At 55.8% G+C, this 57671-nt stretch carries 41 protein-coding genes (1 of these 41 running past the window's edge); 15 read left to right on the top strand and 26 right to left on the bottom strand.

Going from position 1 to position 57671, the window contains the following annotated elements:
* Window positions 1-237: the 3' portion of an ABC transporter permease gene (locus VEV40_RS15280; RefSeq protein WP_324833542.1), read on the top strand. The gene continues 2418 nt to the left of window position 1, outside the view; 237 of the gene's 2655 nt are visible here — the last part of the coding sequence; the start codon falls outside the window, past its left edge; the stop codon is at window positions 235-237.
* Window position 238: 1 nt separating this feature from the next.
* On the opposite strand, the gene VEV40_RS15275 is transcribed toward VEV40_RS15280, so the two are convergent.
* The 6 genes from VEV40_RS15275 to VEV40_RS15250 form a co-directional block, all read right to left on the bottom strand.
* Window positions 239-859 carry a hypothetical protein gene (locus VEV40_RS15275; RefSeq protein ID WP_324833541.1) on the bottom strand — a complete coding sequence of 207 codons (621 nt, stop codon included), beginning with the start codon at window positions 857-859 and terminating at the stop codon, window positions 239-241.
* Between the two features lie 185 nt (window positions 860-1044).
* Window positions 1045-1647, bottom strand: coding sequence for a DNA starvation/stationary phase protection protein (locus VEV40_RS15270; RefSeq protein ID WP_324833540.1), 603 nt, complete (start codon window positions 1645-1647; stop codon window positions 1045-1047).
* Window positions 1648-1803: 156 nt separating this feature from the next.
* Window positions 1804-2865 carry a cytochrome P450 gene (locus tag VEV40_RS15265; protein WP_324833538.1) on the bottom strand — a complete coding sequence of 354 codons (1062 nt, stop codon included), beginning with the start codon at window positions 2863-2865 and terminating at the stop codon, window positions 1804-1806.
* A 129-nt stretch (window positions 2866-2994) separates the two neighbouring features.
* Complete coding sequence (locus tag VEV40_RS15260; RefSeq protein WP_324833536.1) at window positions 2995-4227, bottom strand: HlyD family secretion protein; 1233 nt, start codon at window positions 4225-4227, stop codon at window positions 2995-2997.
* Window positions 4228-4229: 2 nt separating this feature from the next.
* Window positions 4230-5702, bottom strand: a complete 1473-nt coding sequence (locus tag VEV40_RS15255) for a TolC family protein (RefSeq protein WP_324833534.1) — start codon at window positions 5700-5702, stop codon at window positions 4230-4232.
* A gap of 229 nt (window positions 5703-5931) precedes the next feature.
* The gene (locus tag VEV40_RS15250; RefSeq protein ID WP_324833533.1) at window positions 5932-6504 is read right to left on the bottom strand and encodes a hypothetical protein; all 573 of its coding nucleotides are present in this window, start codon (window positions 6502-6504) and stop codon (window positions 5932-5934) included.
* Window positions 6505-6661: 157 nt separating this feature from the next.
* Here VEV40_RS15250 and ppk1 point away from each other — a divergent pair, with 157 nt between their 5' ends.
* Together ppk1 and sixA are read left to right on the top strand one after the other, a co-directional pair.
* Entirely contained in the window at window positions 6662-8839 is a 2178-nt protein-coding gene (gene ppk1, locus VEV40_RS15245) for a polyphosphate kinase 1 (RefSeq protein WP_324833532.1), read from the top strand.
* A gap of 482 nt (window positions 8840-9321) precedes the next feature.
* Window positions 9322-9849 carry a phosphohistidine phosphatase SixA gene (sixA, locus tag VEV40_RS15240; RefSeq protein WP_324833531.1) on the top strand — a complete coding sequence of 176 codons (528 nt, stop codon included), beginning with the start codon at window positions 9322-9324 and terminating at the stop codon, window positions 9847-9849.
* On the opposite strand, the gene VEV40_RS15235 is transcribed toward sixA, so the two are convergent.
* Window positions 9801-11330: a Ppx/GppA phosphatase family protein gene (locus VEV40_RS15235; RefSeq protein ID WP_324833530.1), complete on the bottom strand. Its 1530-nt coding sequence runs from the start codon at window positions 11328-11330 to the stop codon at window positions 9801-9803. The two genes, sixA and VEV40_RS15235, sit on opposite strands and share 49 nt — an antisense overlap.
* Window positions 11331-11427: 97 nt before the next feature.
* Window positions 11428-12498 carry a CHAD domain-containing protein gene (locus VEV40_RS15230; RefSeq protein WP_324833529.1) on the bottom strand — a complete coding sequence of 357 codons (1071 nt, stop codon included), beginning with the start codon at window positions 12496-12498 and terminating at the stop codon, window positions 11428-11430.
* Between the two features lie 4 nt (window positions 12499-12502).
* Between VEV40_RS15230 and VEV40_RS15225 the strand changes: the two genes are divergently transcribed.
* Window positions 12503-14464 (top strand): glycosyltransferase family 39 protein, encoded by a 1962-nt coding sequence (locus tag VEV40_RS15225; RefSeq protein ID WP_324833527.1) that lies wholly within the window; start codon window positions 12503-12505, stop codon window positions 14462-14464.
* A gap of 82 nt (window positions 14465-14546) precedes the next feature.
* Here VEV40_RS15225 and VEV40_RS15220 read toward each other — a convergent pair whose 3' ends face one another.
* On the bottom strand, window positions 14547-15755 hold the full coding sequence (locus tag VEV40_RS15220) for a glycosyltransferase (RefSeq protein ID WP_324833525.1): 1209 nt from the start codon (window positions 15753-15755) through the stop codon (window positions 14547-14549).
* 50 nt (window positions 15756-15805) lie between these two features.
* The gene (gene murC, locus VEV40_RS15215; protein ID WP_324833524.1) at window positions 15806-17173 is read right to left on the bottom strand and encodes a UDP-N-acetylmuramate--L-alanine ligase; all 1368 of its coding nucleotides are present in this window, start codon (window positions 17171-17173) and stop codon (window positions 15806-15808) included.
* A gap of 202 nt (window positions 17174-17375) precedes the next feature.
* On the opposite strand from murC, the gene VEV40_RS15210 reads away from it, so the two are divergent.
* Window positions 17376-17720: a hypothetical protein gene (locus tag VEV40_RS15210; RefSeq protein WP_324833523.1), complete on the top strand. Its 345-nt coding sequence runs from the start codon at window positions 17376-17378 to the stop codon at window positions 17718-17720.
* On the opposite strand, the gene VEV40_RS15205 is transcribed toward VEV40_RS15210, so the two are convergent.
* The 5 genes from VEV40_RS15205 to pyrH form a co-directional block, all read right to left on the bottom strand.
* Entirely contained in the window at window positions 17717-18415 is a 699-nt protein-coding gene (locus VEV40_RS15205; protein WP_324833521.1) for an ATP-binding protein, read from the bottom strand. The two genes, VEV40_RS15210 and VEV40_RS15205, sit on opposite strands and share 4 nt — an antisense overlap.
* Window positions 18412-19566: a PLP-dependent aspartate aminotransferase family protein gene (locus VEV40_RS15200; protein ID WP_324833519.1), complete on the bottom strand. Its 1155-nt coding sequence runs from the start codon at window positions 19564-19566 to the stop codon at window positions 18412-18414. Before VEV40_RS15200 ends, VEV40_RS15205 begins: the two co-directional genes overlap by 4 nt.
* A 143-nt stretch (window positions 19567-19709) precedes the next feature.
* Window positions 19710-20669 (bottom strand): cysteine synthase A, encoded by a 960-nt coding sequence (gene cysK / locus VEV40_RS15195; RefSeq protein WP_324833517.1) that lies wholly within the window; start codon window positions 20667-20669, stop codon window positions 19710-19712.
* 46 nt (window positions 20670-20715) lie between these two features.
* Entirely contained in the window at window positions 20716-21831 is a 1116-nt protein-coding gene (locus VEV40_RS15190) for an acyltransferase (protein ID WP_324833516.1), read from the bottom strand.
* Between the two features lie 53 nt (window positions 21832-21884).
* Window positions 21885-22589, bottom strand: a complete 705-nt coding sequence (pyrH, locus tag VEV40_RS15185; RefSeq protein WP_324833552.1) for a UMP kinase — start codon at window positions 22587-22589, stop codon at window positions 21885-21887.
* Between the two features lie 723 nt (window positions 22590-23312).
* Here pyrH and VEV40_RS15180 point away from each other — a divergent pair.
* Window positions 23313-24425 (top strand): tetratricopeptide repeat protein, encoded by a 1113-nt coding sequence (locus VEV40_RS15180; protein ID WP_324833514.1) that lies wholly within the window; start codon window positions 23313-23315, stop codon window positions 24423-24425.
* On the opposite strand, the gene VEV40_RS15175 is transcribed toward VEV40_RS15180, so the two are convergent.
* Window positions 24422-25456 carry a hypothetical protein gene (locus VEV40_RS15175; RefSeq protein WP_324833513.1) on the bottom strand — a complete coding sequence of 345 codons (1035 nt, stop codon included), beginning with the start codon at window positions 25454-25456 and terminating at the stop codon, window positions 24422-24424. The genes VEV40_RS15180 and VEV40_RS15175 overlap by 4 nt on opposite strands.
* Complete coding sequence (locus VEV40_RS15170; protein WP_324833511.1) at window positions 25443-26570, bottom strand: tetratricopeptide repeat protein; 1128 nt, start codon at window positions 26568-26570, stop codon at window positions 25443-25445. The genes VEV40_RS15175 and VEV40_RS15170 overlap by 14 nt, the downstream gene beginning before the upstream one ends.
* A 355-nt stretch (window positions 26571-26925) precedes the next feature.
* Between VEV40_RS15170 and VEV40_RS15165 the strand changes: the two genes are divergently transcribed.
* Window positions 26926-30687: a carboxypeptidase regulatory-like domain-containing protein gene (locus VEV40_RS15165; protein ID WP_324833509.1), complete on the top strand. Its 3762-nt coding sequence runs from the start codon at window positions 26926-26928 to the stop codon at window positions 30685-30687.
* Window positions 30688-30919: 232 nt separating this feature from the next.
* Window positions 30920-32422 carry a CRTAC1 family protein gene (locus VEV40_RS15160; protein WP_324833507.1) on the top strand — a complete coding sequence of 501 codons (1503 nt, stop codon included), beginning with the start codon at window positions 30920-30922 and terminating at the stop codon, window positions 32420-32422.
* Window positions 32423-32574: 152 nt separating this feature from the next.
* On the opposite strand, the gene VEV40_RS15155 is transcribed toward VEV40_RS15160, so the two are convergent.
* From VEV40_RS15155 to VEV40_RS15135, 5 genes are all read right to left on the bottom strand, one after another.
* Window positions 32575-34974: a TIM-barrel domain-containing protein gene (locus tag VEV40_RS15155; RefSeq protein ID WP_324833506.1), complete on the bottom strand. Its 2400-nt coding sequence runs from the start codon at window positions 34972-34974 to the stop codon at window positions 32575-32577.
* Window positions 34975-35663: 689 nt separating this feature from the next.
* Complete coding sequence (locus VEV40_RS15150) at window positions 35664-38957, bottom strand: efflux RND transporter permease subunit (protein WP_324833505.1); 3294 nt, start codon at window positions 38955-38957, stop codon at window positions 35664-35666.
* On the bottom strand, window positions 38957-40069 hold the full coding sequence (locus VEV40_RS15145) for an efflux RND transporter periplasmic adaptor subunit (protein ID WP_324833503.1): 1113 nt from the start codon (window positions 40067-40069) through the stop codon (window positions 38957-38959). The genes VEV40_RS15150 and VEV40_RS15145 overlap by 1 nt, the downstream gene beginning before the upstream one ends.
* Before the next feature lie 5 nt (window positions 40070-40074).
* The gene (locus tag VEV40_RS15140; RefSeq protein ID WP_324833501.1) at window positions 40075-41451 is read right to left on the bottom strand and encodes a TolC family protein; all 1377 of its coding nucleotides are present in this window, start codon (window positions 41449-41451) and stop codon (window positions 40075-40077) included.
* 191 nt (window positions 41452-41642) lie between these two features.
* Window positions 41643-42464: a class I SAM-dependent methyltransferase gene (locus VEV40_RS15135; RefSeq protein WP_324833500.1), complete on the bottom strand. Its 822-nt coding sequence runs from the start codon at window positions 42462-42464 to the stop codon at window positions 41643-41645.
* A 233-nt stretch (window positions 42465-42697) separates the two neighbouring features.
* On the opposite strand from VEV40_RS15135, the gene VEV40_RS15130 reads away from it, so the two are divergent.
* The 3 genes from VEV40_RS15130 (at window position 42698) to VEV40_RS15120 (ending at window position 45184) form a co-directional block, all read left to right on the top strand.
* Window positions 42698-43762: an AraC family transcriptional regulator gene (locus VEV40_RS15130; RefSeq protein WP_324833498.1), complete on the top strand. Its 1065-nt coding sequence runs from the start codon at window positions 42698-42700 to the stop codon at window positions 43760-43762.
* Window positions 43763-44144: 382 nt separating this feature from the next.
* Window positions 44145-44918, top strand: a complete 774-nt coding sequence (mddA, locus tag VEV40_RS15125; RefSeq protein WP_324833496.1) for a methanethiol S-methyltransferase — start codon at window positions 44145-44147, stop codon at window positions 44916-44918.
* A gap of 17 nt (window positions 44919-44935) precedes the next feature.
* Window positions 44936-45184 (top strand): SDR family NAD(P)-dependent oxidoreductase, encoded by a 249-nt coding sequence (locus tag VEV40_RS15120; protein WP_324833494.1) that lies wholly within the window; start codon window positions 44936-44938, stop codon window positions 45182-45184.
* A 297-nt stretch (window positions 45185-45481) separates the two neighbouring features.
* Here the strand turns inward: VEV40_RS15120 and VEV40_RS15115 are convergent, their stop codons facing one another.
* The gene (locus VEV40_RS15115) at window positions 45482-46729 is read right to left on the bottom strand and encodes a vanadium-dependent haloperoxidase (RefSeq protein ID WP_324833492.1); all 1248 of its coding nucleotides are present in this window, start codon (window positions 46727-46729) and stop codon (window positions 45482-45484) included.
* Between the two features lie 194 nt (window positions 46730-46923).
* On the opposite strand from VEV40_RS15115, the gene VEV40_RS15110 reads away from it, so the two are divergent.
* Both VEV40_RS15110 and VEV40_RS15105 read left to right on the top strand, forming a co-directional pair.
* Entirely contained in the window at window positions 46924-48915 is a 1992-nt protein-coding gene (locus VEV40_RS15110; protein WP_324833490.1) for a tetratricopeptide repeat protein, read from the top strand.
* Window positions 48916-49191: 276 nt separating this feature from the next.
* Complete coding sequence (locus VEV40_RS15105; RefSeq protein WP_324833488.1) at window positions 49192-51132, top strand: S9 family peptidase; 1941 nt, start codon at window positions 49192-49194, stop codon at window positions 51130-51132.
* Between the two features lie 452 nt (window positions 51133-51584).
* On the opposite strand, the gene VEV40_RS15100 is transcribed toward VEV40_RS15105, so the two are convergent.
* Together VEV40_RS15100 and VEV40_RS15095 are read right to left on the bottom strand one after the other, a co-directional pair.
* Window positions 51585-52625, bottom strand: a complete 1041-nt coding sequence (locus VEV40_RS15100) for a D-alanine--D-alanine ligase family protein (protein WP_324833486.1) — start codon at window positions 52623-52625, stop codon at window positions 51585-51587.
* Between the two features lie 64 nt (window positions 52626-52689).
* On the bottom strand, window positions 52690-53703 hold the full coding sequence (locus VEV40_RS15095) for a putative zinc-binding metallopeptidase (protein ID WP_324833484.1): 1014 nt from the start codon (window positions 53701-53703) through the stop codon (window positions 52690-52692).
* 415 nt (window positions 53704-54118) lie between these two features.
* On the opposite strand from VEV40_RS15095, the gene VEV40_RS15090 reads away from it, so the two are divergent.
* Both VEV40_RS15090 and VEV40_RS15085 read left to right on the top strand, forming a co-directional pair.
* Window positions 54119-55441 (top strand): vanadium-dependent haloperoxidase, encoded by a 1323-nt coding sequence (locus VEV40_RS15090; protein WP_324833482.1) that lies wholly within the window; start codon window positions 54119-54121, stop codon window positions 55439-55441.
* 26 nt (window positions 55442-55467) lie between these two features.
* A complete protein-coding gene (locus tag VEV40_RS15085) occupies window positions 55468-56181 on the top strand; it encodes a helix-turn-helix domain-containing protein (RefSeq protein WP_324833481.1) in 714 nt (237 codons plus the stop codon).
* Here VEV40_RS15085 and VEV40_RS15080 read toward each other — a convergent pair.
* Window positions 56171-57295, bottom strand: coding sequence for an acyl-CoA dehydrogenase family protein (locus VEV40_RS15080; RefSeq protein ID WP_324833479.1), 1125 nt, complete (start codon window positions 57293-57295; stop codon window positions 56171-56173). The two genes, VEV40_RS15085 and VEV40_RS15080, sit on opposite strands and share 11 nt — an antisense overlap.
* Window positions 57296-57671 lie beyond the last annotated feature (376 nt).

Genomic DNA, 57671 nt, shown 5'->3' with positions numbered 1-57671 from the left:
CGGCGTGTTATGGCAGGGATTTCTGTTGCAGTGATGTTGGGCGCAGTGGCGGGTCTGGCGTTCGGGCTGGCTTCGGTACGGTATGTCGAGTCGCTTCTTTACGAGGTAAAGGTCACGGATGCTGGTGTGCTGGCATTTCCCTGCCTCACGATTCTTTTCGCTGTGCTAATTACCGCCATACCGGCAGTGTTGCGGGCGCTACGGATCGATCCTGTGGCGATGCTGCGAGTCGAGTGAGCTACGGCCCAGCAAGCGCCTTCTCTGAGTCTGCGATTGCCTTTCGGAACGCGTCCACAGCGGGAACGCCTGGGGATGCAAGGGCATTTTTCGCTGTGTACCGCCATGCAGGCGGTGAGTCGAGCGGATTGAGGATGCCAGTGTTGCTGGAGGCAAGATTGCCACGGTAGACGACAAACGTGTCCTGCGTGCTGCCTACTTCCATTTGCGGATGCGGATCGGATGCCTCGGGCGGCGGTCCCTGGCGGGCCGCAATATTAATCCCGGAATCCGTTCGCTGTGCGATTACCGGAGGGGGAGCGTTTCCGGGTGCGTTGCCGATCGTTGGCTGCACCAGCTTTCCACTGCCCTTACGAACGACGATGATGAGGTCAGCCATCGCGGGATCGGTCACTGGGTTGATCCTTCCCCATTTTGCCAATGCGGCTTCGACGTCGGCACGCGCCTGCCGGTTGGCGTTGGGATCTGTGACGTCCATACCGGCGTGCGGATCGATGATGACCCACGCGGTATGCGCCTGAAGGATGTCTATCGGCAGCGCGACTTTCTTCTTGTCCTTGGCGACAGCGGAGAGACACGACAGGAACAACACGGAAAGAGTAAGACTTCTGCGGTACGGCATGTGGCTGCCTCTCAGACGGATCAGTCTAGTCCTCCAAATGGCTGTAGCGGAGGCGCGTAGACTTCGTCCTCTCAAATGGACGGCACGCTGCCTTAGATAGTCACCAGCGCGAAACAAAAAAGGCCGAGTCTGCTGAATAGACTTGGCCTTTGGTTTATCAGGATTATGTATGAAGTGTGTCTGGATTACTTGTCTGCAAGGACCAGCGGCATCTCCACCAAGTGCTCGCTGATGAACCAGACCTGCATTTCGTTCGTGCGGACGACATCGCTGATGAGCAGATCGTTGGTGCCATCGTCACCGAGATCGCTTGCCTTTTTTGCCAGCTTGCGGGCGTCGTCGAGGATGATGCGATGCGCCTCAAGCAGGCGCGAGATAATTACCGGGACCTCTTCGCGGCCCTTTGGCGAGCGCTCAAGGCGCGTGGTTTCCGCTATATCGTGTGCCATGGCGATTGAGACGCCGCCAAGCATCTGGATGCGTTCGGCGAGTCCGTCGACCAGCTCGACCTGCTGCTCAAGATGCTTATCGAAGAGAAGATGAAGCTGGTAAAAAGTTGGGCCGGAGACGTGCCAATGCGACTTTTTATAAAGGTCGCGCAGGCTGGCGGTGTCGGCGAGAAGAACGTTGAGGCGTCCGGTGATCTCAAGGCGCGCGTTTTCACTGATGCCGATGGGCATGTCGCTGATGACAGTGCCGAACTTCTGGATTTCTTTGGCGTGCTGATGCCAGTGGGGTGTGATGTTGTCTGCTTTCCTGCTAACTTCCTTCAGCGCGGTCTTGCTCATTCTGCGATCCTCCACTCTTTGGATTTTAGATGCAGTTGGCACGACTGTGGGCTGCGCTTCGATTGTGAAAATAACCCTGAAGATACAGGGGTTTACGTGAAAAATTACGGATTTTTTACGCAGAGGTAAACAAATAGCCTGGGCTTGAGCTCTCGCTTATGATTCCTCGTGCAGAACCACAGGCAAAATGGCCGGGGCTCGGAAAACAGGCCCGCCGCGCCATTCCACGGTCCCGGTAATCTCTGCCCGGGCAAAGCGCTCAAGCAATGGGCGTGTTATGGTGATGACCGCCATGCGGGTGAGGTTAGCGCCCACGCACGAGTGCAATCCACCGCCGAGGGTAAGATGGCCTTTGCCTTGGTGCGCCCAGTCGAGATGATGGGGATGAGGAAAGTGCGACGTGTCTCGATTGGCGACCGTGATCCTTAAAATGACACGTTCACCTTTACGAATCTGGATGCCATTGAGGTCTATATTTTCGCCTGCGCGACGGAAGAGGAGGCGCGTAAGCCCGGCATAACGCAGAAGCTCTTCTACGGCCTGCGGCAGGAGGGTGGGCTGCTTGTGCAGGCGTTTCCAGGACGGCGGATGCCCGAGAAGAGCGAACCACGCATTGGCAAGCAGACAAGGCAAAGTGTGAGTAAGGGCGACGAAGCCGGAGTCACGCAGAGACTCCGGGCCAGAATGGAAGCAGGGCCGCAGCTGCGTGTTTGCCGCTTTCGCGCGCTCGCCAATTTCCGGGTTGAAGGGCTCGGCGGCGGCGGCGGAGACGTGGAGGGCCAGTTTTTCAAGGCGCTCTGCATCGTCTGGATCGGCTCCAGTTATTGCGACGGCAAGCACACGGCAAGCAGGGTGCGCAAAATCTGCGACAAGGTCAACAGATTTGCCGGCAGGCATGCCTTGAACCAACGTGCCGACATGGGGCGCGAGGATCTTCTGCCATTCTCGAAGATGTTTGGGGGAAAGCGCGGTCTTCGTTTCTGCGCGCATTTTCATCTGGGCTGTTTTGTCAGCCATTGTGTTGTTGGCGCCGCCCTTTGCGCCTGTGGGGATGAGGTCCGGGCGGCGGAAAGCAGTAGATACATCTGCGTATCTGCTCAGGATCCATGCTCCCAGCCTGTCGTCAAAGTATGGTTCTTTTATTTCCGGCGGGAATGGCGAATCGAGATGATCATCTGTCCAGCGTGGACCGGCGTATTCTTCTGGTCTTCCGCTCATGGCATTCACGCACAAGTATCTGCCCGCGTTGCTGAAAAGCTTGTCACAGGATTGTCAGGGTTTGGTCAGCAACTGCGTTATTTCCGCACGGGTCACCCCAGCGCAACAAATCGCACGCTGGGGTTTGCCTTATTTCACTCTGACTTTCGGCTCGACCGACATGCCGGGCCGCAGAAGGTGGTCGGAGTTCTGCTCATGATTCGTGAGGTCGATGCGCACCGGAATGCGCTGCACAACTTTGACGTAGTTTCCAGTGGCGTTTTCCGGCGGGAAGAGGCTCAAGACCGAGCCGGTGGCACCGCCAATTTGTGTGACTTTGCCGTCGTATTTACGGCCGCCATAGGCGTCAACGCTGATCGTGACAAGCTGGCCCTGACGCATGTGCTCAAGCTGCGTTTCTTTGAAGTTGGCTGTGATCCAGATGTCGTCGAGTGAGACCAGCGTTGCCAGGTTCTGCCCAACGCTCACGTTCTGTCCTACTTCCACGCTCTTGCGAGTGATGATGCCTGCCGTCGGCGCAATGATCTTGGTATAGCTGAGGTTCAGCTTTGCCTGATCGAGCGCTGCCTGGGCCTGCTGCACCTGGGCGGCGGCCTGGTCGGCTTTGGCTTTCTGGATTGCGACCAGCTGCGGGGCCGTCTGGGCGTTCTTATAAGACGCCTGCGCGGAAGCGACGCGATCGTTAGCCACCTTGACGGCAGCCTGTGCAGCAGCAAGATTGGCCTTGGCCTGTTCCAGCGCCGCTTTATCACCATCGGCGGTTGCAACGGCAGCGTCGAATTGCTGCTTGGAAATCACATCTTTTTCAACCAGCGGCTTGTATCGCTGCAGATCGAGCTGCGCCTTGGTATTGTTGGCGTCGGCCTGCACAACCTGCGCCTGTGCGGCCTGGAGTTGGTGCTGCGCCTGCACGACCTGCGCGTCCGCGCTGGAAACATCCGCGCTGGCGGAAGTCAATGTGCTGCCAGTGCTGATGTGCGTGACGGGCACATTGACCTTCGCAGCTTCGTAGCTGGCTTCCGCGCTTTCGAGATTGGCTTGATCCTGCTGGACAGCGGTCTCAAAGTCTTTGGGGTCAAGTTCCGCAATCACCGTGTTGGCTTCCACGTATTGATTCTCATCCACGTTGACTTTGATCACATGGCCGACGATGCGGGAGCTGATCTGAATGAGATGCCCGTTGACCTGCGCATCGTCTGTGTCCTCGTAGTAAGTGGAATGCCACCACCAGAGAAGCGCCACGATGACAAGGACAGCAACAACGCCAATCACGATGAAGCGCTTGCTCGACTTTTGCGGCGCCTGATCTTCAGGCTGGTCGATGCGATTTTTTTCCGCGGTCTGTTCCGCTAGCTCGGCCACGTTTACTTTCCTCCCACATAACTCTTGTAGCTCTTCTGAGCAACACCCAGCGCGCGCGCCAGCGAAAGCTTCGCGATATTGTGCTGGTAAAGGCTGCTCACATATTGATCGTTTGCCTGGGCAACGGACTGTTGCGCCTGCGATACGGCGAGGTTGTCCGATACTCCGGCGGCGTAGCGCTGCTGGGCTTCACTCAATGCTTCATTCGCCAGCTGTACATTGCTGCGAGAGACCTCGACCTGCTGCTGCGCGGCACGGATATCCAGGATACTGTCGCGCACGTCTGCGCTGATCTGCCCATGCAGGTCGCTGAACTGCGCGCGTTTGGTTTCAAGCTGGGCCTGCGCCTGCTGCGCATCGCCACGCAGCTTGCCTTCTTCAAGCACAGGAATGGTCATCGTGCCGGTGGCGTCGCCGGTGCCATGCGAGTTTGCAGGGTTGACACCGATGTCTCCATAATCGCCGGAGAAGCTGATGGTTGGATAACGCTCCGCGGTCGCTGCGGCGCGCGCCTTTTCCGCGGACTTTAGCTGCTCGGCCATGGCTTTGAGGTCGCTGCGATTGTTGAATGCCTCTTTGACCGCTGTATCAGGATCGATGTTGTCGAGCGGCGTGTAAGGAGCCTGGTCTGTCAGCTCGAATTTCTGTTCGAGTGGCAGGCCGATAACACGGGCGAGCGAGATCCGGTCTTTTTCCAGTTGGTTCTGCGCTGTAATAAGCGTTTGCTGCTGCGTCTGGTAATCAACTCGGGCACGCAATTCATCGAGCAGGGGCGCAGTGCCGGCCTGATGATTCTGTACTGCCTGGTCGAGCGAAACTTTAGACGTGTCCACCTGCGCCTGCGCGCTTTCCACACGTGATTTGTCTGCGATGACCAGCAAGTAGGTATTGCCTACAGTCAGCGTAACCATGTCGCGAGCGTCATCGACGGAGAGTTTTGAGCCTTCGAAATTGTGCTTCGCCGCAAGATAGTTCCGCAGAGAGGCAATGTTCAGCAGCGACCAATCAAGCGAAGCGCGTATGTCAGTGAAGCCGAAAGGACCGATAATGGTCGGGAACCCTGGAACGCGGAGACCTTCCGCTGCAAGATTGACCTGCTGGACCGATACCTCACCTTTGGCTTTAACTGTCGGCAGAAGCTCCTGCAGCTCTTGCAGACGCGAACCATTCACGGATGTCGTGTTTTCGGCCGTCAGAATGTAACCCAGATTGTGCTTCAGGCCACGCTGAATGGCATCATCGAGCGACAATGGGAGCACGCCCTCAACAGGCTTGTCCTCAACCACGCTCCCCTGAAAACCACTGCCGCTCTGTTGCGGCGTCGAGATCTGATATGGGCTGGGAATCGACGTAGGGTTAGCGCCTGTTGTAGCCGGTATCTGCGCCAGCAGATTCGCCGCGGGCACGAGAAAAATGCTGCCTGCCAGCAGGCCGGAATGAATGTGCCTCCGCCAGCGCTTTATGGTTACACGCACGTACAATTCACCTTTGTTGACGCGGGAATACCGTTTCACAGGACGAAAAATGATTACGTTTCTTGGATGCCGTAGATTCCGGAAAAATTCAAGAAAATAACGGCGAATCAAGACGTTGCGCGCCGAACCTGCTTATTTTACACGCGCTGCACACATGGATTTTGCGACTGGTCCCATTCCTCGCCGTCGCAGAGAACGTGCAGGGTATTTGCGCTACGAGACAGAAGAACTAAGCAACTGAGACGCTTGAACCGGAATGCGCCAGTGAGTTGGCGAGCGAGCACAGAGCCTGACGGAAGATACCGCTGACCTTGTCTGCGGTCCAGCCAGCGGCGATTTCGTCTCCCGCAGACCGAAGCATCTCGGCTGTAGCAGCGTTATCCTGGCCAAGGACGGCCCTCTCTACAAATATGGCGCGCTGCGCGGGTGGCAGTTGTTCAAGCCAATCGCGGAGCTGGCTGCGCCCCTCATCAAGAAGTTGACTCAACTGTGACGGCGAGACGCCCGATGCCGCGAGATCATTGTCGTCGATGCAAAGCGCATTGCTACCGCTGATTTCCGCTGCGGCAAAAGAGCCGGGCTGGCGCTGTGCGAGTTTGCGGATGCCCGCCCGAACAAGTTGGCCTTGAAGCAAGGTGGTTGCACGGCTGCCGTCTGCGCAGGGATCGACTTCTGCTCCGGCCAGGGTCTCTTCGACCAGTCGGCCGGCATCATCGCCGTCTCCCAGCAGGAAGGCCGCGGTCTGAAAGAGCTTCGCCGCCGTATCCTGCACCAGCCGATCGCTACAACCCTGGTCTCCCATAGTGTTTCCTCCAACTGCTGTTTTTATCCTCATGGAACCGCGTCTCAAGAGTCAAATCAGGGCGGAAAAGTCCTTTTTGCAACTCTTTCATATCCCCAGACCATGCTCCGGTGTATAGCAGATTGTGTACACTTTCCATCTAGTCTGGAATCGCAGCATGAGCGCACGTTCGACACAACCGCAGAACCTTTTGATTGGCCGGGACGAGTCCTGGATGCAATTTAATCGGCGCGTGCTGGAAGAAGCGCAGGACACATCGAACCCTCTGCTGGAGCGCGTTAAGTTTCTGGCTATTACTGCGAGCAATTTAGACGAGTTTGTGGAAATCCGGGTCGCCGGGCTGCTGCAGCGGATTGAAGACGGCTATGTTGATCCCGGTCCCGAGGGAATGACGCCCCAGCAGACGCTCGACAGATTGACTGAGGACATGCACTCGTTCATGACTGAGCAATACGGCTGTTGGAACCGTCAGCTGCAGCCGGCTCTGCATGCGGCGGGCGTACGTGTGCTGAACTGGAATGAGATGAATGAAGGGGCGCAGGCAGCAGCCACAACATTCTACCAGCGGGAAGTCGATCCACTACTCACTCCCATCACCATCGATCCCGCACATCCCTTTCCACGTGTGCTGAACAAAGCATTGTGCATCGCGCTGCTCCTGCGACGTAAACGTAAGGGCACGCCAGGGCCGGTGCTGGGAGTGGTCACGATTCCGCGCGCCTTGCCGCGACTTGTACCTTTGCCTTCAACGGAAGGCACGCAGGACTTCATTTTCTTGCATAATCTTATTGAGAAACACGCCGGGGGCATGTATCGCGGCTACGAAATTCTTTCCAAAGCCGCGTTCCGCGTAACCCGCAACAGCAACCTCTACTTTCAGGAAGAAGAAGCGCGCTCGCTGCTGGAGACGGTGCGGTCGGAACTGCACAATCGCCGCAAGGGAGACGCTGTCCGACTGGAGATTGAGCAACGTGCCGACGCGGAGATCATTGACCGGTTGCGCGTGAATTTTGAGTTGGATGAGTCCCACGTCTATCGCACCGACGGGCCGGTCAACCTGTCCCGGCTGATGAATCTTTATAGCGATGCAAAGCGTCCGGACCTGAAGTTTCCGCCCTTTGTTCCGCATGAGCTGCGGCTTAATCGTAAGTCCGTGGATCTGTTTGACGAGCTGCGTCACCGCGATATTCTGCTGCACCATCCCTATGACTCATATGACGCGGTGGTCGGCTATATCGAATCAGCGGCAGCTGACCCAAATGTGATTTCGATCAAGCAGACGCTTTATCGCACCAGCTCCGATTCGGAGATGTTCCGCGCACTGGTTGATGCGGCTCAAAGCAAGGAAGTGACGGTTGTTGTCGAGCTGATGGCGCGCTTCGATGAGGCCTCGAATATCCGCTGGGCGCGCGACCTGGAAGACGCCGGCGTGCAGGTTTTTCACGGCATTGTCGGGCTGAAGACACATTGCAAGCTCGCGCTTCTAGTCCGGCGCGATCCGGATGGAGCGATCCGCCGCTATGCCCATCTTGGCACGGGCAATTACAACCCGAATACGGCGCGTTTCTATACGGACATCAGCCTGCTGACTTCCGATCCCGCGATTACATCGAGTGTGCACAGCGTCTTCAACTACCTGACAGCGCACTCAGAGTCGGACGATTATGCACCGCTGCTCGTGGCCCCTCTGACGCTGGCGGAAAGCTTCATCCGCTTGATTGCGCGGGAAACGGAGCATGCCAGGGCAGGACGCAAGGCACAGATTATCGCCAAAATGAATTCTCTGCTGGAGCAAAGTGTGATTGAGGCGCTATATGCCGCGTCGCGGGCCGGAGTACAGGTTGACCTCATTGTGCGCGGCATCTGCGCTCTGCGTCCGGGATTGAAGGGTGCAAGTGAGAACATTCGCGTGCGCTCCATTGTGGGTCGGTTTCTAGAGCACAGCCGTATCTACTATTTCGCAAATGCCGGCGATGAAGAATTTTACTGCGGCAGCGCCGACTGGATGCCGCGCAACTTGTTTGAGCGCTGCGAGGTCGTCTTTCCAGTGAAAGACCCTCAGTTATGTGCGCGCCTGCACAAGGAGATTCTTGCGGCGTACCTGGCGGATACCGTAAAAACGCGGCTATTAGCGGGAGACGGCACATATCACCGCATGCGGGAAACAGCATCTGGCAAATCACTGCCCCCTTTCAGTTCACAGGATTTCTTTATGCAGGTCGCCGAAGGCAAGGCAACGGCGGATGATATTCCAAAGCTGACAGAAGAAAAGCAGGCGAAGCCGAAGGCAAGAACAAGGAAGACTGTTTCGCGGCGTAATGTAGCAGCGGATTAGCCCCGGCTATAACCTGTAATGAATGGATTTAACGCTTCGACTGAAAGTCCTGGAAGTCTTTTTGTCTGATAAGAGGTCTTTTATCCGGCATCGAAATCAGAACACATCCCTTGTCTTTACTCGTTTTTCTAATCTGAGCGAAGGTTGTGCAACCTTTTGTGACTCGACGGCTTCTTACCCAAAAATAAATGGCTTTATCTGATCCATTGTCGCGCTGGTTGGTATCCCAAATGGACCCACAGAAAAGTGTTCCTGCCACCCGTTTGCAACCTAGCCCGAAGACCTTGGGGGAACGTCAAACCAAGCTTGGTTCCCTTTCCACGATATTTATTTTCTCCCGACCTCAAATACCGCGGAAATAAACTCCTGCCCTTTCATGGCTGATGATCCATCACAAACGAGTAGGATTTGTGATTGTTACAATCTGATGAAAGCAGCGGAGTTTTGTCCTGCTTAGTCAGGATTCTGGCTGAAGAGATATTATGAACGTTTATATTCTCCGTCATGCGAGCGCCGGAACGCGCCGCGATAATCCACTTATTGATGTAAAGCGTCCGCTGGACAAGGAAGGCAAGCAGCAGTGCATGCTTGTTGGCAGCTACCTGAACGCTCTGAAGGTCCAGTTTGATTTGATTGCCTCCAGTCCGCTGAAACGCGCCTTGCAGACTGCTTCACTGGTTGGAACTGAAACTGGCTATGACGCGAAGATTCAGGTGACAGAGGCGCTTGCGCCGGGAGCAACCGTTTCCGTCTTTCAGCAGTACATTGCTGGCTTGGGACGGTATGAAAATGTGCTCATCGTAGGGCACAATCCCAACTTGCCGCAGTTTCTGGGGTCGCTGATTGTTTCTCCTGGGCGCGCCAGTATTCGCATGCGCAAGGGGGCGATTGCGCGCGTGGATCTCACGCGTCGCCCAGGCGTTTTGAACTGGCTGGTTGACCCGCGCATTCTGCGCGGTGTTTATACCAACGTGACGAAGAGGTCCCGCCGGAAGACTTCGTGGAAGTAAGCCGACTCCTTGCGCAGCGACCATAATTCCAATTCTGCGCCGGTGCGTCCAGGCATGATTTCTAGCAGCACCTGCTTGGGATAGACGCGCACCTTCACTCTAAGAACATCGCTGGCGCGGTCCTGATTGAGCGCGACCGCCAAACGAAGTAAAACGACTGCGCGGCGCACATGCTCATGATCCTCAGGAGGCACCTGCCGCATGGTGCGGCCTGTTGGCTCGGGACGGCTTTTACCCAGATAACGCGCAATGGCGGAAGTAATAACCCGCTGCGTTGGAGTGAAGCCGAAGATTTCCGAGTTGGCAATGATGTACTGCGCATGGCGGTGGTAGCCTTGGTAATTCATGAACTTGCCGATATCGCGCAGCATAGCCGCTGTTTCCAGCCATGTGAGATACTCCGATGGCAACTTGTGCACAGGATCCAGGTCGCGGAAAAGCTGCGCGGCATGCTGTCGTACCGGCTCAGCCTGGCGTGGATCGATCCCGTACCTGTGGCAGGTTTCAAGCACTGACTCCCAGCGGTCGCGCTCGAATTGCTGATGAGCGCTGGCGCGCGGATCCTGCTCCGCGAGCATCTGCGCGAGAATGCCGTCGCGCAGGCCCATTGGAGAGTAGCGGAAACCGGGCAGCGCATAGCCTTCGAGCAGTTCAGCAAAAACATGCGAGCCTGCGACAATGATTTCTGACCGTCGCGGGCCGACGCCCTGCACGTTCATCCGCTCTTCGTTCTTCATTTTTGTGAGTTTATTGGTGAGCTTGCGGACATTTTGCGTCGGCGTGATGTTCTCCTTCTTGTCCGAGCACTGTTTCTCAACCAGATGGCTGGCCTCGGATAACGCTGCGGCGGTACCGGAGGTCGCGATTACAATCTGTACTTTTACCGGCTTGACGCGGCGCTCGGCGCGGCCCAGTTCGCGCGCGATGAACTGCTTCAGCCGCGCGATGTCTTCTTTCGAGGGTGGATCGCTATGCAGAAATTCTTCGGTAAGGCGAACAGCGCCTAAGGGAACGCTCACTGTCTCCTTGATGCGCTTGTGTTCGGAGAGCGAGATTTCGCAACTGCCGCCGCCCACGTCAATGAGCAGGCAGCGGCCTGCCGTGCCCGGCTCGTTGTTCATGATGCCACGATGGATGAGACGGCCTTCTTCGAGACCGGAGATGATCTCAACATCCCATCCCGTCTCATCGCGCACCCAGGCAAGAAAGGCGCGGGCGTTACGCGCCTCGCGCATGGCGGCGGTAGCAACGGCGCGGACCTTGTCCGCTCCATGCAGTTGCGTGGCGCGATAGAAACGTTTCAGCGCATCGAGTGTCGCAGCCATAGATTCGGGCGAAACCAGTCCCGTCTCGAACACGCTTCCGCCCAGCCGCGTGACTTCGCGGTCTTCATGGAGGATTTTCAGTTGGTGCTGGACTACGCGCCCGATTTTGAGGCGGCAGGAATTAGAGCCGATGTCGATGGCGGCAAACGTCTGCATGATTTGGAGTTGTGTTCTGGAAGTTTTTCGGTCTCGCAAGAAAGATACACGACAAATGTTCAGGCAAGGAGAGAGATGGGAACTGTCGAAGATTAATTTATTCGCCCAGACTTTTCGCCGAAGTATCGGACTTGAGATTTGAGCGCACGTTTCTGCGCCCTGTGTCCGCGGTCCCGTGCCCTGATATAACTAGCCACTCCCCCATCAGCTTCCCACGCAGACGATTTACTGTTTTCATCGCGAGCACATAATGGCGGTCGCGCTCTGCGTCGAGCAGCGCGATGAGTTTTTCTCCATCCGCGCCAAGCGCGTCGCGGGCTTCGTCGGAAAGTACCAGCCAGTCGTGCCAGTCACCGATGTCGTCCTGCAGCTTCTTAAGCGCGTTGCCAATGGCCAGCGCATAAGCGTCTTCGGCGGCGGTTTCGGCGAGGTAGCGCGCTTTCTTTGCTTCCTTGCGAAAATCGTGCAGATTATTGGCATCGATTTGCTGCATCTCGTTCACCAGGCGGGCGAAAGACTCCAGCGCAACCGTGGCGGCGCTACGGGGACGGCGGCGCGTGCGTCGTCCTTGTTGTATGGCAGCTTCCATCGCACTGGCCAGCTCATCGAACTTGGCAACTTGCTTCGCCGTCTTCTTCTTCAATTGCGCCGCATTGTGCTGGCGGGCATGATGCAGCCATGCATCTAGTTTCTCGGCCTGGTCCGCTACCGGATTCGTAGACAGTTCGGTGGCCGGGGCTTCAACTACATCCGGAGACGGGCCGACAACTATGGCGCCTTCGCTTACAGGCGCAATCAACTCCGCGCCTTCGTTCTTGCTGCCGAACTTGATCAGCTTGTGCAACAGCTTGCGGTGCACATCAAGATCGCGCACCGGGGCAGCAGCGCGACGTATTTTTTTGAGCACTACGAGCCACTCGGCGGCCAGCTCCTGCAATGACGGGTCGCCGCGCTCGCGCAGAATAGCTTCGATAATGGCCTGAAGGCGACGCGTGCCAGTGCGCACGTCGTGCACGGGGTCGGTATCCGGATCGGTCGCGCACTTTTCCAGATTGCCGCGCAGTATCGCTGTCAGCTTGCGCAGATGTTCGAAGACCACATCGGCAGGCTTTGATCGGCCTGCTGCTCTTCGCGGCCGTGCTGCGCTGATATTCTTGGAACTGGACATATCGATGGGTGACTCGACACTGCCTGGTAATAATCCTCGCAAACCTGCACTGATTTCGTCTCCGGCAACCGCCTGGACGTTGCTTTTGCTTGTCTTTCTCGCCGTTCACTTCGCGGCGCTGTTTTCGCCTTCTCTGTTAGATGACGCGGATGCGACCCATGCCAATGGCGCCGCGCACATGGCCACGAGCGGCGACTGGGTGACGCTTTACGTCAACGGCGTGCGTTACCTGGAAAAGCCTCCGCTGCCTTACTGGATGGTGGCGATTGATTATCGCATCTTCGGCTACAACGTTTTCGCCACGCACCTGCCGGAAACATTGGGCGTATTGGCTTGCGCTTTATTGGCATGGCTGTGGGCGCGACGCGCTTATGGTGAGCGCGCAGCGTTCTATGCTGCGCTGGCAATGCTCACGTGCTTCGGCGCTTTTCTCTGGACGCGCTTCTTCATTCCGGAATCCATCCTGACGTTTTTTATCGGACTTGCGCTCTACTGCTTTCTTACCGGACTCGACGACCGCAGGCCAGCGCGCATTTATGGGATGTATGCATCGCTGGCCATCGCTGTGCTGGCGAAGGGTCTAATTGCGCCGGTATTTTTTCTGGCGGCAGTGATTCCCTACCTCTGGATCACCGGCGAGTGGCGCAAGTGGCGTCAACTGCGGCTGCTCACCGGCCTGATACTTTTTTTTGCGATTGCCGCGCCGTGGCATATTCTTGCCGGCATCCGCAATCCTGACCATGGCAATCCAGTTGGCAATGTTCCCACGCCGGGACATGTGCATGGGTTTTTCTACTTCTATTTCATCAACGAGCATGTGCTGCGCTTTCTCGGCAAACGTTATCCACATGATTACAACAAGCAGCCGTTCTGGGTCTTCTGGCTGGGGCAACTTGTGTGGCTCTTTCCCTGGAGCCTCTATTTCCCCGTTGCGCTGAAACGCGCGTGGCGCAATCGCAGACTGGCATGGGCGGACGTGCGCTACAACGCATCCGACACTCTGCATTTTCTCGATGCGCGCAGTTCCGCGCATGAGGCAGCAGGCATGGCAGCCCGGGTACGCTTCCGCGCTCGCACCGGGCTGTTGCTGGCGATCTATGCGGTGTTTATTCTGGTTTTCTTCGCCATCTCAACCAATCAGGAGTACTACACTTGGCCCGCATACCTTCCAGTCCTGATACTTACGGCTGGCGCGCTGGGAGCTGTTGAAGAGGCGCCGGAAGCCGGGCGTTGGCTCAATGCAAAAAGTAAATGGCTGACTGGCGCTCATGCGGCATTCGCCATAGTGGGGATTGCCGCAGCCATTGCGCTTTGCAGCGGACTGTGGGCTTCGCGGCATCTGCCCTATGTCTCCGATATAGGCACCCGGCTCGCGCATCGCGGCGTGGGTGATTACTCGCTCGCTTCGTCGCATTTTTTCGATCTCACCGGGCCTTCGTTTGCGGCGCTGCGGCTGCCCGCTGCGCTGGCTGCAATTACGCTGCTGATCGGGCCGCTGGTGGCGTGGATTCTGCGTAAGCGCGGACACTCATTCGAATCAACAGTGTCGGTGGCGTTCACCGCTGCGGTCTTTCTCATCGCCGCGCATATTGCTTTTGTGCGTTTTGAGCCGATGCTCTCATCGCGCGCATTGGCAGATACCATCAATCGCCTGTCTGCGCCGAGCGATCAGCTCATTCTCTATGGCGACCAGGCGGACGGCTCTTCAGTGATTTTTTATACGCATCGCCAGGCGTTGCTGGTAGACGGCAGATCGTCCTCTATGATTTGGGGATCGTGCTATCCCGACGCTCCTCACATTTTTCTCGATGACAACGATCTGCTGTCGATGTGGGGCAAAGGACCGCGCAAATTTCTCTTCGTCCCCGGCGAGCACTACGCTCACGTTGAGTCGCTGCTGGCAGGGCGGCTGGTCAAGCTGCAGGAGTTGTACCCGAACACCCTGTATACCGACAGGCCGTTATAGATGCAGCAAAGAAACGATCAGCGATGGAACGGTCAGCTAAGAAGCGGTTAGCTTAAAGACGTTCAGCTTAAACGACCGCCTTCTAGCTGACCGCTTTATCTACTGGCTGCTTTATTAGCTGATCGCTCTTCTGCTGAGCCGGTTTCATTAACCCGCCTTCAGTGAGGCGGTATACCCGGCCGCGCCACAATATCTTGCTGCTGGCATAGCTTGCAGCCCAGTAGAAGAACCCCATCAAATCTCGCAGCGGATAGAGCAGAGTTGTGCGCAGCAAGTGGCGTTCTGCGACTACAGTTTTGCCTATGACTGCGGCCATTACAACGCGCGTCACAACACTGTATGCAATCAGCGCCAGCGCGAGATACGGCCTGTGCAGCCACCACGCGGCGTATCCCGCCAGCAATCCAAAGGGCACGGCGAAAGTCAGCGATGTTCCGAAATGGCCTTTGGGGCGTGAGAAACGCGTGGACTTCATCCAGCGCACCTGATGTTTTATCGATGCCATGAAGCTGAGATTCAAAACAATATGGTCGATCACATGATCTGAAAGAACGACCTCGTGCCCGTGCGCCGCTATCTGATTGCCAAGGACAAAATCGTCAGCGCAATACGGGCCGAGATAGCCGAATCCGCCCATCTCATTAACACAACTGCGGCGCACTGCCATGGTGGGACCGAGGGTGAACTGCATCCCTTCCATCAGATTGGCCGCCAGCACACCTGAGGTCATTTCGATAGACATGCCTGCCGCTTCGAGTTTTGACCAGAGACCCTCGTCGGCCACGCCGCGATAGAGGCAGGTCACCGCGCCTACTCTTGCGGTGGCGAATGGAGCGACCACTTCGCGGATGTAGTCTGGCGTAACGCGGACATCGCTGTCGCTGATGATGAAGATATCAGTGCTCGCTGCCGCGGCCATTTTTTCAAGCGACGATACTTTGGCGTTCATATAGGTGTTCTCGCCAGTGGTCAAGAATTTCGCGGGAATTGAAGGATACCGGGCAGCGACGCTGCGCGCGGTCTGCAATCCAGCATCATTCGCTGCGCGCGCGCAAAATAAGATCTCATAATCCGGATAATCCTGCTCAAAAAAGCTGGCGATATGCGCGTCGAGATTTGGCTCATCGCCATGCAAAGGTTTGAGCAGGCTGACGGCCGAATGGAAGTTTTCTTGCAGTGTCTTCCGGTGCTTTCTTTTCTCGGCGACAAAGCGGAATGCGCCGGCAAAAACGAGTCCGTTAAAGACGGTTGAGCTGATGAGACCAAGTATGCCGAGGCCCATCAGAATCATGGCTATTCTTGCGGAAATCACTCTTTATTAGGGTATCAGCCTGATATCAGCTATCCGGCTTTTAATTTGTCGAGCACCTGCGAGGCTAGCTGCGAAACATTGCCTGCGCCGAGTGTAAAAATCGCGTCACCTTCGGCTGCGAGAGAAACGACTCTGCTGATCGCTTCCTCCGGGCTGGCTGCATGTTCGATGTTGCTCTGGTGCATTGCCTCGGCAAGCGTTTTCGAGGTGACGCCAGGGATGGGCTCTTCACTTGCGGCATAGATGTCGAGTATCTCGGCTGTATCGGCATCTTCAAACGCAGTCAGGAATTCCTGCATCAGATCGCGGGTGCGAGTGTACCGATGGGGTTGAAAAATGACGTGAACGTGTCGATAGTTGCATTCACGAGCAGCGCGCAAAGTGGCGCGAATCTCTGTCGGGTGGTGGCCGTAATCATCTATGACAGCAACGCCGCGCTCGCAGCCCTTCAACTCAAAGCGTCGGTCAACACCGCGGAAAGAATCGAGGCCCTGCGCGATGGCTTCAGGCACGATTTCAAGCTGCGCAGCAATGGCTACGGCGGCGGTTGCGTTGAGGATATTATGTCTGCCTGGAACATGGAGCGAAAATGGACCGAACACCTGTCCATCCGCGGCAACTTCAAATCGGGCGCGCGCGTCATCGCAAAGCGGCAACATACGAGTGACGAAATCTGCCTTTGGCATGGTCCCGTAGGTAAAGACTCGGCGGCGCACGCGAGGCAGAATGCCTGCCAGTTGCTCATTGTCGATGCAGGCGACGCAGCTTCCGTAAAATGGCACGCGATCCATGAACTCGACAAAGGCATTCTCAACGTCTGCCATGTCGCGGTAGCAATCCATATGTTCGCGGTCGAGATTGGTGACGACGGCGAGAATGGGCGACAGCTTGAGAAACGACCGATCGCTTTCATCGGCTTCGGCTACAAGATAATGCGACTTGCCAAGTCGCGCGTTGGATCCAAGCGCATCCACTCTGCCACCAACTACAACCGTCGGGTCAAGATTGCCCGCGGCTAGCACAGTTGCGATCATCGACGTGGTCGTGGTCTTGCCGTGCATACCTGCGACAGCAATGCCATACTTCAGGCGCATGAGTTCGGCAAGCATTTCGGCGCGCTGGATGACGGGAATTTTGCGCGCCCGCGCTTCCATCACTTCAGGATTGCGCTCGTTTACTGCGGAACTGGTGACAACAACGCCTGAGCCGACGACATTGGCCGCAACATGGCCTTCAAAAACGATTGCGCCAAGCGATGCCAGTCTTTCAGTGATGGACGAGCGGCGCAGGTCAGAACCGGAAACGGCATAGCCGAGGTTGAGCAGGATTTCCGCAATACCGCTCATGCCGATTCCGCCGATGCCGATGAAATGCACGCGCTGTGCTTTTGCAAACATATTTCAGGACGCTTTGATTACTGTACCAGCGGCACTCGCGATGCAGATAACACCCGAAAAGATGCACGTTTTCAAGTTGTTTAATTCGCCACGCGTGCTCGAAATCCACCGCAACATTCCAGCCCGATCGCGGTTCACACGATTGGAAACAGAATGCTTGAGGCAGAGGGCAAGAACCTCAGAAGCATGAAGGAGATGTCCCATGAAATGCGTACTCGGTACTTTTGTTCTGGCTGCTGCTGCTTTGATACCCGCTGCCGCCGCGCGTGCACAGGTTGGCATTGCCGTCCAGATTGGGCCGCCAGTGCCAGCATATTACGCAGGTTACGTGCCGCCATGCCCCGGGCCTGGCTACTACTGGACGCCGGGCTACTATTCCGGGCCGGTCTGGGTACCGGGACGCTGGGCTTATCGCGCGTATTACGGCCCGCGATATTACGACCATGGCGCCTACTACTATCACCATGACCGCGATTGGGATGACCACGACCATGGCCGCCACAACGGCTGGTACAAGCACCATGACGACGACCATTGGCGCCGCTAACGGCCACTGACTCCGGATGCTCCCACAGCATCCGGAGTCAACTTTACATCCGCAAAAATAAACCCATCCCGCTCAACCACTTCTCCACTTTCAATTGCAATTGGCTTGCTGAACATCGGTCCTGCGTAAGCGTACGTGTGAAACTCTCCGTTCTCGGCGCATGGGTCAATCTCCGGTGAAAACTGCTCCAGCAGCAACTCGTCAAGATCGCATCCGGCAAATTCTTTCGGCAGTTTCTTTGGGTCAACGCAGACAATGCGTGCCTTTAGTCCGGAGCGCAGCATTGTTTGCACTAATTCTGTTGTATTGATTCCCCACAATGGAAACAACGGCTGCAGTCCGGTGCCAGCGAGGCGTTCTTCGCGGTAGCGGCGCACGTCTTGAAGAAACAAGTCGCCGAAGGCAATTCCCTCCATGCCGGAGGCAACAGCACGCTCGCAGGCGCTGCTCATGGCTTTTTCATATTCCGCGTTGGAACATGGCCAGGGCAGCGGGACCGTCCACAACGGCAAACCAGCAGCTATAGCCTGAGCTTCTAGAACTTCGCGACGCGTGCCGTGCATGGCTACACGGTCAAAGACTGTGTTTACTGTCGTAAGCAATCCGGCAATTTCATATTCACCGGACTGACGCAGGACATGCAGCGCCCAGGCGCTGTCCTTGCCACTGCTCCATGAAACGAGAATCTTCTTCACAGCTTCGCGAGCGCCTGGTCGAGATCGGCGAGCAGATCATCCACATCCTCAATGCCGACCGAAAGACGCACCAGGCCATCGGTGATGCCGAGCCGCGCTCGCTCCTCGGTTCTGACAGCCGCATGTGTCATCGTGGCTGGATGCGAGATCAATGTCTCGACGCCGCCCAGCGATTCACCAAGTGTGCAGATGCGGGCGCTCTTAAGCAGCATGTTCGCTTTTTCCAGCGATCCGGTTTCAAACGAGATCATCGATCCGAAGCCGGACATCTGCTTCTTCGCGAGATCATGTTGCGGATGGTCGGGCAGTCCCGGATAGTGGACCTTCTTCACCTTTTTGTGTTGCGCGAGATAAGCGGCGATCTTGCGCCCGCTCTCATCGTGCTGTCGCATACGAACTGCGAGTGTCTTTACTCCGCGCAGCACCAGCCAACTCTCAAACGGCGACAGAATGCCGCCGGTGCATTTCTGCACGAAGGCGAAGTCCTCGTTGTGCTTTGGCTTGGTTCCGACCAGCACACCGCCAAGGCCGTCGCTGTGGCCGTTGAGAAACTTCGTAGTCGAATGCATAACAATGTCGGCGCCAAGCTCAATCGGCCGCTGGAAATAAGGCGACATGAAAGTGTTGTCAACGCTCAGCTCAACTCCATTCCCGTGGCAAATATCGGCAACTGCGCGAATGTCAGTCAGCGTCATGATCGGATTGGTCGGAGTTTCGATATGCACCAGCTTCGTACGCGGCGTAATGGCGCGGCGGACGGCTTCCGTGTCCGACGTATCGACATAGGTGAACTCGATGCCGTAGTTCACCACGATGTAATTGAAGAGGCGCGCAGTGCCGCCGTAGACATTCTCGCCGCAGATGACATGGTCTCCAGACCTGAACATCGTAACCATCGCCATAATCGCCGCCATGCCGCTGCCGAAAACATGTGCGCTCGTTCCACCTTCCAGAGATGCAAGATTCGCCTCCAGTGCATCACGCGTGGGATTCGTGACACGCGCATATTCGTGACCTTTATTCTTCCCGATCTCCTCCTGTTGATAAGTGGAAGAGAGATAGATGGGCACGTTCACGGCGCCTGTCAGCGGATCAGCCGGCTGTCCGTCGTGAATCGCGCGAGTCGAGAATCCGTGGGTTGATTTCGTCATTCGTTGTGTACTCCTGTCGTATCTCTCTATTGCTCAGAATCAAGCTTTTTCGTGAAAAGCAATTTGCTGTTGTGTCAACGGAAACATTGCATAGATTCTTCGCACGGATTGCGCGCTCAGAATGACGGCATGGTCTGCAGAGGTTACAACCCACCTTCAAAAATTTTCTTCGACAAATACCGTTCCGCAGAATCAGGCACAAGCGTCGCGATGCGTTTGCCCGGACCAAGTCTTGTCGCGGCCGCCAACGAAGCGTGCACCATCGCTCCTGCGCTCGATCCGGCAAGCACACCTTCCTCTGATGCAAGCCGTTTGACCATGGCGAAGGCGTCAACATCGGTGACGCGAACAATTTCGTCGGCGACCGCGGCATCGAATGTTCTGGGAATAAACGAAGCGCCGATTCCTTCCACCTTGTGCGGTCCCGGCGCTCCACCCTGCAGAACAGAGCCTTCCGTTTCGACTGCGACAGTGAGAATGTTGCTGTCTTTCTCTTTCAGCAGCCGCGCAATGCCGGAGAAAGTTCCGCCTGTGCCCACACCCGCGACAAACGCATCGATGCGGCCTTCCATCTGCTCCCACAGTTCCCGCGCAGTTGTCTCGTAATGAAAACGTGGATTCGCCTGATTGTCGAATTGCAACGCGGGGAAAATATTGTCATTGTCCTTAGCCAGCGCCTGTGCGCGGCGGATCGCTCCGGTCATGCCTTCCGACTCAGGCGTACGCTCGACCGTCGCGCCGAAACCGCGCATCAGAATGCACTTTTCCTCTGCAAAGCCTTCGGGGACGAAGAGCACGACTTTATATCCGCGATTGACGCCAACAAGCGCCAGACCCACGCCCGTATTCCCCGCTGTAGCCTCCACGATGGTCGAGCCGGGCTTAAGAAGGCCCCGCGCTTCGGCATCGAGGATCATGCCCAGGGCGGCGCGGTCCTTGACGCTTCCTCCGGGGTTGAGGAATTCGAGCTTGGCGTAGACATCGGCCATCCGGGCGGTGGTGAGGCGGCGCAGGTGCAGCATCGGCGTCTGCCCCATCAGTTCGGTGATGTTTTCGGCAATGCGCAGAGAATGGGCGGGTTGTAGCGTGGATGAATCCGTCATAACAAAACTTTTTAGTGTAGCAGGCGGGAGATAGCTGAGGCGTGTGCTAAACAGCGGCGCGGGTTCTGATCCATTTCTGTATGGGCTTTTCGATGAGCTTCATCGTCAACAGTGAAATAGCAATCAGCAGAGCATAGCTGATCCACGGATCAAACACAATCAGATGCGTTGCTTCCAGCACATGCGATTTGTGGATCAGGTCCCACAGGTTGAAGTGCAGGATATAGAGGCAGTAGCTCGCCTGACCCACGGCCACGAAGGGCCAGAAGCCGAAGAAGCGAGCGATGATATTGTGACCGGCAAGGCCGAGAATGGCCAGTCCGAAGAGCGGCATCATCAGGCCGTCGTGCATCATCGCAAACGGAAAGTGGTCGCCATAATAGAGAACCGCGTAAATTGCGCCTACTCCAAGAACCCCCAGCAGCAGCCGCCAACGGCTGCTCCGCGCAATGCGCGTATCCACATCGGCCAGCACAATGCCGAAGAGAAAGGCTGGCACATGCGGCGGTGGCGTGAATTTGACGGCGCGCATCCAGAAACTGTCCGTGTAGCGGCCGGGAGGTCCGTCCGGCTGGAGCAACGTATAGAGTCCAGGCAGCACCATGGCTGCGGCCCATAACAGGGCGAGCAAGCCAATCAGGCCACGCCATCGCTTTGGACGCTTCCAGCAAACGACGACGGGAAAGATCAGGTAGAAAAATGCTTCAGTGCACATCGTCCATGCAGGCGTGTTCCAGAATGTCGCCAGCTTTGGACTCCAGCCCTGCAGCAGCAGCGGCGTCAGCACGAAGCCCAGCGCGAATTCGCCGTGGCTGCGCGCATGCCACTCGGCCATCAGCATGCTGAGCGAAACCAGCAGCCCGACGATGTATACCGGATAAAGTCGCGAGAATCGCGCCGTCCAGAAGTGCCCGGCATGCAAATGCCCTTGCTGCGCCCGATCGCTGTAGTTGTAGGCGAGAATAAAGCCCGACATCAGCAGGAAAAAACTGACCGAGGTATAGCCATTGTCCACAATTGGCGCGAACGGCCCGAACCACTTCGGGTTCGAGAAATGATAGAAGACGATGTTCAGCGCGGCGAAGGCGCGCAATCCGGAAAGCGCCGGAAGCATCGACTTCTTCTCCGGCTTTGCAGATCTTGCCGGCGAAGGGCGCGGCATTTCAACAGGTGGCTCCAGCACCGCAGCCGATGGACCGTGTTGCAATTCTATGTTCAGGCTGTCACCAGCGAGCCGACCTTCTCCCCGCTGATTACTCGGCGGATGTTTCCCGGCCGGTTCATGTTGAAGATAATCATGGGCAGATTATTATCCTTACACATACTCACCGCGGTCGTGTCCATTACTTTCAGACCCAGCCGCAGTATGTCCATGTACGTAATCTGCTCGAATTTCACTGCATCGGTTTTGATGACCGGGTCGGCGTCGTAGATGCCTTCCACTTTCGTCGCTTTCAGTAAGACGTCCGCCTTGATCTCCATGGCACGCAAAGATGCGGCTGTGTCTGTGGAAAAATATGGATTCCCTGTCCCGGCGGCAAAGATCACCACGCGGCCTTTTTCCAGATGCCGGATGGCCCGGCGACGAATATACGGCTCGCAGACCTCGTGCATCTCAATCGCCGACATGACGCGCGCATGAGCGCCCTGCTTTTCCAACGCATCTTGAATGGCGAGCGCATTGATGACCGTGGCCAACATTCCCATGTGGTCGGCGGAAACGCGGTCCATCTCGCGCGCCTGTTCGGCCACGCCGCGAAAGAAATTGCCTCCGCCTACGACGACGCCGACATCGACGCCCAGTTCGCGCACTTCGGCGATTTCGCCGGCAATCTCGTGCACGCGGTCACCGTCAACGCCAAAGCCGCGGCCTGCAGCCAGCGCTTCTCCTGATAGCTTAAGAACGACGCGGTTATACATTCTTTTGAGTATCGCATGGGATGGCAAAGGGGCGAAATCAGGTGAGGCCATCCCCCAGTCCGACAAAGTCCCACGTAGAAAGACCGGCGCTCTCATTGCTTTGGTAGTATCTCTGCAATCAAATCCATCATGTAGCTCGCCATGGGTGGATCGGTTCACAAGCGCGACAAGCACGTAGTTCGTTTTAGGCAGAATATGCAGCTCACCATTGATTCCCGGAGCGCCGCCGCCGTGGCCATAGGCGCCGCCCTGATCTCGAATCGAGCGACTGAATTGCCTTTTGTACGGTAGATGCCGGCCCAAGCCGAAACTCACTCCTCACGGACGGCTTGACTATGAATTTCCGAGGCGCCGCGTTGTGCGACTGCCTGTAACGCTGCGCGCTGTCCGGCTGACGGTTGTTCCCAGAGCAATCCGCAATAAGTAGACTGCCCATTGACCATAAGCCGATGATTGAAGTTAGGTCGGATGAATCGAGATTCCGCTTGTCTTTCAATGCTGCACAATTCCAGAGTCTTTGCAAGCAAAGCCCCGAAAAGGGCTGGACATCTGCGAAGCTGGAGTAAATCGAACTTTTTATTTTCGAAACTCCATGAAGCTAAGTTTTAGCAGTTTGCTGCGGATGTCTTGCCTTGGATCTGACCGCCACAGATCGTTTATCAGTAATTCGCGCTTCAACTACGAAACAGCGATCTCGTAAGCCGCTGAGCTATTCTTTATGCGATGCGCACAGCTTTCTTGTCCCTGCTAATTTTGGCCGGCAGTTTATTTGCTCAACAGTCGGAACCGGACGCTCTTTTCAAGAGTGCCGTTGAAGCTCAGCAGCGCGGCGACAACCAGACAGCAATTCAGGACTACGAACAGCTCCTTAAGCTTCGCCCGAATTTACCTGAGGCGCGCGCTAACCTCGGCGTTGCGTTAACGCACGAAGGCCGTTTTGACGAAGCAATCAAGCAGTATAAGATCGCGCTCTCGTCTACGAATGATGATGCCATCCGCATGAACCTGGCGCTCGCCTACTACAAAAAGGACGATTTTGAAAGCGCCCGTCGAGAGTTTGAAGAAGTCCGCAAGACTCAGCCGGATAATGTGCAATTGGCGATTCTTCTTGGAGACAGCGATGTTCGCCTGGATCACGCTGGAGATGCGGTTGCCATACTCACTCCGCTTGAAGCAGCAAACACTGGAAATCCTGATTTCGAATACGTTCTCGGCAAGGCGCTGATTCAATCGGGGAATCGGCGCGATGGGGCCGAGCGCCTTGAGAATGTAGCGGACCAGACTCACAGTGCGGACGCATACTTTCTTGCAGGCTCGACACTTATCGATCTGAATGAATTTGTCCGGGCCAGGACTGATCTGGAAACCGCGCTTCAGTTGAATCCAAATCTGCCGCGGATCTATTCGCTGGTTGGTATCGCGCGCGACATGAATGGCGACATCACTAACGCTGAGCCAGTCCTTCGCGAGGCGTTGCGCCGTGATCCCGATGATTTCGACGCTAATGTGTATCTAGGATCCATTCTGTACAAAGAACGCAAAATGGAAGAAGCGAAGAAGTACCTTGATCATGCGCTGCAGCTTCAGCCTGCATCACCGACCGCGCGTTATGAGATTGCGATGTGGGAGAGCACCTCCGGCAATTACGAGGAAGCAGCGAAAAATCTTGAAGCGCTCACCAAGTCGAACCCAAATTGGCTGCAGCCGCACGTTGAGCTCGCTAATGTCTACTATCGGCTGCATCGCCCCGCCGATGGCGCAAAAGAGCGCGCAATCGTCGCGCAATTGAGTGCGCAGCAGCAGAGCGAAGGACCTCCGAAGCTGCCTCAGCCCTAGTTCGGGTATGGTTCGCCAGGTTTCACGATGCGAATATCGTGATCTGTGAAGACGAAGTGTCCTCCGGGGAAGGGCACCTTCGGCATATGGCAGCTTGAACAATTCGATTTCGCTACAGGGCATACCTTCGCATGGGGCGGCGCCATGGATGCAGCTTCGGAATGGCAGGCGAGGCATTTCTGGTCATAATATGCCGCCTCGCGCGAAACCCTCTTATGGGGATCGTGGCACGCAATGCAACTGATACGAGGATCAGCTCCGTCAAAACACTTGCTGTTCGCCAACCGGTAAGGCTGGAATCGCACATTGGCCGGCCCGCGCCATCCTGCTCTCACCACCAGTTCCCAACTACGGTGACACTGGCCGCAGAAGTTCGAAATATCTTCGGACGAGAGATTTCCCAGGCTCGGTGGAGAATTGCTGAAATCGCCCTTCATAGCGTTCGCAAAATGAGCGTTCGCACCGATATGGCAGTGCTCACAACCCACCCCAGGCTTAAAGGCAGTGAGGTTCAGCTTGTGATCAATGACCGCATTCGTTGCGTGACAACCAAAACAAGTCGTAACACCCTCGCCGTCGATTGGCCTGCCAATGGCCTCTTCGAGAGTCTTCGGAGCGAGACCGTCGTCGCCAACTGTGACATCCAACCCTCGTGTCAATGGATAGTAGCTGACCATACTCTCGTACATGTGACCGCCGTGTTCAAGAACCCAGGTTTGTGCCTGTGCGCCCATCGACCACAAAACGGGAATGGAAATCGAAGCCGTTCCATCGCTCACGATGTACTGGGTTGTCCCCTCGCGAGTCTCAACTAAATAGGAGTACGCACCTCGATGAAAGGTTAGTTTCGGATATGCTTTGAGGGTCTCGTTCTGTTCCGGTAACTGCATCGCACGCCCCATTTGCGTGTCAGGCTGTGTAAGCGCCTGCTTCTGATGGCAGCTTCCGCAAGTCGTTACGCTCTGCTTCTGTTCAGCGGACAGGCCCGCGCAACTAAACATCAGGACCAGCAGCACTTTATAGATTTTCATTTGCTGCCGTTCCCTGGCCGGAAAGCTTCAGACACAAAAGGCGTTCACGCCTGGCGTCGTCCCTTTGTCCCAGCTTGGAGTACGCTTTTGCCAGTGCCAGGTGCGCTTCAAGATTGTTCGGATCGCCTTTCAGCACTGCCTCAATATGAGGCAACCCACCCTGAATATCCCCAGTTTCAATTAGATCTTTTCCAAGCGCCAACTGCGCCATAGGCAATGAAGGCTCTTCTTCGGCCGCCTTTTGTGCGTTCGGAAGAGCAGCGGCAAACTCTCCTTGCATTCCCAGTGCCCATGCCAGCATGGAATGCACGATTGCGCTGGATGGAGAAATATCAAGTTCCTTCCTGAGTTGAAGAATCGCCTGCTCCTGGTCTACCGATGAAAGCAAATATCCGTAGGAGTAATGAAGATTAGGCGTATTGGGATAGCGCTCGAAGAGATCGGTAAAAGCTCGGGCAGCGCCAGGCATATCACCGGACATGACCTTGGCCGCTGCCTGTCCGGCTGCCAAGACTAAACCCTGCTGGGAAGGATGAATATCCGACGGAAACATTGGCATTCGCAGCACTGCAAGCCCAATGCCATTCGTCACATCCGTGTTTACGTTACCATGCTTCACTATAACGCTGTATTTCGCCAAGGCTTCTTCAAATCTGTCCAGTTTCGTCAGCAGTATGGCTTCGTGATAAGAAATGATTCCGGCATTCCGCGGATTGTTTGCCGCTCCAAGCGAAATGCCGTGCTGCAGGTCATGGAGGGATTCCTGATAGCTTCCCAGTTCGAACTCGCAAAGCCCGCGCAGTGCGTATGCTGGACCAGCGTTCGGCGTCAACTCGATGTAGTGCGATAGGGCTTCCACTGCAGAAGTGTAATTGTTCACGCCATACCGCAGCGTTCCCAGGTACCACCAGCCCTCCGCCCAGTCACCATGGAGCCGAACTGCTCGCTGATAAAGCTCGATTGCGCGGGGAATATCCTGCTGCTCACGCGCGGCAGATGCCGCAGATGCGACCTGGTTGAAATCTCCAGGCGAGTTCTGCGCCAGGGACCCCTCAGCAGTTAGAAAGAGCATTGCCAGTCCCGCCGAGAGAACAAATAGCGAGAGGTAACCCATGTATTTTCTCGTAATTATGCTGTCTTGGGCCGCTGATTCGCTCATACCGATGAGAGGTGCTTCCGTCAGGAGATACATTCGCTGCGAGGTTACAATATCACGCGAAACGAGCAGATCGGCATGCCCAAGAGTCAGGACAATAAATGACGCTTGACAGCCATTCTTCGACAGGTGTAGTTATTCTGTGAACATGGTAACGATATCATTTACATGCACTCAAGGGATGTAAGAAGGCTCTTCCCGCCCAGATCGCCAAGGCCATGGTCTTTGCACCTTTAAGTAAGCCGGCAAGTGAGAAATAGAAGAACGACAACATTGCAGTCTTGAGAGACATCACTAGACAGGAGGCTGTTAGATGCTTAACTTATTTCGCCGTGTACTGTTCGGTAAGCTTATTGTATTCAGTGGTTTCCTTTCGCTACCTATCCTGTTTCTGGCAATCGGAATTTCGAAAGGATATTCGCAACAATTAACCGGTACCTTGAGCGGTATCGTCCACGATCAATCAGGCGCGGTCATTCCCGGCGCGCAAGTCACGCTGAAAAATCAAATCAGCGGCGATGTCCGCGCAGCGACTGCCGATGGCGCTGGCCGGTTTGTGATTACCGCCGTGCAGCCCGCCACGTATTCGATTTCGATTTCCGCCACGGGGTTTACCAATTGGCAGGAAAACGACATCGTGATGAACCAAGGCGATGCCCGCGATATTCCCAACATCAGGCTCACCATTGGCGACGTATCAACGAAGGTCGAGGTGGTTGGCGGCGGTGGTGCCGTTGTGCCGACCGACACCGGGGAAGTCAGCACCTCGCTGAACGAAAAAATGATCGACGTCTTTCCTCTACAGGGCCGCAATGCCGGGGAGCTGCTTAAGATTATGCCCGGCATGGGACTGAACCAGAACGCCGGTGGCTCCGCAGCGACCTACAGTGACCGAATTGTTGGGTCGAACTCGGGGCCTGTCGGCGACTACTCCGCCAACGGCACACAGCCGAACGGCACCATGGCATACATGCTTGACGGTTCCAACCTTGTCGATCCTGGCAACTTCGGAACGCAGATCGCCAACATCAACCAGGACATGGTGGGCAGCGTCAAGTTTCTCTCGTCAAACTACAGCGCGGAATACGCGAAGGGGCCAACAATCTTTCAGGCCTACAGTAAGAGTGGCGGCCAGGCATTCCATGGAGAAGCATACCTCTATACGCACAATGCCGTCCTCAACTCCGTTGATGCTTTTACCAAAAGCCAGGGGGGAACTAACAAAGACCAGAGCTATTACTACATGGGCGGCAATGTCGGCGGTCCTGTCCTTTTACCCTGGGTAAACTTCAATCGTGACCGCAACAAGCTTTTCTTCTGGGCAGGTTACGAGTACATGAAGCAGCAGCCTGCAGGCTCTATCATCAACTACAACGTTCCCAATGCCGCGCAACTTTCTGGTGATTTCAGCAATGCCGGCATCCCTGCGGAAGCCATCGCCACCTGGCCGAAGTTCTATAACCAGTTGACGCAGAATACGCCGGCTGGCGGCACAGCAACCTCGTTTCCTGTGGCGGACATGGATCCCAACATGGTGGGAATCATGAAGTTATATCCTGCCGCTAATCAAACTCCCACTGCGGCGAACGGTTACAGTAACTACCACTATGTAAACACGTCGCCACAAAATCGCTGGGAAGCAACTGGCAAACTCGATTACGCGATCAGCGATAACACAAAGCTTGTCGGCTCATACGCCTATCAGAAAGAAAGCGACCTGGCCCCTATCTCCATCTGGTGGGCGACGCCGAACACTCTTCCGTATCCGACCCCTGGGGCCTCAAGCACTGTGACATATGTGATCAATGTCAACCTCACCCATGTCTTCAATCCGACTACGACCAATGAGACCGTCTTCTCCTGGTCTCACTTTGTCAATCCTTACGCGTTGGCCGACCCTTCAAAGGTGTCTCGTTCCACCAACAACTTCGGTGTCAAAGGACTTTTCGGCCAGACCACGGATCAGATCCCAAATTTCAATCCCGACTATTGCTGCAGCGAGCAACTGGGAAGCTTCAATTACTATCCGATGTCAACCGGCACATTTGGCGGCATCAAACAGGTTCCGGCGTTCTACGACAACTTCACCAAGGTGTGGGGTCCGCACACGGTCAAGCTTGGCTTCTACTGGGATGAAAGCTCCAACCAGCAGAACAGCAATGCGCCTAACAACGGATCGTACAACTTCCAGACCTACGGCCAAAACTCGACCACGAATCTTGTAGCTGACATGATGCTGGGATATGTCAACTCCTACCAGCAGCAGAACCTGAATGTGCCCTCAGACAATGCATATCACCAGATTTCGGTCTATGCTCAGGACTCCTGGAAAATGGGGCCACGGGTCACGTTCAATTATGGATTGCGATTCGATCACATCGGCCAATGGTATGGGTTCAACCAATTTGATAAAGGTTTTCAAGTCTGGAGCGCGGCGGACTACAACAACGGTCCAAGCGCGCCAGACAATACTGGTCTGCTCTGGCACGCTATAAATAAAAGCATCCCGTTGTCAGGATTCGTCTCGCCGTTCGTTTATTACGCGCCGCGAATAGGACTGGCGTATGACATCTTCGGAACCGGCAAGACCGTGTTCCGCGGTGGCTTCGGCGTGTTCCGCTATCAGGCGACCAGCGAAACGGCAAGCGCTGGCAACGGCCCTGCCGGCTCCTTTGGATATACAACACCGACGGTATTCAACGGCGTTGCCAACATATCCCAGTTCTCGCCACCTTCGAGTGTCGCTCAGAACGGATCAACCATCGACGTAATGCAGATGGGAGACAGTCGCGCACCCTTCACCAACGATTGGAATGCGACCATCTCTCAGGCCCTTCCCTTGCGCTCGGTCCTCGAAGTGTCGTATGTCGGCAACCGCAGCGCAAACGAGTATATGGACGGAACTAACAGCAACCTTTACAACCTGAACAATGTTCCGAGAGGTGGTATCTTCCAGCCCGATCCGGTGACCGGCACATACGTCTCGCCGGCAGCTCCGCCTTGTTCAACCACCAATCCAGCCGGACAAAGCTTATATTGTGCTGCAAACCCCGCGGTATATTCGCAGACTTATAACCAGAATGATTGGCGTCCGTTGAAGAACTATCAGAATGTGTATCTGCTGACGCACGCGCCATATTCTAACTACAATGCGTTGCAGATTTCGTTTACAAAGCAGACGGGCCCTATCACGTTCCTCACTAACTACACGTTCTCCAAAGTGCTCGGTATCCGCGACGGAGGCTCTAACAATGGTTCTGGAAATGGCCCAGGACTTGATCCTTTTGTCATCGGGAACAACTATGGGCCATTGGCATACGATCACACGCACATTCTTAACCTGGTTTACAACTATCAATTGCCCAGGTTTATCCGCGGCGATAATGTCGGGATGAAAATCCTCGGCGGAGCGGTGAATGGCTGGCAGTTCTCCGGCTATACGGCGTTCCAAAGCGGATATCCCCTGCAGACCTCGAGCGGTGGCACTCTGAATGTTCAATTCCCCAGTGGACTTACAGTACCCACCGTGGCCCATCCGAACCTGCCCGACAACAGCATCACACTGCCGAACGGTCTCAAGGCAACGGCTATTAATCCGAGCACGTATTTCGGAACGTTTGCATATAACGCCCTGGTGCCCACCTTTACCTGCGATCCAACCAAGAACCTGCACAACGGCCAGAGGTTCAATCCTGCCTGCTTCGCGCCTCCGAGTTATGGGCAACAAGGGCAGGTGATTATGCCGTACATGAGATCGCCGAACTATTGGAATAATGATCTTGGGGTCTACAAAGACTTCCACATCACGGAGAGCCGGTACATTCAGTTCCGGGTGTCGGCCACGAACTGGCTTAATCATCCGCTGCCCCAGTTCGGGCTCGCAAACAATTCGGACAATTCCATTAGCTTCGTAGGGACTGAAAATGCGACTTGTGCCGGTTGCGTTGACTCGAATGGAAATCCGCTTCAAGTCACCTATCTATCGCCAAGCAACACGAATCCGCTCACGACCGGAAAACCTGCGTTCAAAACCGGCTCGAGATTTGTGACATTGGCCACGAAGTTCTATTTTTAACCTTCCAACCCCTTTTACAATTTAAGGGGCGGCTTACGCCGCCCCTTTCATATATCGGATGATCCTCTCCAAGCAAGCGCAACTCGTATTCCTCGTGGGTTTGCTGCTGCCTTTATTCGCAGTGCCTTTCGTTAGCGCACAGTCCCCGAATTCTCCTATACGTTTCGAACTGAGGAAAATTCCTTTCCGGCTCGAAAACGATGAAACGCCTGCAAAGAACGCGCCCGAAGCTATGCCCGGAGGTGTCGCTGTCTTTGACTACAACGGCGATGGCCGTCCAGACATCTTCTTCACGAATGGCGCGAATATCGCCACATTGAGGAAAGACTCGCCCAAGTACCGCAACCGGCTCTTTCGCAACGACGGAAATGGAGTCTTCACGGACGTAACCGATGCGGCTGGACTTGCCGGCACCGGATACGACATGGGAGTGGCGATCGGCGATTATGACAACGACGGTCATCCGGATATCTTCGTGGCCGGCCTCTACAAAAACACGCTTTATCACAACAATGGCAATGGGACCTTCACGGACGTGACTGTAAAAGCGGGCCTCAATAAGTCGCAGGATCCTCAATATGGGCCGCTCTGGGCTGTTGCAGCTGTTTGGGTCGACATAAACAATGATGGCCTGCTTGATCTGTTCGTCGTGAACTACATGCAGTGGACTTATTCCGACAAGCCATTGTGCGCCTTTCGCGGCGTGGCCGATTATTGTCATCCGCGCTACTACAAGCCCACTCCTGACCAGCTCTTCATCAACAATGGCGACGGAACTTTTCGCGATGCCTCAGTGGAGTGGGGCCTAAGCAATCATCCTGGTAAAGGAATGGGGGCCGGAATCGCCGACTACGATCTTGATGGCCGCCAGGACATCTTCGTTACGAATGACGGGGACTACGAATTCCTCTTTCATAACCTGGGAAACAAATTCGAGGAAGTCGCCTTCGATGCCGGAGTCGCGCTTCCGGAAGACGGTAACTTTATTTCCGGGATGGGACTCGATTTTCGCGACTTCAACAATGATGGCTATCCGGATATCGCTTATGTCGCACTCAATAACCAGACCTTCCCCATATATGAAAACACCGGTAAAGGAAGTTTTCGCGACGTCACTACGTCGAGCGGCATGCGAGATGCCAGTATGTCGATGGCCGGTTACGGCGCAGGCTTTTATGATTTCGATAACGATGGCTGGAAGGACTTGTTCGTGACCCGAGGACACGTCGAATCCATGCCCGTACCTGGCGCAGACATCGATCAGTACAACACTGTATTCCACAATCCGGGCAAAACAGGGAAGTGGCTTCCACTTACAGCCGAAGCTGGCCTATCGGCAGCGCCGGGCGCACGTCATCGCGGTGTGGCATTCGGAGACCTGGATGGTGACGGTCGCGTTGACGTCGTCGCTACCGCGCTTGGGGCCGATGCGGAAATCTGGATGAACCGCAGCCCAAATTCAAACCACTGGCTCGATATCGCTTTGCAGGGCACGAAAAGCAATCGCGACGGCATTGGCGCGCGAATCATGGTTGTCACAAAGAGCGGCGCTCAATACAACCAGATGACCACGAGCGTCGGCTACGCGTCATCGAGCGATGGCCCTGTTCATTTTGGCCTCGGAACTGATGCCGTTGTCCAATCAATCGAGATCCACTGGCCGTCTGGAAGGGTACAGACCTTCAAAGAAGTAAAGGCCGACCAGATTTTCAAAGCTACAGAACCGCTGAATTGAGATCCGTAGCCTGGATTTCCTTTCAAATAAAAATCATCCTGTAATAGGACATGTGGAAGAGAGAGTTGACGGCTCTGCACTGCGCCATTTCGTCAGGTTTATCTGGCGGTTCAATCCTTCTGAATATAGACGAAGGCTGAGAACATACTGGTTCAAAATTGGATGGTTTCCGCCGAACCGTCGTAGGAGATGGTTCGATCGCTTGCATTCACAGCCTCTCCCACGCCGTTGCCCTGGCTCACAAGAATGATATTGAAATTGCGCCGCGAGGGCATTCCGTGAAATTGCCCTTGACGCGCATCGATAGCGAGTGTGCGCGCACTGTCGTTCCAGTGCATGGCGATTTTCGAATATGCCCCCTTCTCATAGTCATACGAGGAGCCGTCGTCGTTATAAAGAACATACCTGGCATCGGCGCCGGTATAAATACGCAGGGTGATAGGGCCACCCGGAAATTCGTCGCTGTACTCTGACTCCGGGCCGAGAGGAAGAATGGTTCCGCTCCGCACATAGAGCGGCATGGTTTGGAGAGGGGTCTGACGGTTGACCTCTTGGCCTCCGGAAAGCCGCTCTCCAGTCCAGAAGTCATACCAATCCTCATGTCCTGGCAGATAAACTTCGCGTGATGCGGCGCCGGCTCTGGTTACCGGAGCTACTAGAATCGACGGTCCAAACATGAACTCGTCATTGATATCGAGCGCCTTTGGGTCGCTGCGAAAGTCGAATGCCAGCGCGCGCATCGGGGTATATCCATCGAGGGTAGTGCGCGCCGCCAGAGAATAGATATAGGGAAGTAGGCGATAACGCAAACGGTCATAGAGAGTAAGGATGGATTGCGCCTGCTCTCCGTAGGACCATAACTCATTTTCGTGATTGGAGCGGGTTCCATGCACGCGGAAGACAGGACAGAAGGCGCCGTACTGGAACCAGCGGACAAACACTTCCCTGTACGCCGGGTCGTCGGTGTCTCCGCCGAGAAAGCCGCCGATGTCCGTAGTCCAGTAAGGCAGTCCAGTCATGGAAAAGTTCAGGCCGGCCGGAATTTCACGCCGGAGCGTTTGAAAATTGGTCGCGATATCTCCTGACCAGACCGCCGCGGCGTTGCGCTGTGTTCCAGCAAAGGCCGAGCGGCTGAGAATGAACACGCGCTTGCGGCTGGTTTGCTCCCGTTGGCCGTCGTAGATGGCCTTTGTGGTCATAAAAGGGTAGAGGTTGAGGTACCGAGAGCCATTGCCGATGGCCGTCGCGGCCCCGGCGAGCATTGAGCGATGCTCTTCGCCATAGAAATCGGAGGGTTCGTCAGAATCCATCCAATAGGCATCGACTCCGGCGTCATAGAGCGAGTCGCGTACCTGCCGCCAATAGACGCGGCGGGCTTCCGGGCTGAATGCATCGTAAAGACGGGTTCCCACATAATAGGGCGGCAGGGAGTCTTTTGCGGGAGTGACAAAAAGTCCCTTCGCGAGCAATTCATGAAAAGTCGCGCTGCCAGGCTGGAAGAGTGGCCAAATGGAAACCATGAGGTGAACATGTTTGCTATGGAGTTGCTGCACTAATTCAAAGCGGTTGGGGAAGTTGTTGTTGAAAACACGCGAACCAAGAGAGGTTTCCCATCCCGCATCCAGAACGATGGCATCGATGGGAATTTTCAGATTGCGGTATTTGTCAGCGACGTCGGTGATTTCCGCCTGGCTGTTGTATGCGAGCTTGGATTGCCAAAAACCATACGCCCATCGCGGAAACAGAGGCGCAGTGCCGGTAAGTTGCCTATAACCGCCAATGATCTTGTCAAAGTCCGGGCCGTACAAAAAGAAATAGTCGACCGCGCTCGACATCGAGGAACGAATGGCTACAACAGGTTGGAATCGGTTGTTCCAGTGGGTCGCTGAAGCGTTGTTCCAGAACACGCCGTAACCTTTACTGGAAAGAAAAACCGGAATGGAGATATTGGTATTGTCCTGCGTCAGTTCGAATTCGAGATTGCGCTGATTGAGAAGTGCATCCTGATGCTGGCCAAGGCCATAAAGCCTCTCCTCGGGAGTTAGAGCGAACCAGACTGAGGCCTGGAGGGTTCGAACTCCATCCGTAACAGTCGGCTCTAATTTACGGGGGAAAGGCCAGTCTGATTCGCGGAGAAGCGACGTGCCATTGTGATCTTCAAAGCTGACGGCTCCGCTGGTCCTGCTGACATCAACAACCAGATCTGCGGTGATGACGCTGACATCTTTTGTCCCGCGTTCAATTGTGAATGGAACAGCTCCGCAGCCGTTCTTGAACAGAAACGGATTGGCGAGATGTCCGAACGCCGCTTGAGGAGCATAGGTAACGCGTACGATGTCATTTCGGCAGGGCTCGATCCGCAACGTGCCATGTGGCATGTGAAAGCTCACTTCAGTTGCGCTGGATGAAATGCTCCTGATTGGGTATGAGTTCAATGTATTTCGCTGGGCAACGATGTAGGAGTTCGGGAGGACAATAAGAACTGTCAAAAATGTGACTGCAAGGGCAGGGGCCTTTTGCCCCAAGAGCACCTGCGGAAACAACTTGGGCATCTCTACTCCGGATATGATTGGGTGATTTTGCTTCAACCGAATCGTATCAAATTGAATCCTTCCGCTGGCGGTGGCGGACAAAGGCAACTTACCGACTGCGATTGACCTGTCGGTTTCCGCGCTAGATCACCAGGAGGATAGCCAGATTCAAAGCCGCGAAGCCCGGTATGTCATTGAAAAGATGGTAGGCACGAGGAGACTCGAACTCCTGACCTCTACCGTGTCAAAAGCTATTCGAACTGTAATTCATTGAAGCCAAAGCGCACTGATGGCCCTCAAAGCGCTCTTGAGCACCCAAAAACAAACTTCAGCAGCCCAATCGCACCCGCGTAGACTGGCTCATTACTTCGCCGGAGTCCAGCCGATCCCAGGAACCTGGTCGGGCCATCGGGTATTCCTTAGCCGCGCACGAAGATCATCCAGCACTTCTTCTGCAATGTGAATTTGGAAAAGCATTCCATCGCAGCTACTTTCGAGGGTACGAGTAGAAGGTCAAAAGGTTGTTCCGCTTCTAGAGGAGCCACAGAGAGGCGTGGGAGAGCGGCCGGGGTTTGGCGCAAGTTCTGCGGAGGTCATGAGGCGCAAGATGGTCTAACTGCATCCGTTTAGCACATCTCCGAACTGCGTACCAAATCACGTTCTCCATAGGCAATCCGAAATCGCATATGACCTTCCTTGAGCCACTAAGGTCAAGCTTCTCCAAACGTAGCGACTAGTTCCTCTTCGGGAGACAATCGTGAGCATTCCGCTTGGTATTCACCTCTCTTGGATATGTAGTAAAGAACCGGCACCGCCATCCGCGAGAGAACCGTAGACGCCACTTCACCGGCCATCAGGGAAAGCGCCAGGCCCTGAAGGATTGGATCGAACAGGATCACACTCGCTCCAACAACCACCGCAGCTGCCGTCAGAAGCATGGGACGAAAGCGGACCGCGCCAGCGTCAACGACGGCATCCTCCAAGGACATGCCTTGCGAACGACGTAATTCAATGAAATCGACGAGGATGATTGCGTTACGGACAATGATTCCGGCGCCCGCAATGAAGCCAATCATTGACGTCGCAGTGAAGAACCACCCCATGAGCGCATGGGCTGGGAGGATGCCAATCAGAGTCAGCGGAATAGGCGCCATGATGACGAGTGGCGTAACCAACGAACGAAACCAGCCCACGACCAGTACATACATCAAGACGAGCACCGCCGCGAATGCCAATCCCAGATCACGGAAGACCTCCACCGTGATGTGCCATTCACCGTCCCATTTGATTGAGAAACGGTCGGCGCTTTCAGGCATGGAAGTGCCTTTATATTGCTTCACAGTATAGCCATCGGGTAGTTTAAGTTTGTCAATTGCGTCGCTCATCTTCATGATGGCGTACACAGGGCTTTCTTCTCCGCCCGCGACATCCCCCATCACATAAACGACGGGCTGCAGGTTCTTTCGATACACACTGGTATCGATCGTCGTCTGCTGGATGGCCGTTGCTTCCTGTAAAGCAATCTGTCCACCGGAAGAGGTTGGCAGCTTCAGGTTGCCAAGATCTTCTATCCCCGAACGATCCGGACGCGCCAACCGAACCTCAATAGGGATGTCTTCGCGGGAATGGGGGTCATGTAACAGACCGGCGTTGGTTCCCCCGAGCCCTATCTGCAGGGTGCGCGTGACATCAGCCGGCGAGATTCCATGTAGCGCCGCTTTCTCCAGATCAACTTTCATGTCGTACTTGGTTTGCGGATCTTCGACAGACCAGTCCACATCGACAACACCCGGCGTCTGCTGAAAAATGTTTTTGATCTGAGCGGCCAACTCGATCTGGCCTTTGTAGTCGGGTCCATACACTTCCGCGACCAAAGTCTGCAACACTGGTGGACCTGGTGGAACTTCAGCAATCTTGATGCGCGCGCCAAACGGCTGAGCAATTCTGTCCAATTCCGGTCGCAACCTTCGCGCAATGTCGTGGCTTTGTGCCTTTCGGTCGTGTCGCGAGAGCAGGTTTACCTGAATGTCGGCCTGATCAGGCTGATTGCGTAAGAAGTAGTGACGCACGAGGCCGTTGAAATTGTAAGGACCGGACGTTCCCGCGTAGATCTGATAATTGATAACCTCTGGCTGGCTGCCCAGGTATTGTCCCAGTTCCTGAGCCACGCCAGTGGTCTGTTCCAGCGGCGTGCCGTTTGGCATGTCAATGATGACCTGAAACTCGCTTTTATTGTCAAACGGCAGCATTTTGAGCCGTACCCGCTTTAGTGGCACTAACGTGAGCGCGGCGAGCAGCAAGGCCACGATAGCCCCAAGAAACATCCAACGGCGACGCGCGCTGAGAATCAGCGGGATCATCATCCGGCGATACAAGCGAGTGATCCAGCCTTCATTCGCTTGGCCAGAATGGACGTCAGCCTGTGCACCTTTCCTCAGCAGTCGCAATGCCGCCCACGGCAGCACGATAAAGGCTACGCCCAGTGAGAACAACATCGCTGCCGAGGCGCCCACCGGGATCGGCCGCATGTATGGACCAGCCAGCCCGCGCACAAAGGCATTGGGCAAGACTGCGCAGATCACCGCAAAAGTTGCAAGAATCGTAGGGTTCCCAACTTCGTCCACCGCCTCAACCAGGACTTCCGTGACGGATCGCGAACGGTTTTCCGGCGACCGCAAGTGTCGGATGATGTTCTCAACGACAACGATGGCATCGTCAACCAGGATGCCGATTGAGAAGATCAGCGCGAACAATGTGACACGGTTCAGCGTGTAACCATACAGGTAGAAAACGGCAAGAGTGAGAGCCAGTGTTACCGGCACGGCCAACAGAACCACTCCCGATTCCCGCCAACCGAGCGCCAGAGCAACGAGTAACGTGACCGACAACGTTGCGATGAGCAGGTGCTTGAGTAGTTCGTCGGATTTGTCCTTTGCGGTCTCGCCATAGTTGCGTGTGACCGTAACGTTCAGGTCGTTCGGAAGCATGTGACCGCGCAGGGCATTCACCTTGTCTAGAAGTCGCGTGGAAATGCCAGTTGCATTTGTACCTTTGCGCTTGGAGAATGTGATGGTTACAGCGGGATACTCCTCGCCGGCTGCTTGTTCAGCTCCACCGCGAGCATTCGCAAACAAGACGTAATTGTCCGGTTCGGCTGGACCGTCTTGCAGCTTCTCGGCTACGTCACGCAAATAGACCGGACGTCCGAGGTGAACTCCAACCACTACCTGGCGCAGATCGTCGAGAGTGGTAAAGAAAGTTCCCGCTTCGACAAGGAACTCGCGATTGTCTCGTGCGTAACTCCCGGCTTGGCCGCGGCTATTCGCGTTCTGGAGTTGTTCCACTATGGCGAGCGGTGTGAGGCCGTAGGCGGTAAGCCGTTGCGTGTCGAGCACGACTCGTACCTGCCTGGGTTGGCCCCCGATGATATTGGTCTCAGAAACGCCATCAAGCGGCTTGAGTGAGTTTTCCAATTCCCCCGCGACTCTCCGCAAGCGGTAAGAGTCGTAGTCTTTCCCCCACAGTGTCAGGGCCAGGATCGGCACGTCATCTATTGAGCGGACCTTGATAATCGGTTGTGATACGCCCGGCGGTATGTGATCGAAGTTGGAGTATAGCTTGTTGTAGGTTTCTACAATCGCATCTTCTTCCTTGATTCCTACGTAGAAGCGAACCACCAGCATGCTCACGCCAGGGTGACTGATGGAGTAGATGTATTCGACACCAGGCACGTCGCGCAGCAGCTTCTCCATAGGAAGGCTGACTCGCTGCGCGACTTCTTCCGCTGACGCACCCGGCATCTGAACGAACACGTCGAGCATGGGTACAACGATCTGCGGCTCTTCTTCCCGTGGAGTCTTGAGAATGCTTAACGCGCCAAGAAGAAACGCGGCAACCACCATCAAAGGTGTCAGTTTCGAATTGATGAAGCTGCGCGCAATGCGGCCAGCCAGCCCCAGGGCTGGTGAAGGCGGAATCCCCGGCTGGGATTCTTTGTCAGCCATCACTCGCCCTCAATTCTCTTATTACTCAGATCCAGTTCACCCGGTCTTTCCACAAGCCACTCGCCGCCCTCGAGCCCAGTGAGCACTTCGATTTCGGACCCGAAAGGCTTTCCTAAAGTGACATAGCGCAGGCTGGCAACCTTGTTCTGGTCCAGCACGAAGACGCCCTGCAATTGACCGCGTTCGATCACTGCCGACTGGGGAATCAGCAGCGTCCGCCGCGCGCCACGAGAAAACTGGGCTCGCCCAAACTGCCCGGAGCGCAGCCGTGTGTCCATGGGCAGCTCGATCTTCACCTGGAACGCGCGACTCGCGGGGTCGACAGCCGGAATGATCTGCACTACCTTGCCTTTCATTTCCGGGTTGTCAAGGGCTTCGATCACGACCGAAACCCGCTCTCCTGTATGTACATACCGCAAATCGCTCTCATTGACGGCGACGTCCAGCCGATAGCGACGCACATCCTCGACGGTGAAGATCGGCATGCCGGGTGACGCTAACGTCCCGGAATCGGCCTTCTTTTCTGTGACGACGCCATCGAATGGAGCTCGAATCCGCGTATAACCCAGGGACGTCTTTGCCTGATTCAACTCTGCCTGCGCCTGGGCCTGGCCTGCTTGTGCCATATCGCGGCGCGCGAGAGTGGCTTGCTGGCGGGCATTCACCTCGTCAAACTCCTGGGGACTGAGCGATTTCCGATCATAAAGGCTCTGGTAACGCTTCAATGTCGATTCCGCCAGAACCAGGTCGGAATTGACTGCGACGAGTTGCTGCTGGGCCGCAACCCCGGCAGCAGTCGCACGATCCAGAGCGGCTCGCGCTTCTGAGTCATCGATTACGGCGAGCACTTCACCTCGCCTCACGCGGTCTCCTTCGCGAGCACGGATCTCGACGATGCTTCCCATCATTTGGCTCGCGAGATCGCTGGTTTGGAGAGCACTCACTGTTCCTGTGGCTTCCAGGAGATCGGGGATATCAGCTTGCTGCACCGAGAGCACGGGAATGTGTCGGATAGTCTCTGGGGAACGGGTTTTCACTGTTTCAGTCGAGCAACTGCTTAGACCGGCCACGGCGGCTACCATCAAGGAGCCGAGTATGAGTGCTGTATCCATGCGATTCATGGCATCACCGCGGGAGATTGTGGATTCAAGTTTCCGGTTGCCAACTCCAGGTTGGCGTAGCTGGTCCGAAAGTGATAGATGGCTTCCCAGTAGTCGGTCTGGCTCCGGCGTGTTGCATCTTCGGCCCCCAACAAGTCGGTAATCGTGGTTAAGCCACTGTCATAGCGATCCTGGTTGATCCGCAGACTCTCCTGTGCCTGGGCGATTGCTGCGCGCGCCACTTCGATCTGCTGTCGGCTGGTTTCAACGTCGTAGTAGGCTCGCCTGACTTCGAGGCGTACCGCATCGCTGGCGCGCTGCTTTATCGCCACGGCCTTCTCTTCAAGCGCTTCCTGCCGCGAAAGCGCCGCGCGTTTTGCTCCACCTTGAAAGATGTCGAATTGCACTTCGATCCCACCCTGCCAGTTGTTGCCTCCACAGCCGGCGGCGAACGTAGGGTTATCCATTTCCCACCCTGCAAAGGCGTTCACGCGCGGGCCAAATGATGACTTTGCCATCGCAACGTTGTGACGCTGTGCTGCCTCCTCCGAGGCAATACGCTTCAAGTCTGGCCGATTTGTAAGAGCCTGCTTTTCGATCTCCTGAAGCGTCGGAATCGGAAGAGCGTCCTCCGCCAGTCCTTCCACGAACCGGAACGGGGATTCAACCGGCATTCCCATCGCCGTGTTCAGTTCCGATCGCGCCGTTTGCAAAGTGTTCCTGGCCCGGATCGCTTCCTCCTGTCGGGCTGCCAACCGAACCTTCGCTGTCAGCAGATCCGACTCTACGGTCAGACCGCTGTCGAATCTTGCCTGGCTGCTGTTTATGATCGACTTTGCAGTTTTCACGGACTGGTCGGCCACTTCAAATTGTTTAGCTGCGAGTAGAACATCGTAGTAAGAGCTGAGGACCCGAAAAACTATCTCCTGATCCGTGCGGTCCAGTTGGTGCTTCGCAGCCTCATTCATCTGTTTTGCTCGACCTTCCCCATGCCAACTCGCAAACGAATCAAACAGGTTCCAGCTTCCCCCAAACCGCGTACTGAAGTTGCCGAAGGGCGGAGGCGCGTTCAGCTTGTTCAGCGCGAGGTCTGCAGCCGTAAAACGCTGTTGCCGCAGTTTGCTACCGAACACATACACGGGGTCGTCACCCCGAGTCGCTGTTTCAGAAAAACTCAAATGGGGCATAAGTAACGAACGCGCCTCACGAACCTCGGCAGAGGCAGCTTTTGTGTCAGCGACTGCCGCCTTATGCAGAGGATTTTTCTCGAGCGCAACGTTCACCGCCTGCCGCAGGGTGAGGAGCGAAGGCTGAACCTCTTGTTGACCCGATGCAGTCACCAAAGGCAGCCATGCGACGGCGAGGCTCAAAACTACTTTAAAGAAACGGTTCATCCTCGCAACCCCCACAGCCCGGGCGGCCTCATCCTCCGTCTTGTCTTTGGCAATTTCATGGTGATTTGAAAACTTGCATTCTTCTGAACCATGGGCCGCAACTGAGCGGTACTTCTTCGGAACGACGGAAGGTGCTCTCGAATGCGGCCACGGCAGTTTCAAGGCCGATGATTCAGACTGTGACCCCGGACTCAGGCACGGATCGCAACCACCTCCAGATACTCCGCTGCAACCACAGTGAGCTCATTCCCTCCGCGATTGTGTGCCGTCCACAGCTCTTCAAGTTCTTCGCGGAGCTTTCGCGCGGCGGATTCATCCAACGAAGCGAATGCGCGATTCGTGGGCCCATAGTATTGGCGGAAGAACTCCACGACGTCAGCCGGCAGGAAGGGGTAGGTTAAGCTGTAGTATCGCCGCGCCATTTGAAGGTCCGAGACGCCGGGCCCCAGCCTCTCGCGCACTATGTTTTCAACTCCCCACAACACTGGAGCCGGCATGCCCGACGGAGCGATGAATTTAGCGAAGGTCTTGAACATCTGTCCCACGAATCCTTCGCGGGTCCAATTTCCCATTGCGATGGTCCCCCCAGGACTGCACACTCGCAGCAACTCGCGGGCGACCAGTTCCGGCCGCGGGGCAAACATCGCTCCGATCAGGCTGGTCACGAACTCGAAACTGGCGTCTTCAAAGGGGAGCGCTTCGGCATCGCCTTCTATGAAACAGACATTGAGACCTTCAGCCTTGGCGCGCGCTTGAGCACGCTTCACCAGATTCGGCGCGATGTCTACGCCAGTTACGTGCGCTCCATCCCGCGCCGCCCACAATGCGACCTGACCCGAGCCGCAAGCCACGTCGAGCAGTTGACATCCAGCAGGCACATTAAGTTGTTCGTAGAAGATGCGGGCGCCTTGCTCCATATAGCGCGAGAAATGGTCGTAATCTCCTGCCGCCCACGTATCTTTTAGTCGTGCCTTCAGGTTGTCGATTTCTGCTGGGGTTGTAGTGGTGCTCATGTTTCCTCCTTTATGTTTGTCAGAATTCCGATTGCGGAAAAGGCTGACACGGCCCAGCGGATGTGACTTGCTCACCGATGCAACATCGCCGATTGGTCATCCCTTTCTGCATTTCGAATTCGCTTGAAGCGTTTTCGCCTCTGCGAAGGCTTCAACAAGACCTACTATGCGTCTCCACCGCCGCCCCTGCTTGTCCGCGCGTCCGTCTTTTTTGATTGCCGCATGCTTGTCGTATGATGACTTTGCCTCAGAGTCCGGGAGCGTTTGCCGGGCGTCCCATGGGAGGACAAATGGACGTGCTTTCCGAAGTGCTGAAGGTCGTAAAACTTCAGGGGGCTCTGTTCTACCAGGGAGAATTTTCTTCTCCATGGGGTTTCTATTCGCCACCCTCTAGCACGGTCGCGCCCTATGTAGCGCCAGGCGCGAGGCACGTCATCATCTATCACTTAGTTACGGGCGGGCGTGCCTCTGCCCGGTTGGTAGATGGCCAGCGCATCATTCTCCAGGCAGGCGACATTGTGATCTTTCCCCATGGCGATGCGCACTTCCTGGAGAACGGGCCAGCGGTGAAAGCCATGGACATGGTGAAGGAACTGGCTCGAATTCTCTCTCAGGGGTTGAAGCTATCGCGCCAAGGTGGCGGAGGAGAAGTTACGAAGTTCGTGTGTGGCTTCATGGCGTGTGAGCCACTGTTAAGCCAGGTTTTTCTCAGCGGCCTGCCACCGGTGTTCAAGGTCAGTATTCGCGGTGATGCCTCGGGAAGATGGCTGGAAGACTCGATTCGCTTTTCGGTAAATGAGACGGACGCTTCTCGCGCCGGTGGAGAAGCGGTCTTGGCCAAATTGTCGGAGGTTTTGTTTGTTGAGACGCTGCGTATCTACATTGCGCAACTTCCAGCAGAACAAACCGGTTGGCTGGCTGGCGCCCGCGACTTGGAAGTCGGAAAGACTCTGGCGCTCATGCACCGAAATCCTGCGCACCCTTGGACCATTGCTGCCCTGGCAGCAGAAGCTGGAGTGTCACGCTCGGTTCTTGCGGAGCGCTTCCGACATTATCTTAAAGAACCTCCAATGGCGTACCTCACGCGCTGGCGACTTCAGTTGGGAGCGCAGATGCTTACTTCGACCAGTTATTCGGTGGCTCAGATAGCATCCGAGGTCGGCTACGAGTCTGAAGCCTCTTTCAACCGGGCGTTCAAGCGCGAGTTCACCGTTCCTCCCGCGCGTTTCCGCACTCAATCGAGGTCGGGGCATACGACGGGCCCGGCGAAGAGATCAGACTCAGTGAATAGAGGCTGAGTACGGAACCGGCAACCAGAAGGAGATCTTCTCCATCGCATCCGATTAGAAGCTAAATTGGGAAACACCTCGACATCTGCAAGAGAGCCAGCGCAAAAAGAGGCGGAGCGACAAAGCCCCATGGAGCGGAAAGTGCGCTTTGAAAAACAAAAGCCCCGCTCAGTGTGAACCCCCGCCAGGACTCCAGAAAACGCGTTCATTGGCTTCCTCCGGGATGGACAGCAAAGATTTCCGGAAGACCTGCAAAGCAATGCACACGCTCAGGACGATCGGGCAAGAATTCCCGACGCCTGAACATAGTTTGTCCTGCTGCAGACCCGCACAATTCTAGTGTGGCGCCCCAAACCACGCAATCACGCAATTTCAAAGGAGCTGCATCAGCATGACAAATCGAGTGTTGACTTTTCTCTACGGAGCTATGTGCTACGTGATCTTTCTCGCCACTTTCCTGTACGCCGTCGGATTCATAGGGAACTTCGCGGTTCCCAAGTCCATGGATTCAGCATCGACAGGTTCGCTCCAATCTGCATTTCTAATTGACCTGGGACTACTCGCGATCTTCGCTTTACAGCATAGTGTGATGGCACGGCCAGTCTTCAAGCGTGCCGTCATTCGGATACTCCCCGCTGCCATCGAGCGCAGCACCTATGTGCTGGCAAGCAGCGCAGCCCTCTTGCTCCTCTTTTGGCAGTGGAGGCCTCTCGGAGGAAACATCTGGAACGTCCAGAGTGTAGTCGGACGACTGGTGCTTTATGGGGGATTCGGCGCGGGCTGGCTTCTGGTGCTGTTGGCCACTTTTGCGATCAGTCACTTTGATCTATTTGGTCTGCGGCAAGTTTGGAGACATTTCCTCGGACAGCCAGAGTCGAGCCTCCGATTCTCGACGCCGTTTCTCTATCGCATCGTTCGACACCCCCTGTATGTAGGCTGGCTTCTCGCCTTCTGGTGCACGCCCACCATGACGGTCACCCACCTGTTCTTCGCTGTCATCACCACTGCGTACATCCTGATTGCAATCCAACTGGAAGAGCACGATCTGATGAAAGCGCACCCAGAATATGCGCGCTATCGCGAACAGGTTCCAATGCTAGTTCCGGGAATGAGTGGGCGTGGGGTGAGTCGGCCGGCTGCGGGCTCGACAGTCAGTCCAGATTGAGGAGGATTGATCCAAGCATGGGAACTCAAGGTCATGGGCATGTTTACCCGGAATCTTGTAGCCATGCAATTGTTCCGTATATGTTGCGTCAAAACTACGGGCGTATTGTGAACGTAGCGTCGATCGCCGGCAAGGAAGGGAATCCGAATACTACCGCATATAGTGCATCTTATCCCCGATATGTAATAAACATTTGCCGCATTTGGTTGATCATCTGCTCTGGAACCATCCTGTTGAATAACAGTGAGCGATCAAGAAAGCGATGAGCGTGTCATCTGCCGCTTGCGCCTCGTTAAAATGGGCGTGACTCCAATCCCCGGATTCTTCGGTGCGACTAATATGTAATCGCCAAGTATTAAATCGGGCCGTCTGTTTCACCTTCTTGTGGCTCGATGAGTGGGTTGCCCCTGTTCGCGCCAACTGAGAACACATTTCGGAATAGGGTGTCGTGCGGTCTCCTTTTCGGGCCACCCTGACCGCACAATCACCAGCGCGCATAATGCGAAACGAGACGTTCTTGTGCGCGGCATCAGTCATTGCCGTGCATGGGGCACAGGTTGTTCTTATAGACTGCTGTGCCGAACGGCCCGGCCCAACACCGCGCCCGCGTCTTGGTCGGTTCGAAAATGGATCCCCCCATAAACCCGCGCGTCCGAGATGTCGTCGGTAATCTGCTTGAACGAGGTGTAGTGCAGCACAGTGGTTGACGCGCCTGGGTTCGATACCGTGATCGAATGTCCGGCTTCGCCGTAAAGGCGCCTCATCACCTCAGCTCCCCCATTGCTCCCCGCGCCGTGATTAGAGGGATAGCTAGGGAAACACGGAGTCACGATGAAAGGAAGAAAGTTCGGATCGGCCTCGGTCTTTGGGTTGCCGTCTGTGTCGCCTGCGCGGATCGCAGTTTCGGGGCGCCAGAAGTTGTAGTGGTATTTGTTGAAGAACGCGGAGACCAGGCTGTCGCTGATCGCCATGTTGATCAGCGCCAGGGCCCGGGCGTTCTCCGCCAGCGTACGCTGCTGTTGTTGCGCGACCTGCCTTGCGGCCTGATTCAAGACTAGGGTTGGCGTGGACAACTCGTAGAAGAGCACGACTTCAGCCCTATCCTGGGGCCGCTCCGTGCTGTCGGCGCTTCCAACCGTCATCACCTCGTTGTAGGTCTTGGCGTACGCGTTGCTCGTGAGCGCCGGCGGTGGGCCAAGCAGATAGTCGCTGGCACGCAGGATGCCAAATGGTGTTACGTTCTGCCAATGAAAGAAAGCTCCGACTGCAACTCCATTTATGATCGGACAACTCGGCGTGGCCTGATATTCACCCGGAACCGCGGGTCCAGGTACCTTGAATTGTGCCGGCGATGAACCGTCGCTGGCGCGAAGTGTGATCATTGCAGCAGCCGCGGCGTCGCCGGTGGCTACGCCTTTATTCTTAGCGTCGCCGTCGGGAATCGAAGCCAGCGAGTTCATGAGAGCCGGATTGAGCGTCGCCGCGCTGCCAGGGAAATACGTGATGAGCACGTGATAGGCGGCCTCGATGGCTGCTGCGTCTGCCGAAGCGCCGTGTGGCGCGACGATCGTTCCAAGATACGGTTGGTAGTCGCCCCTGATGGCGTTGACGGCTTCAAAGACCGCTAGCTGGACAATCGCCGCAGTTCGCGCCTGAGAGAATGGGTTCTGTCCGTTCGCGATGGCTGTGTTGACCGCAATTTCATTCCAGTCCAGAACGGCATCGGCCTTTGCGGCGGCAGACCCGACCACTAGCGTTGCCGCCAACATGAACAAGCCAACAGGCCTTGCACAATCATGCGTCCTCTCCATTGAGCTTCCTCCTTTTTCCACTGCCTTCAGCCAGTGTTGGCCCGCATTCTTGCGGTTGAGGGCATGGTTGTCCATACCCAAGCGCGTGTCGCGGCGTTATGATTTGTGTCGCGCCAAGTGGAACTATTTCTTGTGCTTACGTTGGCATTTTCGAGTGTGTTGTAAAATCCTTTCACTTACCTGCGAGGTGGGTCATGGGCTCCGACCCAGTCCGGGTGCAGCAACCGAGCCGGTTCGGCGAAGATTATGAACTTGATCTCCGTCTCCGGCGATTGTGCCGCGGCCCTCATGCCGTAAAGCTGGAGCGCATCCCACTGGAGATCCTCATCCTGCTCATTGAGCACAAGGGCGAGATTGTCACCCGCGACGAAATCGTCTCGAGGGTTTGGGGCAGTGGTGTTTTCCTCGATACCGACAACAGCATCCGCGGCGCGATCCGAAAACTTCGCCATGCGCTGAAGGATGATGCCGAGAGTCCCCGCTTTATTCAAACAGTCACCGGACAGGGGTATCGCTTCATCGGGCCCGTCGAAGAAATCGCGACAGAGACACCCAGCCCGGAGACATCAACTGGCTCTGTGATCGGGCCTGATCTCCTATCGAAACCCGATGGCCATTTGCCGTCCCCGGGACCGCGCTCGAAAGACGAAAAACAAACTCAAGCGGCGGCAAAAATCACCGTTCCAGGAATCGCCCCCAGACATTCGTATGTCCGAAAGTGGCTTTGGGCTGGGGTTTTGTGTTTGCTGGCAGTCGTCGCCGTTGCGGGCTATTACTTGACCCGGAGGCGCGCGGCGGATGCAAAGGTTCCCAAGATCAAGTCCCTCGCAGTAATACCTCTGAAAAACCTTTCCGGCGATCCGGCACAGGAATATATCGCGGACGGCATGACTGAAGAAGTGATCGGACGTCTGGCGACGATCCGCGGCCTTCGTGTGATCTCCCGTACATCGGTAATGCAATTCAAAGACACTAAACTTCTGGCTCCGGAAATCGCAAAAACGCTCGGAGTGGACGCCCTCGTAGAAGGGTCGGTGATCCGCGAAGGCAGCAGGGTTCGCGTTCACGCGCAGCTGATCCGTGCATCGACTGACGAGCACTTCTGGTCCGAGACCTACGACCGCGAACTGGGCGACGCCCTCACGCTGGAGAGCGAGGTTGCGCAAGCCATCGCACGAAGAGTGGAGGTCACAGTTACGGGGGATGAGCGTGCAAGGCTCGCCGTGGCGCGTCCTGTCTCGCCGGAAGTGTACGAGGTCTATCTCAAAGGCCTCTCCACCGCAGGCAACAACCGGGCCGACTTCGAAACGAGAATCGCATACTTTGAAGAAGCTATCAAAAGGGACCCGACATTTGCGCCGGCTTACGTCGGCCTGGCAAGAGGATACGACAGACTGGGTACATTCTTCATCGGCGCCGCTCCCCCCGGCGAAACCCGTCCGAAGGTGATCCGCCTCGCGCAAAAGGCGCTGGAATTGGACCCTGACCTACCTGAAGCGCACGTCTTGTTGGGCGAAACGTATATGAGCCTGTGGCGGTGGTCCGAAGCCGAAGCTGAATTCAGGCGCGCGTTCGATTTGAATCCCAACGACCCTGCGGCGAGTGACGGACTGAATGAATGGTTCTTGTGCCACGGACGGATCGAGGAAGCGCTGGTTTGGGCCCGCCGTCGAAGCGAGCTTGACCCTCTTGGAGGGTCCGGCGCGATCGGATGGACTCTGTTCAACGCCCATCGTTACGACGAGGCAATCCGTGAATTCCGAAATGATCTGGCGCTAAAGCCGGACGACGGAGGAGCCCTGTGGTCGTTTGGGGTTGTGCTCATCTGTAATCATCAAGTCGAAGAGGCAATCACCGTGCTGGAAAAGGCAGCTTCCATTACCGACCGCAGCCCTGGGGTGATCGGTACGCTGATCTGGGCGTATGCCCATGCCGGGCGACGCGCGGATGCGCTTCGGTTACTTGGAGAATTGAAGAAGCGCCAGCAGACCGGGTACATCCCTGCAGCTGTCTTTGTGAATGCTTATGTAGGGCTCGGCGATAACGATGAAGCGTTTGCGTGGTTTGAGCGCGCCTATCAGGAAAAATCCAGTATCCTGAAATTCCTCAAGGTCTTCCCCCCATATGATCCTTTGCGCGGTGACCCCCGCTTTCAGGATCTAGTCCGCCGTGTTGGGCTGAACTGACCTTCAAAGATAGCTAAAGTGGTAGAGTCAGACTTCGTGAAACATCACACCATTATTCATTTAATGGTAAATCGCCAATGCACTCATCGAAGTCGCCTAAGTTCTCCTCAAGCACGACAGTACCATCTATAGCACAGAGTCTATCTTGGAAAGATCGTCAACCCAGCTTTTCGGGAAGACCGAAGTCTAGTTATTGATTTTAGTGGGTCGCGTTACACTCCTAGAGGTATTTGAGAGCCTCGCACATTCATTAAGCAAAGGAGCATAGGTAAGCACATGCGACTGACAGGAATTATTTGCGGATGGCTGGGAGCCCTGGTAGTAGCATCGGGCGCGGGATGGGCTCAGACTGAAGCAACCTCACAGCAAACCCCGGCCAGGCACGCCTTCGCCGCCAAAGACTGGGCAACTCTCCGCAGTGCCAGCGCTACAGCAATGTCTCCCGATGGAACCATCCTGTATCAGGTGAACTTCGGAGGTGCCACAGGACCAACGCATAAAGAGTGGTGGACTACGTCCTCCGATGGCAGCCATGCAATGAAGCTCACTTTGTCAGATGATTTCTCTCCCAAGGGCTTTACCAGCGATGGCAAGAGTCTTTATGGTACATGGAAGGTAAACAAGCTAGGCCAACTGGCCGTATTTCCTCTAGTCGAAGGCAAGGGCGCCGCCGTACCTTCCACAGTCGTCTTGCTGCCCCGCGGCACAGACACGGTAGCGGCTTCTCCAGACGGCAGGCACTTTGCGATTATCGCTGATCCTCGCCTTCCAGATCCATTGGAGGATGTGCGACATGTGCAGGAGCCTGAGCAATCCAGCCTTTACGTCGTAAATGTAGACGGCACAGGTGGCCAGTGGTGGTGCAGCAACCTCAAGAGCATCTCTGAAATCGCATGGAATCCCGATGCGACATCACTCGCGCTCCTTTCATCACTACCCCGGATCGGCCACCACGACGTAAGCACGGCTATAGATGTATGCGGCGCATCCGGCGCAAGGCACATGGCTGATATTCCCAACTCTGCAAGCGGTATCGGATGGACCGACAGAGGACAAGAGATTGCGTTTCTTTCCACGAAGTCTGCGGTTCTGACTCCCGAGCATGTGTGGACTGTGCCTGCTGCTGGAGGAACCGCAGAGGATCGAACGGCCACGCTCGACGGGACGGCGTTGCAGCTTGCAGGTGATGTGCGAGGACATATCTGGGTGCTGGTGGACCGCGGCGTTCGAAACGAAGTGGATGAGTTTCAAAATGGCGGGTTGAAGCCGATGTATCGCTGGGCCGACGGAGTGCTCTCCGGCGTGCCGATCAGTGCCGAATATACGTCTGCGACCGAGCGGGTGGCGCTTACTGTGGGCGATCCTACACACGCTCGGAATGTGGCTGTACCAGAAGGCGATCATCTGCGCAAAATCACACGTGAAGGCGATGAACAGCTTGGCGCAATGGACCTAGGGCCAGTGAGCGTCGTACGGTGGAAAAGCAAAGAGGGAATTCCCCTCGAAGGTATTGCGACGTTTCCTGCAGGTTACGTTGAGGGCCAGAAGTATCCGTTCCTGGTCTTGCCGCATGGCGGTCCGGAAGGCAATGATGAGTTGGGACTCGATCCACTAGCACGGAGCATTGCAGGTCTGGGCTATGTGGTATTGCAGCCGGAATACCGTGGATCGACTGGCTATGGCGCTGATTTTCTAGCCTCAATCTATCAGCACTTCGGCGACCGCGCCTACAGGGACGTGGACAGCGCTACCGACTATGCCGTCGCTCAGGGATGGGCCGATCCCGCACGGCTGGCAATTTTTGGATGGAGTGCGGGAGGGTTCATGACCTCATGGACCGTGACCCAAACGAATCGCTACAAAGCAGCGATTGAGGGTGCAGGTATTACTGACTGGGCGCCATTTCTTTGGACCAGCGATATCCAACAGATCGACTACGATGCCCGCTGGACGGACGAGAACCCGGAAGCCTTCCGGAAATTCTCCGCGGTCGCTTTCGCCGACAAAGTAGCTACCCCCCTGCTGATTCTCCATGGCGAGGCTGACCAGCGTGTACCGACTTTCCAAGGTATCGAGTTCTTCCAGATGCTTGCCGCTCGGGATAAGACCGTACGCATGGTGACCTATCCGGGATCGCCACACTTCCCCACATTATGGGAGCAGAGATTGAACATCATGCAGGAGATAACGGACTGGCTCCAAAAATATAACAAGTAGCGTTACATTTTCGCTTCGGCTTACACGTTATTCAGGGTTCCCAAATCAGTGATAATCCGTCACTGCCTGACAGACTCTTGACCGGCCGTACCTGGAGAGCAAGGAGCACGTGGCGGTTCTTGGTGCTGGAAGCCGCTGACTTGGACGAGGCCCTGGCCTGGGGGCGCAAGGCCACCGTCGCTTGTTGGGCGCTGGTTGAGGTACGCGTTTAACTGACGGAGTGCCCCCACGGAAGCAGCTGGGCGGCAATGGCAACACTCCGACTTCCACAAAAGTCGGCTCTCGGAAACTGGACGGATTAGTACCGACAAGCGCGCTTGCATTGAGTACTTGTCTGAGTGGTCGGCAATCCGCAGGTTTGACGAATCTTCGCCATGAAGCGGTAATGAGTCGCCAATATCGGGATCGCCTATTAGTATGCGGGAGCAATGCGGACGGCAATTCTCTTTGACCTACCTTGATCGGGCGCGGGCCAGCTCCACGATCTTATTGATCATGTCCGTGTACGTGTAGCCAGCCTTTTTGGCTGCCATGGTGAATTCTGCGGTGCTGGCGAGCCATGGATTTGGGTTCGCTTCGATAACGTACACCTCGCCTTTCTTGTTCAAGCGCATATCAATGCGGCCATAGTCGCGCAGCTTGAGGGCGCGATAGGCGGCGAGCGCGGTGTCCTGAAGTTTTTTCGTGGTCTCTTCGTCGAGATCTTCGACCGGCGCGGATTTTGTCACCTTGTAGGCCTCGGTCTCGTGATCGAACTTCACATCGTGACAGGCGATCCGCGGGGTTCCCTTAGGAAGCCTGGAGAGGTCAAGTTCAATCAGCGGAAGAACCTCGGCGTTATCGTTGCCCAGAATGGCGGTGTAGATTTCGCGGCCTTCAATGTACTCCTCAATGAGCGCCGGGCTGTCGAATTCCTCGTGGATATAGTGGATGCGCTCCATCAGCTCTTTCACGCTGTCAACGACGGAGCCGCTGTCGATGCCGATGGATCCGTCTTCGGAGACAGGTTTCACAATGAGCGGGAACTCGATATCGTGCGAGTGATCGGTGCGGCCTTTATAGGAGGTTGCAAAGTCGGGGGTCTTTATCTTGTGAAAGTCAAAAATCTTTTTTGCGATCGACTTGTCCTGGGCAAGATAGAGAGCCTGCGGGCCACCGCCAGTATACGAGATGCGCAGTAGGTCCAGATATGCGGCGATGTTCTTGTCCATAGTGTCGTCGCCGCCATAGGACTCTGTGAGGTTGAAGACGAGGTCGGCACCGCACTTTGCGAGCGCTAGCAGCGATTGATTCTTGCCATCGAGGACGTGATAGGAAGGTTCGTGCCCGAGCTTTGTCAACGCCTCGAAAATCTCTTCGCGGTCGTGCAGCGGATCTTTTTTCCTGCGACGTTTGCCAGTCTTGCCGCGCGGCGCCTTGACCGGCTCCGGCTCAGGCTCAGGCGGCCCCTCTTCCCAGACGTCGTGCAATATCGCTACTTTCAGGTTTGCCATAATGCCTCTACTGCTTTTTCCCTGCAACGCATATCAGTGGCCGATGGCAGATGTGAAGCAGCAATCAGGGCAGAATGAACTTGCCCCGAGTGATGTAGTTCATTGCCAGCGCGGTCGCGTACACAGTGACTTCGGTTAAGTATTCTCTTTCAGATTTTATTTCGGCACGGAGGCCGAGATCCCTTACCTTTTCTTCGATGGTTTCCACTACCTTCTTGACCAGAGGACGTTGAACGCCCGTCCAATAATTCACCTTGTCGATGAGGACTTTGCGGTTCTCACGAAGTAGATCGACCGCCGGGCGAACATTATTCCTGCGGCGCTTGGATACGTTGAAGATGTCGCGCAGATCGGTGTCGAGAGGAAGTTCGCCGGGGGTAAGCTGCAGATCGAGCGCACGCTGATAGAACTCGCCAACCGTCACATCCATTTCATCGACGGTGATATCTGTATCACCGTGTGAAACCACAGGGTCGGCATCGCCGAGCTTGCGGCCAATACGATCCATGTAGAGAAGCTTCTTTATCGCGCCCCAGCCTTTGTATCGCTTGCGCCAGTTGGAGCGGGGCGTGAGCCATACCGCGAACGTCTCAGCGAAGTCTTCGTCGGGATGCTTTTGTGCGTACCAGCCCTCCATGTGTCGCACGAACTCACGCGAGAAGGGAACCGGTTTGTAATTGTCCCGGTAAGGCCGCCGGAACGGTCCGAAGATCTTGCGCCATTCTTCCGTTTTATAGAGCGCATAGGCGTAATTGAAGGCGTGGCCTGCCTCGTGGCGCATATACATCATGATCTGGCGCGAGTCTTCGATGTCGTTCATCGCCGATTCAAGGCGCTGCAGTTTCGGATCGGCCAAATAGAACGGGATACCGATGACGGGCTCCAGGTTCGGACATCCCCACTCATCAGTGAGGTAGCACTTGGGGCGGAACCTATAGAGCCCCTTGGCGTCCATCTCTTTGTAGAGTTGCTCTACAAAGCGTTCGAGGGGAGAGCCTTCCAGCTTCAGGCCGAGCTGCTGAATCGGCTTGGAAAGGATCTCCTGAACCTCTGCCGGTGCTTTTTCAAAATTGGCCAAGCTGGTCGAAGCGTAGCACAGGGAAGACGCAGTGCGCTTGACGTTAGGCACTTTCTGGTGGATGTGCTAAGGCGTGCAGGCCTAGCTTGAGTGGGCCACCGGCGGTAATTTCCGAGTTGCCGGTGACTCGGGGCTTGGGCTGACTGGCAATGCAGAAGTCCTGATGGATTTATGGCGTCGGCTTCAATACGACGGTGCCTCGCGGATCAGCCAGTTCACATAAACGCGAACATGCGTGACTTTGCCCGCGTTCATCTCAGTGTCCTCCATCGCACCAGCAAAGGTGGTTCACTTTTAGGGCTTTCCCATGGACAGTGATTGCCGTACTGTCTCGGATGGATGTCGCCGTTGAATTCTACAGGTTCAAGCGACTTCCGACATTGTCGACAGGAGGGATATGGCGATGAGACCGAAGATGATCAGAAAGACTTTTCTTTGGGCGATGTTGAGTTTGAGCGTCGCTTGCGCCCAGAGCGAAGACAGCTTGTCATGCAAAAACGATATCGAAGCAGAGCACCCGGGGCAAATTACAAACGCGGTTGTCTTCTGGAGCGCAGTGGCGGATAACAGCATCGTCACTGTAGGCGGTAAGTCACCACAACAGGGTTCCATCGAGACGGCGATGGTTCAGACCGCAGTGTACGACGCAGTAAACGCCATTTGTGGATATCCGTACACTGCTTATGCGGTCAAGCCGGAGGTGCAGGTCCCAGCGCTGACAGAGGCAGCAGTGGCTTCGGCAGCCCACGACGTGTTGGCTTCTCTCTATCCGGCTCAGGCACCTGCGCTCGATCAGCAACTTGCAGATTATCTTGGCGCTATCCCGGGACACACCAGGGCAAAGCTCAACGGCATTCATGTAGGCCAGCAGACCGCGGCCGGTATTGTCGAATTGAGAGCCGACGATGGGAGGGATTCCGGCCCTGGCTGGATTCCGCCTCTGGCGGGGCCGGGCATCTGGCAGCCTACACCGCCTGGTTTCCTGCCGCCCGCCACGCCCTGGATCCGAGCTGTGACGCCATGGACGATGACCAGTCCGTCGCAGTTCCAGGCCCCGCCGCCGCCCACGCTCGACAGCGACGTATGGTTGCATGACTACTCTGAGAGTAAGGCATATGGTGGGGCCACCGGCAGCCTTCGCACGCCAGCCCAAACCGACCTTGCGGAATTCGTTGGCGGCCCCGGCGTCCACCCGATGCTGCAGTGGCATGGCACCTGGCGCAGCATTGCAAGCGATCAGAAGCTTTCGGTTCTCGAAGCGGCTCGTCTGTTCGCAATGCTATCGACGGTGTCGTCCGATGCTCTGATTGCTTGTTGGGACTCGAAATATCAGTACGGCTTCTGGCGGCCGGTGACAGCCATCCGCGCCGGTGGCGGGAACCCATCGCTGACAGCAGATCCTACATGGATCGGAGTTGTGATTACGCCGAACCATCCTGAGTATCCTGCTGCGCATGGGTGCTTCAGTAGCTCGGTTGTCGAGGTGCTCAGATCGTATTTCCATTCCGATCGCTTGAATTTCACCATGACCAGTCCAGCACCCGGGTTGCTTCAGCCGGTCCGATCGTACGACCATTTTAGCCAAGCTTTGACCGATATCCTTGACGCCCGAGTCTACGGTGGAATGCACTATCGCAACTCGACCATCGTCGGCGCGGAACTAGGTCGGAAGGTCGCGCGCCAGGCGCTTGAACGCTTCTTCGTTCCTAGGCAAGATGACCGGCGGTTCAAAAAATAGACTTGCCGAGGCGTAAGAAAGATATCATGCTCTACCGAATGAAAGGTTATGGCCAGTTTTGTCCTGTGGCGCTGGCTTCAGAAGTCTTCGCCGAGCGCTGGACGCCCTTGATTCTGAGGGAATTGTTGTCCGGCGCCCGGCGCTTCGCTGACATCCATAGGGGCGTGCCACGTATATCCCGTAACCTGCTATGCCAGCGTCTCGACACCCTGGCCTATGTCGGGATTATCGAGCGTAAGCCGCTCCCAAATGCACGAGGCTCCGAGTATCATCTCACCGAAGCGGGTCGGGAATTCGGGCCCGTAATTGAGGCCCTGGGAACATGGGGGTTCAAGTGGTCAAGCCGCGACCTCAGAGACGAACACCTTGACCCCGACTTCCTCATGTGGGTTCTGCACAAGCTGGTTCGGAGAGAAAACCTGCCGAACCACCGGGTCGTTGTGTTCTTTCAATTTCGCCAGGCGCCCAAGCGGCGTTACTGGCTTATTCTGAACCGGCCTGAAGTTGATGTGTGCCTCTTTGACCCGGGATTTGGGATCGACCTCGAAGTGACGGCAGATCTCAGGGCGCTTGCGGATATTTGTCTTGGACACCTCAGATTCCGCGACGCGGTTAGTCGAGGCTGGTTGACTCTGCTCGGTACCAGAAGCGCTTGTAAAGACTTCTCAACGTGGGTGGGGACTGCGCATTTTGGCTCTGGGCCTCCCGCTCAAAACTCAATGTCTGCGTCTACTGCATGATTGGGTTCAATCCCATCGCCAGGCGTCCAGTGAAACGATGTTGCTTCTTGGCGGTCATCGGATGGAACTCTACGGCCTGAGTGTCTCGCAGAATCCTTTCGAGGCCTATGGAGCGAAAATAGCCGGATCCGCCAACTGCCTCAAGCGCTTTGTCGACGGCACGTTTGACTGCCTGGGCGATGATTGTCTTGTGGATCAGTGCGCGGTTCGCGTGTTCGATTCCGGGCACGACATCGAGCTCGTTTGCATTTGAGATCAAGCTTTGCAGAGCCATCTGCGCAGTAGTAAGGTCGGTAAGCATCTCTCCAATCACCAGAGCGTTCACGCCGTCATCGCCTTTGGCCGACGAGATGGCCAGGGCCTTTCCTGCGGCAGCCTCTGCCATGCCGACATATGCTGAGCAAAACATTGGGAGCGCGACCGTCAGGTTCACATTCCAAAAGGGATGGTACTCGCCGCATGGTCGCCGTAGCGTAATCGTCTGCTCCGGGATGAACACGTTATCCAGAACGACCGTATGAGATCCTGTCCCGCGCATCCCCATAGTTTTCCAAACCGGGTCGATGCTGATTCCCCCGGCAGACATCGGAACAGAAAAGTGCAGGACTTGGCGACCCGCCTCAGGATCGTCGTATCGCCCGCTTGTGATGAGAAGGTCGCCGGCTACGCAACTGCTTGCAAAGGACTTCTTTCCGTTAAATAAGTAACCGCCTTCGCAACGTGTCATTACACCACTGGAACTGAGCCAGTCAGCTGCACCGCTGGTTACAAGAACTTTTTCACCCTCCGCAATGGTTCGCAGAAGCGTCTCTCCGGGTTCCCCGTTCCTGTAATTCCACACAGCACTGGCAACTACATGCTGATGCATCGAAAAGGCCAGCGCGGTAGAGCCGCAGGAAACGGCGAGGCCACGAATCAGGGCGCAAGCCTCGCTATAGAGGAGTCCACCGCCTCCGAGTTCTTTCGGCACGAGTACCGAAAACACCTTCGCGGCACGCATCTCCGCATAATTCTCGGCCACAAATTCATCGTTGTTGTCATAGGCGGCGGCCCGCTCAGAAAATGCAGGTGCAAGCGTCGCGAGGATTTTCTTCCAATCTGCGGTAGAACCCATGGTCATGTTCCTTCCTGTGGCTGACGTGACGCAAGGTCTACGTCGTTCCGGCGCGTCTAGCTGTCCTCATCTGAATTCGGAGATGAGCTAGGGGCAGCCAGGGGCTACAAGAGGCCGTAACTCATCAGCTTCCAGACCCGTTTACACGGAACTCCAACTTTACGCATTCGTTTCAATGCACGGCATTGATGCACTACCTTGCGAAGATGATAGCGCGGTCCAACCGAGGAGTTATGTCTGTATTGTTTGAATGCTAGGTCGAAGAGGAGCGCGAGGTGTTACAAGAAGCTGAACTCAGCGCCCAAGCTGATTCAGAGAACAACCTCGGAGGCTCCTCAGAGACGATATGTATTACATCGGACTGGATGTTCACAAG

Source organism: Alloacidobacterium sp. (assembly GCF_035631355.1).
In the GTDB taxonomy this organism is placed as follows: domain Bacteria; phylum Acidobacteriota; class Terriglobia; order Terriglobales; family Acidobacteriaceae; genus Alloacidobacterium.
The sequence above is the reverse complement of the archived record's forward strand: the minus strand, read 5'-3'. Positions and strand labels throughout refer to the sequence as shown.

Excerpts from the sequence above, each read along its gene's own strand:
- VEV40_RS15230 (WP_324833529.1), bottom strand. The coding sequence starts at position 12,498 with ATGTCCAGTTCCAAGAATATCAGCGCAGCACGGCCGCGAAGAGCAGCA.
- VEV40_RS15090 (WP_324833482.1), top strand. The coding sequence starts at position 54,119 with ATGATCAGAAAGACTTTTCTTTGGGCGATGTTGAGTTTGAGCGTCGCT.
- VEV40_RS15275 (WP_324833541.1), bottom strand. The coding sequence starts at position 859 with ATGCCGTACCGCAGAAGTCTTACTCTTTCCGTGTTGTTCCTGTCGTGT.
- VEV40_RS15225 (WP_324833527.1), top strand. The coding sequence starts at position 12,503 with ATGGGTGACTCGACACTGCCTGGTAATAATCCTCGCAAACCTGCACTG.
- VEV40_RS15190 (WP_324833516.1), bottom strand. The coding sequence starts at position 21,831 with ATGCCGCGCCCTTCGCCGGCAAGATCTGCAAAGCCGGAGAAGAAGTCG.
- VEV40_RS15120 (WP_324833494.1), top strand. The coding sequence starts at position 44,936 with ATGGGAACTCAAGGTCATGGGCATGTTTACCCGGAATCTTGTAGCCAT.
- VEV40_RS15265 (WP_324833538.1), bottom strand. The coding sequence starts at position 2,865 with ATGAGCGGAAGACCAGAAGAATACGCCGGTCCACGCTGGACAGATGAT.
- VEV40_RS15170 (WP_324833511.1), bottom strand. The coding sequence starts at position 26,570 with ATGGGTTACCTCTCGCTATTTGTTCTCTCGGCGGGACTGGCAATGCTC.
- VEV40_RS15180 (WP_324833514.1), top strand. The coding sequence starts at position 23,313 with ATGCGCACAGCTTTCTTGTCCCTGCTAATTTTGGCCGGCAGTTTATTT.
- VEV40_RS15155 (WP_324833506.1), bottom strand. The coding sequence starts at position 34,974 with ATGCCCAAGTTGTTTCCGCAGGTGCTCTTGGGGCAAAAGGCCCCTGCC.
- VEV40_RS15210 (WP_324833523.1), top strand. The coding sequence starts at position 17,376 with ATGAAATGCGTACTCGGTACTTTTGTTCTGGCTGCTGCTGCTTTGATA.
- VEV40_RS15150 (WP_324833505.1), bottom strand. The coding sequence starts at position 38,957 with ATGGCTGACAAAGAATCCCAGCCGGGGATTCCGCCTTCACCAGCCCTG.
- VEV40_RS15085 (WP_324833481.1), top strand. The coding sequence starts at position 55,468 with ATGCTCTACCGAATGAAAGGTTATGGCCAGTTTTGTCCTGTGGCGCTG.
- ppk1 (WP_324833532.1), top strand. The coding sequence starts at position 6,662 with ATGAGCGCACGTTCGACACAACCGCAGAACCTTTTGATTGGCCGGGAC.
- VEV40_RS15115 (WP_324833492.1), bottom strand. The coding sequence starts at position 46,729 with ATGGAGAGGACGCATGATTGTGCAAGGCCTGTTGGCTTGTTCATGTTG.
- VEV40_RS15220 (WP_324833525.1), bottom strand. The coding sequence starts at position 15,755 with ATGATTCTGATGGGCCTCGGCATACTTGGTCTCATCAGCTCAACCGTC.
- VEV40_RS15165 (WP_324833509.1), top strand. The coding sequence starts at position 26,926 with ATGCTTAACTTATTTCGCCGTGTACTGTTCGGTAAGCTTATTGTATTC.
- sixA (WP_324833531.1), top strand. The coding sequence starts at position 9,322 with ATGAACGTTTATATTCTCCGTCATGCGAGCGCCGGAACGCGCCGCGAT.
- mddA (WP_324833496.1), top strand. The coding sequence starts at position 44,145 with ATGACAAATCGAGTGTTGACTTTTCTCTACGGAGCTATGTGCTACGTG.
- VEV40_RS15080 (WP_324833479.1), bottom strand. The coding sequence starts at position 57,295 with ATGGGTTCTACCGCAGATTGGAAGAAAATCCTCGCGACGCTTGCACCT.
- pyrH (WP_324833552.1), bottom strand. The coding sequence starts at position 22,589 with ATGTATAACCGCGTCGTTCTTAAGCTATCAGGAGAAGCGCTGGCTGCA.
- VEV40_RS15145 (WP_324833503.1), bottom strand. The coding sequence starts at position 40,069 with ATGGATACAGCACTCATACTCGGCTCCTTGATGGTAGCCGCCGTGGCC.
- VEV40_RS15105 (WP_324833488.1), top strand. The coding sequence starts at position 49,192 with ATGCGACTGACAGGAATTATTTGCGGATGGCTGGGAGCCCTGGTAGTA.
- murC (WP_324833524.1), bottom strand. The coding sequence starts at position 17,173 with ATGTTTGCAAAAGCACAGCGCGTGCATTTCATCGGCATCGGCGGAATC.
- VEV40_RS15110 (WP_324833490.1), top strand. The coding sequence starts at position 46,924 with ATGGGCTCCGACCCAGTCCGGGTGCAGCAACCGAGCCGGTTCGGCGAA.
- VEV40_RS15235 (WP_324833530.1), bottom strand. The coding sequence starts at position 11,330 with ATGCAGACGTTTGCCGCCATCGACATCGGCTCTAATTCCTGCCGCCTC.
- cysK (WP_324833517.1), bottom strand. The coding sequence starts at position 20,669 with ATGACGGATTCATCCACGCTACAACCCGCCCATTCTCTGCGCATTGCC.
- VEV40_RS15140 (WP_324833501.1), bottom strand. The coding sequence starts at position 41,451 with ATGAACCGTTTCTTTAAAGTAGTTTTGAGCCTCGCCGTCGCATGGCTG.
- VEV40_RS15270 (WP_324833540.1), bottom strand. The coding sequence starts at position 1,647 with ATGAGCAAGACCGCGCTGAAGGAAGTTAGCAGGAAAGCAGACAACATC.
- VEV40_RS15200 (WP_324833519.1), bottom strand. The coding sequence starts at position 19,566 with ATGACGAAATCAACCCACGGATTCTCGACTCGCGCGATTCACGACGGA.
- VEV40_RS15135 (WP_324833500.1), bottom strand. The coding sequence starts at position 42,464 with ATGAGCACCACTACAACCCCAGCAGAAATCGACAACCTGAAGGCACGA.
- VEV40_RS15100 (WP_324833486.1), bottom strand. The coding sequence starts at position 52,625 with ATGGCAAACCTGAAAGTAGCGATATTGCACGACGTCTGGGAAGAGGGG.
- VEV40_RS15175 (WP_324833513.1), bottom strand. The coding sequence starts at position 25,456 with ATGAAAATCTATAAAGTGCTGCTGGTCCTGATGTTTAGTTGCGCGGGC.
- VEV40_RS15250 (WP_324833533.1), bottom strand. The coding sequence starts at position 6,504 with ATGGGAGACCAGGGTTGTAGCGATCGGCTGGTGCAGGATACGGCGGCG.
- VEV40_RS15130 (WP_324833498.1), top strand. The coding sequence starts at position 42,698 with ATGATGACTTTGCCTCAGAGTCCGGGAGCGTTTGCCGGGCGTCCCATG.
- VEV40_RS15160 (WP_324833507.1), top strand. The coding sequence starts at position 30,920 with ATGCCCGGAGGTGTCGCTGTCTTTGACTACAACGGCGATGGCCGTCCA.